This window comes from Pseudomonas sp. TYF_14 (assembly GCF_043105275.1).
In the GTDB taxonomy this organism is placed as follows: Bacteria; Pseudomonadota; Gammaproteobacteria; order Pseudomonadales; family Pseudomonadaceae; genus Aquipseudomonas; species Aquipseudomonas alloputida.
In genome coordinates, this window is the sequence record NZ_JBICLK010000013.1 from 1 (window position 1) to 50,839 (window position 50,839).

Annotated in this window: 49 protein-coding genes; 22 read left to right on the forward strand and 27 right to left on the reverse strand. The window is 63.0% G+C overall.

The features are described from left to right. From ACF8O8_RS03905 to rpsB, 9 genes are all read right to left on the reverse strand, one after another. The coding region (locus tag ACF8O8_RS03905) for a POTRA domain-containing protein (RefSeq protein WP_392509278.1) at positions 1–518 on the reverse strand (518 nt) is incomplete at its 3' end. A gap of 73 nt (positions 519–591) precedes the next feature. Beyond that, positions 592–1,944: an RIP metalloprotease RseP gene (gene rseP, locus ACF8O8_RS03910; RefSeq protein WP_350298677.1), complete on the reverse strand. Its 1,353-nt coding sequence runs from the start codon at positions 1,942–1,944 to the stop codon at positions 592–594. A 71-nt stretch (positions 1,945–2,015) separates the two neighbouring features. Next, positions 2,016–3,206 (reverse strand): 1-deoxy-D-xylulose-5-phosphate reductoisomerase, encoded by a 1,191-nt coding sequence (gene ispC, locus ACF8O8_RS03915; RefSeq protein ID WP_049587431.1) that lies wholly within the window; start codon positions 3,204–3,206, stop codon positions 2,016–2,018. Next, positions 3,203–4,018 (reverse strand): phosphatidate cytidylyltransferase, encoded by an 816-nt coding sequence (locus ACF8O8_RS03920; protein ID WP_392509279.1) that lies wholly within the window; start codon positions 4,016–4,018, stop codon positions 3,203–3,205. The genes ispC and ACF8O8_RS03920 overlap by 4 nt, the downstream gene beginning before the upstream one ends. Beyond that, on the reverse strand, positions 4,018–4,773 hold the full coding sequence (gene uppS, locus ACF8O8_RS03925) for a polyprenyl diphosphate synthase (RefSeq protein WP_010952675.1): 756 nt from the start codon (positions 4,771–4,773) through the stop codon (positions 4,018–4,020). The genes ACF8O8_RS03920 and uppS overlap by 1 nt, the downstream gene beginning before the upstream one ends. Positions 4,774–4,788: 15 nt before the next feature. Further along, positions 4,789–5,346: a ribosome recycling factor gene (gene frr, locus ACF8O8_RS03930; RefSeq protein ID WP_003252296.1), complete on the reverse strand. Its 558-nt coding sequence runs from the start codon at positions 5,344–5,346 to the stop codon at positions 4,789–4,791. Next, complete coding sequence (gene pyrH, locus ACF8O8_RS03935) at positions 5,343–6,086, reverse strand: UMP kinase (RefSeq protein ID WP_003252294.1); 744 nt, start codon at positions 6,084–6,086, stop codon at positions 5,343–5,345. The genes frr and pyrH overlap by 4 nt, the downstream gene beginning before the upstream one ends. Positions 6,087–6,267: 181 nt before the next feature. Then, the gene (gene tsf, locus ACF8O8_RS03940; RefSeq protein WP_010952674.1) at positions 6,268–7,131 is read right to left on the reverse strand and encodes a translation elongation factor Ts; all 864 of its coding nucleotides are present in this window, start codon (positions 7,129–7,131) and stop codon (positions 6,268–6,270) included. A gap of 185 nt (positions 7,132–7,316) precedes the next feature. Further along, positions 7,317–8,054, reverse strand: coding sequence for a 30S ribosomal protein S2 (gene rpsB / locus ACF8O8_RS03945; RefSeq protein WP_003252287.1), 738 nt, complete (start codon positions 8,052–8,054; stop codon positions 7,317–7,319). A gap of 346 nt (positions 8,055–8,400) precedes the next feature. Between rpsB and map the strand changes: the two genes are divergently transcribed. Genes map through dapC form a run of 3 tightly spaced genes read left to right on the forward strand, consistent with a single transcriptional unit; the run spans position 8,401 to position 13,154 of the window. Beyond that, positions 8,401–9,183 (forward strand): type I methionyl aminopeptidase, encoded by a 783-nt coding sequence (gene map / locus ACF8O8_RS03950; protein ID WP_003252286.1) that lies wholly within the window; start codon positions 8,401–8,403, stop codon positions 9,181–9,183. Between the two features lie 41 nt (positions 9,184–9,224). Next, positions 9,225–11,927, forward strand: a complete 2,703-nt coding sequence (locus tag ACF8O8_RS03955; protein ID WP_392509280.1) for a [protein-PII] uridylyltransferase — start codon at positions 9,225–9,227, stop codon at positions 11,925–11,927. A gap of 30 nt (positions 11,928–11,957) precedes the next feature. Next, positions 11,958–13,154, forward strand: coding sequence for a succinyldiaminopimelate transaminase (gene dapC / locus ACF8O8_RS03960; RefSeq protein WP_010952672.1), 1,197 nt, complete (start codon positions 11,958–11,960; stop codon positions 13,152–13,154). A 105-nt stretch (positions 13,155–13,259) separates the two neighbouring features. Here dapC and ACF8O8_RS03965 read toward each other — a convergent pair whose 3' ends face one another. Beyond that, positions 13,260–14,906 carry a Na+/H+ antiporter gene (locus ACF8O8_RS03965; RefSeq protein ID WP_049587427.1) on the reverse strand — a complete coding sequence of 549 codons (1,647 nt, stop codon included), beginning with the start codon at positions 14,904–14,906 and terminating at the stop codon, positions 13,260–13,262. 250 nt (positions 14,907–15,156) lie between these two features. On the opposite strand from ACF8O8_RS03965, the gene graT reads away from it, so the two are divergent. The 6 genes from graT (at position 15,157) to ACF8O8_RS03995 (ending at position 18,975) form a co-directional block, all read left to right on the forward strand. Continuing rightward, complete coding sequence (gene graT / locus ACF8O8_RS03970) at positions 15,157–15,435, forward strand: type II toxin-antitoxin system toxin GraT (RefSeq protein ID WP_350298663.1); 279 nt, start codon at positions 15,157–15,159, stop codon at positions 15,433–15,435. A gap of 8 nt (positions 15,436–15,443) precedes the next feature. Further along, positions 15,444–15,743, forward strand: coding sequence for a type II toxin-antitoxin system antitoxin GraA (gene graA, locus ACF8O8_RS03975; RefSeq protein ID WP_010952669.1), 300 nt, complete (start codon positions 15,444–15,446; stop codon positions 15,741–15,743). A gap of 124 nt (positions 15,744–15,867) precedes the next feature. After that, positions 15,868–16,215, forward strand: a complete 348-nt coding sequence (locus ACF8O8_RS03980) for an ArsC family reductase (protein ID WP_003252272.1) — start codon at positions 15,868–15,870, stop codon at positions 16,213–16,215. A gap of 31 nt (positions 16,216–16,246) precedes the next feature. After that, entirely contained in the window at positions 16,247–17,281 is a 1,035-nt protein-coding gene (gene dapD, locus ACF8O8_RS03985) for a 2,3,4,5-tetrahydropyridine-2,6-dicarboxylate N-succinyltransferase (protein WP_004574732.1), read from the forward strand. 81 nt (positions 17,282–17,362) lie between these two features. Beyond that, complete coding sequence (locus tag ACF8O8_RS03990) at positions 17,363–18,568, forward strand: cysteine desulfurase (RefSeq protein WP_010952615.1); 1,206 nt, start codon at positions 17,363–17,365, stop codon at positions 18,566–18,568. Then, the gene (locus ACF8O8_RS03995; protein WP_392509281.1) at positions 18,565–18,975 is read left to right on the forward strand and encodes a SufE family protein; all 411 of its coding nucleotides are present in this window, start codon (positions 18,565–18,567) and stop codon (positions 18,973–18,975) included. The genes ACF8O8_RS03990 and ACF8O8_RS03995 overlap by 4 nt, the downstream gene beginning before the upstream one ends. Before the next feature lie 112 nt (positions 18,976–19,087). On the opposite strand, the gene tcdA is transcribed toward ACF8O8_RS03995, so the two are convergent. Next, the gene (gene tcdA / locus ACF8O8_RS04000) at positions 19,088–19,897 is read right to left on the reverse strand and encodes a tRNA cyclic N6-threonylcarbamoyladenosine(37) synthase TcdA (RefSeq protein ID WP_003252264.1); all 810 of its coding nucleotides are present in this window, start codon (positions 19,895–19,897) and stop codon (positions 19,088–19,090) included. 119 nt (positions 19,898–20,016) lie between these two features. Here tcdA and ACF8O8_RS04005 point away from each other — a divergent pair, with 119 nt between their 5' ends. The 4 genes from ACF8O8_RS04005 to ACF8O8_RS04020 all read left to right on the forward strand — a co-directional run bounded on the left by ACF8O8_RS04005 (position 20,017) and on the right by ACF8O8_RS04020 (position 25,157). Further along, positions 20,017–22,608, forward strand: a complete 2,592-nt coding sequence (locus tag ACF8O8_RS04005) for a glycosyltransferase (RefSeq protein ID WP_392509282.1) — start codon at positions 20,017–20,019, stop codon at positions 22,606–22,608. A 190-nt stretch (positions 22,609–22,798) separates the two neighbouring features. Continuing rightward, the gene (gene dapE, locus ACF8O8_RS04010; RefSeq protein WP_392509283.1) at positions 22,799–23,950 is read left to right on the forward strand and encodes a succinyl-diaminopimelate desuccinylase; all 1,152 of its coding nucleotides are present in this window, start codon (positions 22,799–22,801) and stop codon (positions 23,948–23,950) included. Next, complete coding sequence (locus ACF8O8_RS04015; RefSeq protein WP_392509284.1) at positions 23,950–24,762, forward strand: putative RNA methyltransferase; 813 nt, start codon at positions 23,950–23,952, stop codon at positions 24,760–24,762. Before dapE ends, ACF8O8_RS04015 begins: the two co-directional genes overlap by 1 nt. A 17-nt stretch (positions 24,763–24,779) precedes the next feature. Beyond that, positions 24,780–25,157, forward strand: a complete 378-nt coding sequence (locus ACF8O8_RS04020) for a hypothetical protein (RefSeq protein WP_003252257.1) — start codon at positions 24,780–24,782, stop codon at positions 25,155–25,157. 122 nt (positions 25,158–25,279) lie between these two features. Here ACF8O8_RS04020 and ACF8O8_RS04025 read toward each other — a convergent pair whose 3' ends face one another. Then, positions 25,280–25,489 (reverse strand): cold-shock protein, encoded by a 210-nt coding sequence (locus tag ACF8O8_RS04025; protein ID WP_003252255.1) that lies wholly within the window; start codon positions 25,487–25,489, stop codon positions 25,280–25,282. Positions 25,490–25,722: 233 nt separating this feature from the next. Between ACF8O8_RS04025 and plsB the strand changes: the two genes are divergently transcribed. The 3 genes from plsB to ACF8O8_RS04040 all read left to right on the forward strand — a co-directional run bounded on the left by plsB (position 25,723) and on the right by ACF8O8_RS04040 (position 29,404). Further along, entirely contained in the window at positions 25,723–28,209 is a 2,487-nt protein-coding gene (gene plsB / locus ACF8O8_RS04030; protein WP_392509285.1) for a glycerol-3-phosphate 1-O-acyltransferase PlsB, read from the forward strand. 76 nt (positions 28,210–28,285) lie between these two features. Continuing rightward, positions 28,286–28,684: a YbaY family lipoprotein gene (locus ACF8O8_RS04035; RefSeq protein WP_003252249.1), complete on the forward strand. Its 399-nt coding sequence runs from the start codon at positions 28,286–28,288 to the stop codon at positions 28,682–28,684. 33 nt (positions 28,685–28,717) lie between these two features. Then, positions 28,718–29,404 (forward strand): DUF4197 domain-containing protein, encoded by a 687-nt coding sequence (locus ACF8O8_RS04040; protein WP_010952609.1) that lies wholly within the window; start codon positions 28,718–28,720, stop codon positions 29,402–29,404. A 48-nt stretch (positions 29,405–29,452) separates the two neighbouring features. On the opposite strand, the gene ACF8O8_RS04045 is transcribed toward ACF8O8_RS04040, so the two are convergent. Continuing rightward, a complete protein-coding gene (locus ACF8O8_RS04045; protein ID WP_014754291.1) occupies positions 29,453–32,518 on the reverse strand; it encodes an efflux RND transporter permease subunit in 3,066 nt (1,021 codons plus the stop codon). A 6-nt stretch (positions 32,519–32,524) separates the two neighbouring features. Further along, positions 32,525–33,625, reverse strand: a complete 1,101-nt coding sequence (locus ACF8O8_RS04050; protein ID WP_392509286.1) for an efflux RND transporter periplasmic adaptor subunit — start codon at positions 33,623–33,625, stop codon at positions 32,525–32,527. Positions 33,626–33,875: 250 nt separating this feature from the next. Here ACF8O8_RS04050 and ACF8O8_RS04055 point away from each other — a divergent pair, with 250 nt between their 5' ends. Together ACF8O8_RS04055 and ACF8O8_RS04060 are read left to right on the forward strand one after the other, a co-directional pair. Further along, positions 33,876–34,541 carry a TetR/AcrR family transcriptional regulator gene (locus ACF8O8_RS04055; protein WP_392509287.1) on the forward strand — a complete coding sequence of 222 codons (666 nt, stop codon included), beginning with the start codon at positions 33,876–33,878 and terminating at the stop codon, positions 34,539–34,541. 288 nt (positions 34,542–34,829) lie between these two features. Further along, entirely contained in the window at positions 34,830–35,702 is an 873-nt protein-coding gene (locus ACF8O8_RS04060) for an RHS repeat-associated core domain-containing protein (RefSeq protein ID WP_392509288.1), read from the forward strand. Positions 35,703–35,725: 23 nt separating this feature from the next. On the opposite strand, the gene ACF8O8_RS04065 is transcribed toward ACF8O8_RS04060, so the two are convergent. Beyond that, the gene (locus ACF8O8_RS04065; RefSeq protein ID WP_392509289.1) at positions 35,726–36,502 is read right to left on the reverse strand and encodes a class I SAM-dependent methyltransferase; all 777 of its coding nucleotides are present in this window, start codon (positions 36,500–36,502) and stop codon (positions 35,726–35,728) included. Positions 36,503–36,606: 104 nt separating this feature from the next. On the opposite strand from ACF8O8_RS04065, the gene ACF8O8_RS04070 reads away from it, so the two are divergent. Then, on the forward strand, positions 36,607–37,227 hold the full coding sequence (locus ACF8O8_RS04070) for a hypothetical protein (protein WP_010952603.1): 621 nt from the start codon (positions 36,607–36,609) through the stop codon (positions 37,225–37,227). Between the two features lie 2 nt (positions 37,228–37,229). Here the strand turns inward: ACF8O8_RS04070 and ACF8O8_RS04075 are convergent, their stop codons facing one another. The 7 genes from ACF8O8_RS04075 to ppc form a co-directional block, all read right to left on the reverse strand. Beyond that, the gene (locus tag ACF8O8_RS04075) at positions 37,230–37,919 is read right to left on the reverse strand and encodes an extensin family protein (RefSeq protein ID WP_392509290.1); all 690 of its coding nucleotides are present in this window, start codon (positions 37,917–37,919) and stop codon (positions 37,230–37,232) included. Continuing rightward, on the reverse strand, positions 37,919–38,749 hold the full coding sequence (locus tag ACF8O8_RS04080) for an oxaloacetate decarboxylase (RefSeq protein WP_392509291.1): 831 nt from the start codon (positions 38,747–38,749) through the stop codon (positions 37,919–37,921). The genes ACF8O8_RS04075 and ACF8O8_RS04080 overlap by 1 nt, the downstream gene beginning before the upstream one ends. 28 nt (positions 38,750–38,777) lie before the next feature. Then, positions 38,778–39,647 (reverse strand): DUF72 domain-containing protein, encoded by an 870-nt coding sequence (locus ACF8O8_RS04085; protein ID WP_392509292.1) that lies wholly within the window; start codon positions 39,645–39,647, stop codon positions 38,778–38,780. A gap of 3 nt (positions 39,648–39,650) precedes the next feature. Continuing rightward, positions 39,651–39,941, reverse strand: coding sequence for a hypothetical protein (locus tag ACF8O8_RS04090; protein ID WP_350298653.1), 291 nt, complete (start codon positions 39,939–39,941; stop codon positions 39,651–39,653). 131 nt (positions 39,942–40,072) lie between these two features. Then, complete coding sequence (gene tsaB, locus ACF8O8_RS04095) at positions 40,073–40,747, reverse strand: tRNA (adenosine(37)-N6)-threonylcarbamoyltransferase complex dimerization subunit type 1 TsaB (protein ID WP_392509293.1); 675 nt, start codon at positions 40,745–40,747, stop codon at positions 40,073–40,075. Between the two features lie 271 nt (positions 40,748–41,018). Continuing rightward, positions 41,019–41,669 carry an adenylate kinase gene (adk, locus tag ACF8O8_RS04100; RefSeq protein WP_004575467.1) on the reverse strand — a complete coding sequence of 217 codons (651 nt, stop codon included), beginning with the start codon at positions 41,667–41,669 and terminating at the stop codon, positions 41,019–41,021. A 257-nt stretch (positions 41,670–41,926) separates the two neighbouring features. After that, positions 41,927–44,554 (reverse strand): phosphoenolpyruvate carboxylase, encoded by a 2,628-nt coding sequence (ppc, locus tag ACF8O8_RS04105; RefSeq protein ID WP_104962445.1) that lies wholly within the window; start codon positions 44,552–44,554, stop codon positions 41,927–41,929. Between the two features lie 181 nt (positions 44,555–44,735). Between ppc and ACF8O8_RS04110 the strand changes: the two genes are divergently transcribed. The 3 genes from ACF8O8_RS04110 (at position 44,736) to ACF8O8_RS04120 (ending at position 46,612) form a co-directional block, all read left to right on the forward strand. Further along, positions 44,736–45,080 carry a hypothetical protein gene (locus ACF8O8_RS04110; RefSeq protein WP_021785939.1) on the forward strand — a complete coding sequence of 115 codons (345 nt, stop codon included), beginning with the start codon at positions 44,736–44,738 and terminating at the stop codon, positions 45,078–45,080. Positions 45,081–45,356: 276 nt separating this feature from the next. After that, positions 45,357–45,770, forward strand: coding sequence for a DUF4398 domain-containing protein (locus ACF8O8_RS04115; protein ID WP_020190164.1), 414 nt, complete (start codon positions 45,357–45,359; stop codon positions 45,768–45,770). Between the two features lie 50 nt (positions 45,771–45,820). Further along, a complete protein-coding gene (locus ACF8O8_RS04120; RefSeq protein WP_350298652.1) occupies positions 45,821–46,612 on the forward strand; it encodes an OmpA family protein in 792 nt (263 codons plus the stop codon). Positions 46,613–46,944: 332 nt separating this feature from the next. Here ACF8O8_RS04120 and ACF8O8_RS04125 read toward each other — a convergent pair whose 3' ends face one another. The 5 genes from ACF8O8_RS04125 to ACF8O8_RS04145 all read right to left on the reverse strand — a co-directional run bounded on the left by ACF8O8_RS04125 (position 46,945) and on the right by ACF8O8_RS04145 (position 50,797). After that, positions 46,945–47,271 carry a hypothetical protein gene (locus tag ACF8O8_RS04125; RefSeq protein ID WP_003252219.1) on the reverse strand — a complete coding sequence of 109 codons (327 nt, stop codon included), beginning with the start codon at positions 47,269–47,271 and terminating at the stop codon, positions 46,945–46,947. After that, positions 47,268–48,191, reverse strand: a complete 924-nt coding sequence (locus ACF8O8_RS04130; RefSeq protein WP_017147929.1) for an alpha/beta hydrolase — start codon at positions 48,189–48,191, stop codon at positions 47,268–47,270. Before ACF8O8_RS04130 ends, ACF8O8_RS04125 begins: the two co-directional genes overlap by 4 nt. Further along, positions 48,163–49,440: a flavohemoglobin expression-modulating QEGLA motif protein gene (locus tag ACF8O8_RS04135; RefSeq protein ID WP_003252215.1), complete on the reverse strand. Its 1,278-nt coding sequence runs from the start codon at positions 49,438–49,440 to the stop codon at positions 48,163–48,165. Before ACF8O8_RS04135 ends, ACF8O8_RS04130 begins: the two co-directional genes overlap by 29 nt. Positions 49,441–49,513: 73 nt before the next feature. After that, positions 49,514–50,062, reverse strand: a complete 549-nt coding sequence (locus ACF8O8_RS04140; protein ID WP_104962446.1) for a hypothetical protein — start codon at positions 50,060–50,062, stop codon at positions 49,514–49,516. Positions 50,063–50,092: 30 nt separating this feature from the next. Then, positions 50,093–50,797: a TetR/AcrR family transcriptional regulator gene (locus ACF8O8_RS04145; RefSeq protein WP_019437363.1), complete on the reverse strand. Its 705-nt coding sequence runs from the start codon at positions 50,795–50,797 to the stop codon at positions 50,093–50,095. Between the last annotated feature and the right edge of the window lie 42 nt (positions 50,798–50,839).

Consider the following 50,839-nt stretch of genomic DNA (forward strand, 5'->3'; position numbering starts at 1 on the left):
ACGGTGCCTTCGTTGATCTTGATCTTCAGCGCCACACGGTTGCGCGGCTGCGGCACCACCTCGGCGTCGACCTCGGCCGAGTAGCGGCCTTGGGCCACGTACTGGCGCTGCAGCTCGTTACGCACACCTTCGAGGGTGGCACGCTGGAAGATCTCGCCTTCGGCCAGGCCCGATTGCTTCAGGCCCTTCATCAGGTCTTCGGTGCTGATCGCCTTGTTGCCTTCAATCTCGATGCTCGACACCGACGGGCGCTCGACCACGTTGATGATCAGCACATTGCCATCGCGGCTCAACTGGATGTCCTGGAAGAACCCGGTCTTGAACAGGGAACGAGTCGAGTCCACCAGGCGGCGGTCGTCAGCCTGGTCGCCGACGTTCAGCGGCAAGGCACCGAACACACTGCCAGCGGAAACCCGCTGCAGGCCGTTGACGCGAATATCGGAGATGGTGAAGGACTCGGCGTGAACTTCAGCGATCATCAGTGCGGACATGACCGCAGTTAGCAGCAGACGTTTCATGAAGTCCTTTTATTCCAACTGGCAATAAACAACCTGCCGTCACAGAACGGCAGGTTCGCAATTGAGCGAAGCTTTATAGTCGACCCAGATCGTTGATCAGGGCGAGCAACATCACCCCTATGACCAAACTGATACCGATCTGAACCCCCCAACCTTGCACCCGATCCGACAGCGGACGACCGCGCGCCCACTCGACCAGGTAAAACAGCAAATGCCCCCCGTCCAGTACTGGAATGGGCAGCAGGTTAAGAACCCCCAGGCTTATGCTCAGGTAGGCCAGGAAATTCAGGAAATCCCCCACGCCGGACTGGGCTGAAGCGCCCGCCACTTTAGCAATGGTTATCGGTCCACTCAAGTTTTTTACCGAGAGCTCCCCGAACAGCATTTTCTTCAGCGATTCAAGGGTCAGGACGCTCATGTTCCAGGTACGCGACAAGCTCTCACCCACCGCATCCAGCGGGCCGTAGCTGATTTCGCGGAGCATGTTGGCAGGCCATTCGCCACCTTTGACACCAGCGCCAAGATAGCCACCGACTGCCTTGCCCTCCCCCTTGCGGGCCAAGGTCACCGGCAGTTCCAGGGCAGCGCCGTCGCGCTCCACTCGCACCACGACCTTGGCATCCGGGCGGGCGCGCACGCGGTCGACTACCTGCTGCCATTCGGTCACTGCCAAATCATCCAGAGCCAGCAGCTTGTCACCGGTTTTTAGGCCCGCAGCGGCAGCCGGCCCCTTCGGATCGATCTCGGCCAGCACCGGGGTGATCGCCGGGCGCCAAGGGCGCAGTCCCAGGGATTGAATCGGGTCCGGCTCGTCGGCGCCCTTGAGCCAACTGTCCAGCTTGACCTGCAGCTGGCGCTCGGCGCTGGCGCCCTCATCGCGCACGCCAATCTGCAAGGTACCGCTCTCGCCCAGACGACGAACCAGCTGCAAATTGACCGCCGACCAACCGTTGGTCGGCTTGCCATCTACAGAAACGATTTCCTGACCTGCGGTCAGCCCTGCAGATGCTGCCAGGCTGCCACTGTCGACCGCGCCGATAACCGGGCGGATTTGCTGGGTACCCAGCATCGCCAGCACCCAGAAAAACAGGATAGCCAGCAGAAAATTGGCGATCGGGCCTGCCGCGACAATCGCAATACGCTGGCGCACCGACTTGCGGTTGAACGACTGCCCGGCCAGCGCTGGCGGCACATCGCCTTCGCGCTCGTCGAGCATCTTGACGTAGCCACCCAGAGGAATGACCGCAACAACGAACTCGGTGCCGTGGCGGTCATGCCACCGCAGCAGCGGCGTGCCGAAACCCACCGAGAAACGCAGCACCTTGACGCCGCAGCGGCGCGCCACCCAGAAGTGACCGAATTCGTGGAAAGTGACCAGCACACCCAAAGCCACGAGGGTGCCGATAATCATGTAGAGCGCTGTCATGTCCATCTCCGAATGATGTTCAGCGGGCCGGCATCCTGCCCAGCCCCCTCACGAACCTTGACGGGCCTGCATCAGCGGCCGTGACGCCTCAGCCACTCACGGGAAAGCTCCCGGGCACGCTGATCGGCGGCAAATACCGCATCCAGCGACGGCAGCGGTACGACGGGTTCCTGGTCGAGTACCTGTTCGATCATACCCGCGATCTCCGGGAAGCGGATGCGCCGTTCAAGAAATGCCTGGACCGCGACTTCGTTGGCCGCATTGAGCACGGCAGGCGCGCTGTTGCCGGCCTCGGCAGCCTGCCGTGCAAGGCGCAGGCAAGGGAAGCGTTGTTCGTCGGGCGCCTGGAAATCCAGACGGGCGATGGCGAACAGGTCCAGAGGGGCAACCCCGGAATCGATCCGTTCCGGCCAGGCCAACGCGTTGGCGATCGGCGTACGCATGTCCGGGTTGCCCAACTGCGCGAGTACCGAACCGTCCACGTAGTCGACCAGCGAGTGGATCACGCTCTGCGGGTGCACCACCACCTCAACCTTGGACGGCACGGCATCGAACAACCAGCAGGCTTCGATCAACTCGAGGCCTTTGTTCATCATGCTGGCCGAATCCACGGAGATCTTGCGCCCCATGGACCAGTTGGGATGCGCACAGGCTTGCTCCGGGGTCACGTCCAGCAGCGCCTCGACCGGCGTTTCGCGGAACGGCCCGCCGGACGCGGTAAGCAGGATCCGGCGCACACCGACGGCACTCAGGCCACGGGCGTAGTCGCCTGGCATGCACTGGAAGATAGCGTTGTGTTCGCTGTCGATCGGCAGCAGCACGGCACCCTTTTGCCGCACCGCCTCCATGAACAGTGCGCCGGACATCACAAGTGCTTCCTTGTTGGCCAGCAACACCTTCTTGCCCGCCTCGACCGCCGCCAGCGTGGGGCGCAGGCCGGCAGCACCGACAATGGCTGCCATCACTGCATCCACTTCAGCGGCCGACGCCACCTGGCAAAGCCCGGCCTCACCTTCCAGCACCTCGGTGGTGCAACCGGCCGCAGCCAGACTCGCACGCAACCTCACCGCCGCCTCGGTGCTCGGCACCACAGCGAAGGCCGGACGATGACGCACGCATAGCGCCAACAGCTCGTCGATGCGCGAATAGCCAGTGAGGGCAAACGCTTGATAACGGTCAGGATGACGCGCAATCACATCCAGCGTGCTCAGGCCAATGGAGCCGGTGGCCCCGAGCACGGTTATACGTTGCGGGCGACTCACATCACACCCCATTCGGCAGCCCACAACAGCACGGCGAAGACCGGGATTGCGGCAGTCAGGCTGTCAATGCGATCGAGCACACCTCCATGCCCGGGCAGCAGATTGCTGCTGTCCTTGATACCGGAGCGACGCTTGAACATGCTCTCGGTCAGGTCACCGACCACCGAGGACATCACCAGCAACGCAGCGCCCAACAGGCCCAGCAGGATCTGACCAAAGCCCCAGTCGCGGCTGATGCCGACACCCAGGGTAATCAACAGGCTGACCGCCAGGCCACCGTACACGCCTTCCCAGCTCTTGCCCGGGCTGACCTGCGGAGCCAGCTTGCGCTTGCCGAATGCCCGGCCAGAGAAGTACGCACCGATGTCGGCGGCCCACACCAGCACCATGACCGACAGGATCAGCCAGTTGCCCAAGGGCCAGTGCTTGAGCAGCACCAGCCCTTGCCAGGCCGGCAGCAACACCAGCAGGCCGATCAACAACCGACAGGCCGCACTGGCCCACAGGTCGCTGCTGCGCGGGTAGGTAAGCACCAGCCAGGTGGCCAGCCCCCACCAGATCACGGCAGCGCCCAGCACCCAGGGCGCCAGTTCCGGAAGGATGTGCAGCAGCATCAGCGCCCCCGCGACCACCGCTGCATAGGCAATGCGCAGCGGCTGGGCCATCAGCCCGGCAAGGCGCGCCCACTCCCAGGCACCGAGGGTCACTACGAAGCCGATGAACAGGGCGAAATCCCCGCCATTGAGCAGGAAGAAACCACCCAGCGCGACCGGCAGCAGGATCAGCGCAGTAATGATGCGTTGTTTAAGCATTAAGCACGAGCTCCAGCCTCGACCTGCTCGCTGGTCTTACCGAAGCGGCGCTGGCGCGAAGCGAAATCGGCCAGGGCATTGCGCATGGCCTCGTGTTTGAAGTCCGGCCAGTAGAGGTCGGAGAAGTACAACTCGGCATAGGCCAGCTGCCACAACAGGAAATTGCTGATGCGGTGCTCGCCACCGGTGCGAATGCACAGGTCCGGTAACGGCAGGTCGCCGGTTGCCAGGCAGGTCTGCAGCAGACCCGGGGTGATGTCTTCCGGGCGCAGGTGCCCGGCTTGCACTTCCCGCGCCAGCCGCTGGGCAGCCTGAGCGATGTCCCACTGGCCACCGTAGTTGGCTGCTATCTGCAGAATGAAACGGTTGTTGCCAGCGGTCACTGCCTCGGCCTCGCGCATGGCGGCCTGCAGCTCAGGATGGAAACGCGAACGGTCGCCGATGATGCGCAGGCTGATGTTGTTCTCGTCAAGGCGCTTGGCCTCACGGCGCAGCGCCGAGAAGAACAGCTCCATCAGCGCACCGACCTCTTCGGCAGGGCGCTGCCAGTTCTCGCTGGAGAAGGCGAACAGGGTCAGTACCTCGACCCCGGACTTGGCACAGACTTCGATGACCGCGCGAACGGCATCCACACCCGCCTTGTGCCCGGCCACGCCGGGCAGCAGGCGTTTTTTCGCCCAGCGGTTGTTGCCATCCATGATGATCGCGACATGACGCGGCACCGAGGACGGCGCCGCTGGCTTGGTCTTTTCCATTAAAAAACCCCGGCCTTAGACGGCCATCAGGTCCTTTTCCTTGGCTTTGAAGGCAGCATCCACTTCGGCGACGAACTTGTCGGTCAGCTTCTGGATCTCGTCCGCGGCGCGACGTTCTTCGTCTTCGCTGATTTCCTTGTCCTTGGTCAGCTTTTTCAGGTCAGCCAGGGCGTCGCGGCGCACGTTGCGCACGGCTACCTTGGCATCCTCGGCAACACCGCTGGCCTGCTTGGTGTAGCCCTTGCGGGTTTCCTCGGTCAGGGCCGGCATCGGCACACGGATGGTGGTACCGGCGCTGGACGGGTTAAGGCCCAGATCGGAGGTGAGGATGGCCTTTTCGATGGCAGCGCTGAGGTTCTTGTCGTGAGCGACGATCTTCAGGGTGCGGGCATCTTCGACGGTGATCGCGGCGACCTGGTTCAGCGGCATTTCGCTACCCCAGGCGGTAACCTTGACGCTGTCCAGGATGCTTGGGTGAGCGCGACCGGTGCGGATTGCAGCCAGGTTGCGGGACAGGGCTTCGATGGACTTGCCCATGCGCTCCTGCGCGTCTTTCTTGATGTCGTTGATCATGCTTGGCCTTCCTCGATCAGTGTGCCTTCAGCGCCACCCACCACGATGTTCAGCAGGGCGCCAGGCTTGTTCATGTTGAATACCCGCAATGGCATCTTGTGGTCACGGCACAGGCAGATTGCGGTCAGGTCCATCACACCCAGCTTGCGATCCAGAACCTCATCGTAGGTCAGGTGATCGAATTTCTCGGCATGCGGGTCCTTGAATGGATCGGCAGTGTACACGCCATCGACCTTGGTCGCCTTCAGCACCACGTCAGCATCGATTTCGATGGCGCGCAGGCAGGCCGCGGAGTCGGTGGTGAAGAACGGGTTGCCGGTACCGGCGGAGAAAATTACCACATCCCCGGAGTTGAGGTGACGAATAGCTTTGCGGCGATCGTAATGATCGGTGACACCCACCATGGAAATGGCCGACATGACCAGGGCCGGGATGTTCGAGCGCTCCAGCGCATCGCGCATGGCCAGGCCGTTCATCACGGTAGCCAGCATCCCCATGTGATCACCCGTGACGCGGTCCATGCCGGCTGCGCTGAGCGCGGCGCCGCGGAACAGGTTGCCACCACCGATCACCAGGCCGACCTGGACACCGATCCCTACCAGCTGGCCAACTTCAAGCGCCATGCGATCCAGCACTTTCGGGTCGATCCCGAAGTCTTCCGAGCCCATCAGGGCCTCGCCGCTAAGTTTGAGCAAAATGCGTTTATAGCGAGGTTGGCGACCACTCACCTGCTGAGCCATTGCGAGTCTCTCCTGCGGCGTACTTTTAGAAAATTCGTGCGGGCTGTTTGCAGCCTGCTAACTGTAGCGTGGCACCGCTTCGGTGCCAGCGAAGAGGGAGTCGTATAAACCCCTCCCCGTTTTGACAAAGAGGCTGCGCGCGTGAGCGGGCAGCCTCTTTGGGGCGACAGACGGGGCTGTCTTACTGCTTGGCAGCAGCGACCTGAGCGGCAACTTCAGCAGCGAAGTCGTCGACTGGCTTCTCGATGCCTTCGCCTACTTTGAAGTAGGTGAAGGAAACGATTTCAGCACCGGCTTTCTTGGCCAGCTCGCCAACCTTGATTTCCGGGTTCATGACGAAGGCTTGCTCTTTCAGCGAGGCTTCGGCCTTGAACTTGGTGATACGACCGTTGATCATGTTCTCAACGATGTTTTCCGGCTTGCCGGCGATCTTGTCGGCGTTCAGCTGCAGGAAGACATTCTTCTCGCGCTCGATGGCCTCGGCGGAGATTTCCGACGAATCCAGGAACTCAGGGTTCGAAGCTGCAACGTGCATGGCGATGTTCTTCGCCAGCTCCACGTCACCGCCTTTCAGAACGACGACAGCGCCGATCTTGTTGCCGTGCAGGTAGGCACCGACAACGTCACCCTCAACGCGCACCAGGCGACGGATGTTGACGTTCTCGCCGCACTTGGCAACCAGGGCTTCACGAGCAGCTTCACGCGAGGCGATCAGCGGAGCGGCGTCGGTCAGCTTCTGGGCGAAGGCTTCTTCGAGGCTTTCGGCCACGAAGTTCTTGAAGTCGTCTTGCAGGGCCAGGAAGTCGGTCTGCGAGTTCACTTCCAGCAGGACGGCGGAAGTACCGTCGGTCTTGACGGCGATAGCGCCTTCAGCAGCGACGTTGCCAGCCTTTTTGGCGGCCTTGATGGCGCCCGAGGCACGCATGTCGTCAATGGCTTTCTCGATGTCGCCGCCGGCCTTTTCCAGGGCCTTTTTGCAATCCATCATGCCTTCGCCGGTACGCTCGCGCAGTTCTTTTACCAGCGCTGCAGTAATTGCTGCCATTTCAAAATCCTCTTGGAAAGTTTTTCAACCATTCCACCCGTCAATCACGGGCGTTCAATTCTGCAAATCCGCTGTTTTCATTTCAGCAGGCCCATGATGCGGGGCCGATGCTGACAGCAGGATTTCAAGGTGGCAAAAAGGGGGCAAAGCCCCCTTTTTGCGTGCCAAGTAGACGCTAGCGCCTATTACTCAGCAGCAGGTGCAGCCGCTTCTTCAGCGTAAACTTCGGTGCCGCCGGCAACGTTGTTGCGGCCGCGGATGACTGCGTCAGCCATCGAAGTCATGTACAGCTCGATAGCGCGAATGGCGTCATCGTTACCTGGGATGATGTAGTCAACACCTTCCGGGCTGCTGTTGGTATCGACAACGCCGATGACCGGGATACCCAGTTTGTTGGCTTCGGTGATCGCGATGCGCTCGTGATCAACGTCGATAACGAACAGAGCGTCTGGCAGACCGCCCATGTCCTTGATGCCACCCAGGCTGCGATCCAGTTTTTCCAGGTCGCGGGAGCGCATCAGGGCTTCTTTCTTGGTCAGCTTGGCGAAAGTGCCGTCTTCGGCCTGGGTTTCCAGGTCGCGCAGACGCTTGATCGAAGCGCGGATGGTCTTGTAGTTGGTCAGCATGCCGCCCAACCAACGGTGGTCAACGTACGGCGAACCGCAACGAGCTGCTTGCTCGGCGACGATCTTGCCGGCGGAACGCTTGGTGCCGACGAACAGGATCTTGTTCTTGCCCTGGGCCAGGCGCTCTACGAACGACAGAGCGTCGTTGAACATTGGCAGGGTTTTTTCCAGGTTGACGATGTGGATCTTGTTACGCGCGCCGAAAATGTACTTGCCCATTTTCGGGTTCCAGTAACGGGTCTGGTGGCCGAAGTGCACACCGGCCTTCAGCATATCGCGCATGTTGACTTGGGACATGATAGTTCCTTGATAAGTCGGGTTGGGCCTCCACGTATCCCAATGACCAACCCGCGAATTCTGCAACTCGGGGCACCCAGGTCATCGTGTCGACACGTGTGTGGGTTAAGTGCTGACGGGGTCGTCCCCGAAAGCGGCGCATTTTATACCACAGACCGCGAGCGAACGGAACCCGGATACTGTTGCGTCTGTCAGCACTTTTTGCAGCACCCCGGCTTTCGCGCCAGAATGCCAGCTGTAGACAACAGCATGGCCGCCTTTATCCCGACCGATCGGCGCCCTGCTCTGCTAGAATCCGGCCTTTCCCGTTTGTTCGCGCCGTGCACGGCGCCGTAGAGAGCCTGTAATGACCGTCACCATCAAGACCGCAGAAGACATCGAGAAGATGCGCATCGCTGGCCGCCTGGCCGCCGAAGTGCTGGAAATGATCGAAGAACACGTCAAGCCCGGTGTCACCACCGAAGAGCTCGACCGCCTGTGCCACGATTATATCGTCAACGTTCAGCAGGCCATCCCGGCACCGCTCAACTACAAGGGCTACCCGAAGTCGATCTGCACCTCGATCAACCATGTGGTCTGCCACGGCATCCCCAACGACAAGCCGCTCAAGGACGGTGACACGCTCAATATCGACGTCACCGTGATCAAGGACGGCTACCACGGCGACACCAGCCGCATGTTCCACGTCGGTAACGTGCCGGTCTGGGCCGAGCGCCTGTCCAAGGTCACCCAGGAATGCATGTACAAGGCCATCGAGCTGGTCAAGCCGGGCTGCCGCCTGGGCGACATCGGTGAAGTGATCCAGAAGCACGCGGAAAAGAACGGTTTCTCGGTGGTACGCGAGTTCTGCGGTCATGGCATCGGCAAGGTGTTCCACGAAGAGCCGCAGATCCTCCACTATGGCCGCGCTGGCACGGGCATGGAGCTGAAGGAAGGCATGACCTTCACCATCGAGCCGATGATCAACCAGGGCAAGGCCGACACCAAGGTGCTGGGCGACGGCTGGACCGCCATCACCAAGGACCGCAAGCTCTCGGCCCAGTGGGAACACACTTTGGTGGTGACCGCCACTGGCTACGAGATCTTCACCCTGCGCAAGGACGACACCATCCCGCGCACTTCGGCCTGACCGCACCCCGACAGGCCACCCCACGACAGGAACGTGACGCGATGCCCCAGGTGGACCCCGAGCTGTTCGACCGTGGCCAGTTCCAGGCGGAACTGGCCCTCAAGGCGAGCCCCATCGCCGCCTTCAAGAAAGCCATCCGCCTGGCCGGCGAGGTGCTCGACAAACGTTTTCGCGCCGGCAGCGACATCCGCCCGCTGATCGAGGCCCGCGCCTGGCTCGTCGACAATATCCTGCAACAGGCGTGGAACCAGTTCGACTGGGGCGACCAGAGCGGCATTGCCCTGGTTGCGGTGGGCGGCTACGGGCGCGGTGAACTGCACCCGCACTCGGACATCGACCTGCTGATTCTGCTGGGCGCAGCCGAGCACGAGCAGTACCGTGACGCCATCGAGCGCTTTCTGACCTTGCTGTGGGACATTGGCCTGGAAGTCGGCCAGAGCGTGCGCACCGTCGACGAATGCGCCGAACAGGCCCGCGCCGACCTGACGGTGATCACCAACCTGATGGAAAGCCGCACCATCGCCGGTCCCGAGGCCTTGCGCCAGCGCATGCTGGAAGTCACCAGCACCGCGCACATGTGGCCGAGCAAGGAGTTCTTCCTGGCCAAGCGCGCCGAACTCAAGGCCCGCCACCACAAGTACAACGACACCGAGTACAACCTCGAACCCAACGTCAAGGGTTCGCCAGGTGGCCTGCGTGACATTCAGACGGTCCTGTGGGTGGCCCGCCGCCAGTACGGGACGCTCAACCTGCACGCACTGGCCGGCGAAGGCTTCTTGCTGGAAAGCGAGAATGAACTGCTGGCTTCGTCCCAGGACTTCCTCTGGAAAGTCCGTTACGCCCTGCACATGCTGGCCGGACGCGCCGAAGACCGCCTGCTGTTCGACCACCAGCGCAGCATCGCCACGCTGCTGGGCTACAGCGATGAAAACCCCAAGCGGGCGATCGAACAGTTCATGCAGCAGTACTACCGGGTGGTGATGAGCATCAGCCAGCTGTGCGACCTGATCATCCAGCACTTCGAAGAGGTTATCCTCGCCGATGAGGAAAGTGGCAGCACCCAGCCGCTGAACGCGCGGTTCCGCCTGCATGACGGCTACATCGAGGCCGCCCATCCGAACGTGTTCAAGCGCACGCCATTCGCCATGCTGGAAATCTTCGTGCTGATGGCCCAACACCCCGAGATCAAGGGCGTGCGTGCCGATACCGTGCGCCTGCTTCGCGAACACCGCCACCTGATCGACGACACATTCCGCACCGATATCCGCAATACCAGCCTGTTCATCGAGCTGTTCAAGTGCGAAATCGGCATCCACCGCAACCTGCGCCGGATGAACCGCTACGGCATTCTTGGCCGTTACCTGCCAGAGTTCGGCCTGATCGTCGGGCAGATGCAGCATGACCTGTTCCACATCTATACGGTCGACGCGCATACCCTCAACCTCATCAAGCACCTGCGCAAGCTGCAATACACGCCGGTGTCCGAGAAATTCCCGCTGGCCAGCAAGCTCATGGGGCGCCTGCCCAAACCCGAGCTGATCTACCTGGCCGGGCTGTACCACGACATCGGCAAGGGTCGCCAGGGCGACCACTCGGAAATCGGTGCAGTGGACGCACAGAAGTTCTGCGAACGGCACCAGTTGCCGGCCTGGGACAGCCGCCTGATCGTCTGGCTGGTGCAGAACCACCTGGTGATGTCGACCACCGCTCAGCGCAAGGACTTGTCCGACCCGCAGGTGATCAACGACTTTGCCCTGCACGTGGGCGACGAGACGCGCCTTGACTACCTGTACGTACTGACCGTGGCCGACATCAACGCCACCAACCCGAGCCTTTGGAACTCGTGGCGGGCCAGCCTGCTGCGCCAGCTGTACACCGAGACCAAGCGTGCCCTGCGCCGCGGCCTGGAAAACCCGCTGGACCGCGAAGAGCAGATTCGCCAGACCCAGTCGTCAGCGCTGGACATCCTGGTGCGCGAGGGCACCGACCCGGACGACGTCGAGCAGCTATGGGCGCAACTGGGCGATGACTATTTCCTCAAGCACACCGCCGCCGACGTCGCCTGGCACACGGATGCGATCCTGCAGCAACCGGCCGATGGCGGGCCGCTGGTGCTGATCAAGGAAACCACCCAACGCGAGTTCGAAGGCGGTACGCAGATCTTCATCTATGCCCCCGACCAGCACGATTTCTTCGCCGTGACGGTGGCGGCCATGTCGCAGTTGAACCTGAACATCCACGACGCACGGATCATCACGTCGAGCAGCCAGTTCACCCTCGACACCTACATTGTGCTGGACAACGACGGTGGCTCGATCGGCGACAACCCGCAGCGGGTCAAGCAGATTCGCGATGGCCTGACCGAAGCGCTGCGCAACCCCGAGGACTACCCGACCATCATCCAGCGCCGGGTACCGCGGCAGCTCAAGCACTTCGACTTCCCGCCGCAAGTGACCATCCTCAACGATGCCCAGCGGCCGGTGACCATCCTCGAAATCACCGCACCAGACCGCCCGGGCCTGCTGGCCCGGCTGGGGCGGATCTTCCTGGAGTTCGACCTGTCACTGCAAAACGCCAAGATCGCCACCCTCGGCGAGCGGGTAGAAGACGTGTTCTTCATTACCGATGCCGACAACCAGCCGCTGTCAGACCCGCAGCTGTGCAGCCGCCTGCAGGAAGCCATCGTGCAGCAACTGCAGGCCGGCCAAGGTAGCGACACCAGCCAGACCCGCGTGACCTTTTAACGATTAGACGATTGACGAGACCTTGCGCCGATGAACCATGCCTTGACCCAGCTTCAGCCCTATCCGTTCGAAAAGCTTCGCGCCCTGCTGGGCAGCGTGAAGCCTGCGGCGGACAAACGCGCCATCGCCCTGTCGATCGGTGAGCCGAAGCACGAATCGCCGGCGTTCGTCGCCCAGGCCATGGCCGACAACCTCGACAAGCTGGCGGTTTACCCCAGCACCCTTGGTTTGCCAGCCCTGCGCCAGGCCATCGGCCAGTGGTGCGAACGACGCTTTGGCGTGCCCGCCGGCTGGCTGGACGCTGACCGCCACATCCTCCCGGTCAACGGCACCCGTGAAGCGCTGTTCGCCTTCACCCAGGCCGTGGTCAACCGCGCCGATGACGGCCTGGTGATCAGCCCCAACCCGTTCTACCAGATCTACGAAGGCGCAGCGCTGCTGGCCGGTGCCACCCCGCACTACCTGCCCTGCCTGGAAAACAACGGTTTCAACCCGGACTTCGACGCCGTACCGGCCGAGGTGTGGAAGCGTTGCCAGATCCTGTTCCTGTGCTCGCCAGGCAACCCTACCGGTGCGCTGGTGCCGATGAACACCCTGAAGAAGCTGATTGCCCTGGCTGACGAACACGACTTCGTGATCGCCGCCGACGAGTGCTACAGCGAGCTGTACTTCGACGAGGATGCGCCACCGCCAGGCCTGCTGTCGGCATGCGCCGAGCTTGGTCGTAGCGATTTTGCGCGCTGCGTGGTGTTCCACAGCCTGTCCAAGCGCTCCAACCTGCCTGGGCTGCGCTCGGGCTTCGTCGCGGGCGATGCCCAGATCATCAAGCCGTTTCTGCTGTACCGCACCTACCACGGCTGCGCGATGCCGGTGCAAACCCAGCTGGCCAGCATCGCCGCCTGGCAGGACGAGGCGCATGTACGCGAGAACCGCGACCAATACCGCGCCAAATACGATGCCGTGCTGGATATTCTGCAGCCGGTACTGGATGTGCAGCGCCCGGACGGCAGTTTCTACCTGTGGGCCAAGGTACCGGGCGACGATGCCGAGTTCACCCGCGACCTGTTCGAAGCCCAGCATGTAACCGTGGTACCGGGGTCGTACCTGTCGCGTGAAGTGGATGGGGTGAACCCGGGTGCCGGGCGCGTGCGCATGGCACTGGTTGCACCGCTGGCCGAATGCATCGAAGCGGCGGAGCGCATTCGCGCCTTCCTGCAAAACCGCTGATCAACCCCTTCGCGGGCACGCCCGCTCCCACAGGTACAGCGCTGATTTCAAGCGCAGCGCAGTACCTGTGGGAGCGGGCGCGCCCGCGAAGGGCCTTGATAGGGTCTACTTGACTGAACCCAGGTTCGCCTCACTCATATCCAGCTCACCCAGTACTTGCCGCACCACCTCATCCCCCACCAGGTGCTGACGATGCAGGTTGTACAGCTCCAACCGCTGCGCCCTCAGGGCACGCAAGCGTAAACGCCGCTCCAGCAAGTCCATCTGTGCGGCCAGGGCTTTGGCTTCAGCACTGTCGTCGTAGCTTTCCAGCTCATCCCGGTATTCAGCCATCAAGCGCGCCTTCAACTCGGTCGCCAACGTTGCCTGCGCAGCATCCTGCGGTGCGTTGCTGTCGATCACCTCTTCTGCCTCCAAGGCATGAATCGCCGCCTCGGCCGTGCGCCGCCAGGCCTCCTGCACCTCTTGGTGCAAGCGTTCGTCAGGGCTCTTGGTCACCCCGCGCAGTAATATCGGCAGCGCGATGCAGGCGCTGATCAACGACAGCAGGATTACCCCCGCAGCAATGAAGATAAGCAGATCACGCTCCGGGAAAGCGGTGCCAGCCCCTATCAGCAACGGGATCGACATGACACCCGCCAGGGTGACAGCGCCGCGCACCCCCCCCAAGGTCAGCAACCAGCAGGAACGCGCCGTAGGCATCAGCACCAGTGCCGGCTTGCCGCGCCAGCGACGGACCACACCGATCGAGCGCCAGATACTCTGGACCCAGATGAACCGCAACATAATCAGTGCGGCAAAGATCGCCACCACGTCCAGGCAGCGGTAGGCCAATGTCGGCCAGAGGGTCGCTTCGTGGCTGACCACAGCCTTGATGATGTCTGGCAACTGCAAGCCCAACAACAGGAAGATCAGGCCATTGAAGGCAAACTCCAGCAACGACCAGACACTGCGGTTGAGCAGACGGGTACTGGTCTGACGCGGCAGCAGGTCGAGCCAGCTCTGCATCATGCCGGCCGCCACTGCCGAGAGAATACCCGAAACGCCCAAACGCTCGGCCAGCACGTAGGCTGCGAACGGCAGCAGCAACATGAACACCACATGGGTAGCCGGATCGTCCCAGCCCCGGGTGATCATCCACATGCGCAGGCGACCGATCAACCAACTCAGTACCACGCCCACCGCAAGGCCGCCCAGTGCGACCAACACGAAGCTGAAGCTGGCGTCAGCCAACGAAAACACCCCGGTGATCGCCGCCGCCAAGGCGAACTTGAAGGTTACCAGGCCCGACGCATCGTTCATCAGTGCCTCGCCCTGCAGCATGTGCATCAGGGGTGTGGGCAGGCGGTCCTGGGCAATGGCTGAAACGGCCACGGCGTCGGTCGGCGAAAGCACTGCGGCCAGGGCGAAGGCCACCGGCAACGGGATGCTCGGCAGCAACCAGTGGATGAAGTAACCGGCCCCGACCACGGTGAACAACACCAGCCCCACGGCCAGCGCCACTACCGGGCCACGAATGCGCCATAACTCACGCTTGGGGATGCGCCAGCCGTCGGCGAACAGCAGCGGAGGCAGGAATAGGAACAGGAACAATTCGGGGTCAAGGGCTACATGCAGGCCCAGCGTCGGCCACGCCAGCAAGGCACCGGCGGCAATCTGTACCAGCGGCAATGGCAGTGGGATCACACGGCCGACCAGCTTCGACAGGCTGACCAGCGTCAGCAGGATGAGAACGGTGTAGGCGGACTGCATCCGGGAAAGCTTCCTTTGTGAACCAGAAACGATAGCAAGGCGAAACATCGCCATTGGAACAATATGTTAGCGGCGACCGGCGGTTCGGGGCCGCTGCACGATAGTCGCAGGTGACGGGGGAATATGTAACATGATGATACCCAGCAGATGTGACCGGAGCTTGCGAGTCGCGTGCCCGTTATTGAAGACTTGAACTACAGCGATCCCGTCGTATAATCGAAATTAACGAATAACGTTAAGCATTCAGCTCATGATTCGAAGCTTTAGCTGTGCCGACACGGAAGCGCTCTTCACAACGGGAAAGACACGGCGTTGGTCAGATATCAAGTCAGTCGCGGAGCGCAAGCTGGCCATGCTCGATGCCGCAACAGAGTTGCGAGACCTTAGGTCGCCACCTGGCAATCGCCTCGAGTCACTGAGCGGCAACCGCGCCGACCAGCACAGTATCCGTGTAAATGACCAATGGCGGTTGTGCTTCACCTGGACAGAGCACGGGCCAGTTAACGTTGAAATTGTCGATTACCACTGAGGTGCATCATGCTCAAGAACGGTATGCGTCCAATCCATCCGGGTGAAATCCTGCGGGAGGAGTTCCAGAAGGAAATGGGCTTCAGCGCCGCGGCTCTGGCCAGGGCGTTGGGTGTAGCAACGCCAACCGTCAACAACATCCTGCGCGAACGGGGCGGTGTTTCCGCCGACATGGCACTGCGTCTGTCCATCTGCCTGGACACCACCCCTGAGTTCTGGCTCAACCTGCAGACGGCCTTCGATCTGCGCACAGCCGAACAGCAACACGGCGATGAGATCATCGGGTCGGTCCAGCGTCTGGTCGCTTGAACACATCCTGATCAATAAACAGGGGCGCCACGGGCGTGGCGCCGCGAGGATCGTTCCCGCATAATCCCGCGACTGACATCGAAAAACGGAGAGATTGGGGCTACTTGCAACCCCAATGTACACAATGACCTACACGCTCTACGGCATCAAAGCCTGTGACACCATGAAAAAGGCGCGTACCTGGCTCGAAGACAAAGCCATCGCCTACGAATTCCATGATTACAAAACCCAAGGCATCGACCGTGACAGCCTGAACCGCTGGTGCGACGAACACGGCTGGGAAGTCATCCTCAACCGTGCCGGCACCACCTTCCGCAAGCTGGACGACGCCAGCAAGGCAGACCTCGACCAGGCCAAGGCCGTCGAGCTGATGCTGGCCCAGCCGTCGATGATCAAACGCCCGGTGCTCGACCTTGGCGCGCGTACCCTGGTTGGCTTCAAGCCCGACCTGTACGCCGCTGCCCTGGCCTGAGCCCCCACCCTATTTCGCACGAGGTAATCACATGTCCAATACCCTGTTCAGCCTGGCCTTCGGTGTCGGCTCCCAGAACCGCCAGGGCGCCTGGCTGGAAGTGTTCTACGCACAACCGCTGCTCAACCCGAGCGCCGAACTGGTTGCTGCAGTAGCCCCTGTTCTCGGTTACGAAGGTGGCAACCAGGCCATCGCCTTCAGCAACGCCCAGGCCGCACAACTGGCCGAAGCCCTGAAGGGCGTGGACGCCGCGCAGGCCGCCCTGCTGACCCGCCTGGCAGAGAGCCACAAGCCGCTGGTCGCCACCCTGCTGGCCGAAGACGCTGCCCTGAGCTCGACCCCAGAGGCCTACCTCAAGCTGCACCTGCTGTCGCACCGCCTGGTCAAGCCGCATGGCGTAAGCCTGGCCGGTATCTTCCCGCTGCTGCCGAACGTGGCCTGGACCAACCAGGGCGCGGTCGACCTGGGCGAACTGGCCGAGCTGCAACTGGAAGCACGCCTGAAGGGCGAGCTGCTGGAAGTGTTCTCGGTGGACAAGTTCCCGAAAATGACCGACTACGTGGTCCCGGCCGGCGTGCGTATCGCCGACACCGCCCGTGTGCGCCTGGGCGCCTACATTGGCGAAGGCACCACCATCATGCACGAAGGCTTCGTCAACTTTAACGCGGGCACCGAAGGCCCGGGCATGATCGAAGGCCGCGTTTCCGCTGGCGTATTCGTCGGCAAGGGCTCGGACCTGGGCGGCGGCTGCTCGACCATGGGCACCCTGTCCGGTGGCGGCAACATCGTCATCAAAGTCGGTGAGGGCTGCCTGATCGGCGCCAACGCCGGTATCGGTATTCCGTTGGGCGACCGCAACACCGTCGAAGCCGGCCTGTACATCACCGCGGGCACCAAGGTGAACCTGCTGGACGAGAACAACGAACTGGTCAAAGTGGTCAAGGCCCGCGACCTGGCCGGCCAGACCGACCTGCTGTTCCGCCGCAACTCGCTGAACGGCGCGGTAGAATGCAAGACCCACAAGTCGGCCATCGAGCTGAACGAAGCGCTGCACGCTCACAACTGAGAACCCTGCCGGGTTTGAGGTGTTAAGATCGGGTCTGGCGCCAATGCACCAGACCCGATTTTCATTCCAGGCCTCGCAAACATGTTCCAGCCCTCTCCCTGGCGTGCCGACTTCCCCGCCATCGCCGCCCTGCAACGGCAGCACCAGACCTATCTGGACAGCGCCGCCACCACCCAGAAGCCGCAAGCCTTGCTCGATGCCCTGAGCCATTACTACGGCCATGGCGCGGCCAACGTGCACCGTGCCCAGCATTTGCCCGGTGCGCTGGCGACCCAGGCCTTCGAAACCAGCCGCGACAAGGTCGCCGCCTGGCTCAATGCCGCAGACTCGCGGCAGATCGTGTTCACCCACGGCGCCACCTCGGCACTGAACCTGCTGGCCTATGGCCTGGAGCACCGCCTCGAAGCCGGTGACGAAATTGCCATCAGTGCCCTGGAGCACCATGCCAACCTGCTGCCCTGGCAACAGCTGGCGCACCGGCGCAACCTGCACCTGGTGGTGCTGCCACTGGACGCCCATGGTCGTATCGACCAGGACCAGGCACTGCAACTGATCGGCCCGCGCACCCGAGTGCTCGCCATCAGCCAGCTGTCCAACGTGCTGGGTACCTGGCAACCGCTGCCAGCGCTGCTGGCCCATGCCCGCGCCCAGGGCGCGCTGACGGTGGTCGATGGTGCCCAGGGCGTGGTGCATGGTCGCCAGGACATGCAGCAACTGGGCTGCGACTTCTATGTGTTTTCCAGCCACAAGCTGTACGGTCCGGACGGCGTCGGCGTGCTCTATGGCCGCGCCCAGGCCCTGGAGCTGTTGCGCCACTGGCAGTTCGGTGGCGAGATGGTGCAGCTGGCCGAGTACCACAGCGCCAGCTTCCGTCCCGCGCCCCTGGGCTTCGAAGCGGGTACGCCGCCGATTGCCGGGGTGATCGGTCTGGGCGCGACACTGGACTATCTGGCCAGCCTCGATGCCCATGCGGTCGCAGCGCATGAAGCCAGCCTGCACCAGCACCTGCTGCGTGGCCTGGGCGACCGCGAGGGCGTGCGGGTGTTGGGCGCACCGCAGACGGCCCTGGCCAGTTTCGTCATCGAGGGCGTGCACAACGCCGATATTGCTCATTTGCTGACTGAACAGGGCATTGCCGTGCGTGCCGGTCACCACTGCGCCATGCCACTGCTGAAGGGGCTGGGGTTGGAAGGCGCGATACGGGTATCGCTGGGTTTGTACAACGACAGCGATGACGTGCAGCGTTTCTTCGACGCGCTGGACCAAGGCCTGGAGCTGTTGCGATGAGCCTGCCGGAACAGGCGCACCAAGCGCTGGAAGCGTTTCAACAGGGCAAAGGCTGGGAACAGCGTGCGCGGCTGCTGATGCAGTGGGGTGACCGCCTGGAGCCGCTGGCTGATGCCGAAAAGACCGAGGCCAACCGGGTGCATGGCTGCGAGAGCCTGGTGTGGCTGGTGGCCGAGCAGATCGAGGGCGTGTGGCGGTTCAAGGCCAGCAGCGATGCCCGCTTGTTGCGTGGGCTGCTGGCGCTGTTGCTGGTGCGGGTGCAGGGACTGGCCAGTGAGGAGCTGGCCGGGATTGATCTGCGCGAGTGGTTTACCCAGCTCGGGCTGGGGCGCCAATTGTCGCCGTCGCGCAGCAATGGGCTGCATGCGGTGTTGCAGCGGATGGCGGAGTTGGCGTCCAACCGCTGAATCGGCGCTGGTTGCTTCGCGGGCCCGCCCGCTCCCACAGGTACGGCATCATGCTTGGAAGAGATGCAGTATCTGTGGGAGCGGGCAGGCCCGCGAAGAAACCCACGCGGTCTTATTCAGGCTTGACCCGTTCCGACGGCCGGCGCGCTCCAGCCACCAGTTTTTCTATCGCCTTGCTCGCCGCTACCATGCCAAAGGTCGCGGTCACCATCATCACCGCACCAAAGCCACCCGAGCAGTCCAGCCGCACGCCCTCACCCACGAAGCTTTTCTGCAGGCAGACGCTGCCATCGCCCTTGGGGTAACGCAGCTGTTCACTGGAGAACACGCACGGCACGCCATAGTTGCGGCTGACATTCCGCGAGAAGTTGTAGTCGCGGCGCAGGGTGGAACGCACCCGTGAAGCCAACGGGTCGTTGAAGGTCTTGTTCAGGTCGGCGATCTGGATCTGCGTCGGGTCGATCTGCCCGCCCGCGCCACCGGTAGTGACAATGGCAATCTTGCGCCGGCGACACCAGGCGATCAGCGCCGCCTTGGCCATGACGCTGTCGATGCAGTCGATCACGCAGTCGAGGTGCTCGGTGATGTACTCGGCCATGGTCTCGCGGGTGACGAAGTCGGCCACCGCATGCACCGTACACCCTGGGTTGATCGCCCGCAGGCGCTCGGCCATGACCTCGACCTTGGGCCGCCCCACCTGCCCTTCCAGCGCATGGGCCTGGCGGTTGGTGTTACTGACGCAGACATCGTCCAGGTCGAACAGGGTAATCTCGCCTACGCCGCTGCGTGCCAGGGCTTCGGCCACCCACGAGCCCACCCCGCCAATACCGACCACAGCCACATGGGCCTGGCCCAGACGTTGCAGCCCCTGGTCGCCATACAGCCGGGCAACGCCGGCAAAGCGTGGATCTTCTGTGCTCATGTTCATACCCCAAAAAACCGGCGCGCATTATATGCCAGTGAACCCTTGACCTGCATCGTTAGGAAAGAGACTACCAACCCTGCTTTAATGTCCTATCACTTCCACATGAATGGACGACGATGTCTTCACGTAAATTCGGCCTGAACCTGGTAGTGGTGCTGGCCATCGCCGCACTGTTCACCGGGTTCTGGGCACTGATCAACCGCCCGGTCTCCGCCCCCGCCTGGCCAGAACAGATCTCTGGCTTTTCGTATTCGCCGTTCCGCCTGGGCGAAAGCCCACAGAAGGGTCAGTACCCCACTGACGACGAAATGCGCCAGGACCTGGAGCAACTGAGCAAACTGACCGACAGCATCCGTATCTATACCGTGGAAGGCACCCAGGCCGACATCCCGCGCCTGGCCGAGGAGTTCGGCCTGCGGGTGACGCTGGGGATATGGATCAGCCCGGACCTGGAGCGCAACGAGCGCGAAATCGCCACGGCCATCCAGCTGGCCAACACGTCGCGCAGCGTGGTGCGGGTGGTGGTCGGCAACGAGGCGCTGTTCCGTGAAGAGGTCACACCGGAAAACCTGATCAAATACCTGGACCGCGTACGCGCAGCCGTGAAGGTGCCCGTGACCACCAGTGAACAATGGCACATCTGGAAGGAACATCCTGAGCTGGCCAGGCACGTCGACCTGATTGCCGCGCACATCCTGCCCTACTGGGAGTTCGTGCCGATGAAGGATTCGGTCGAGTTCGTCCTCGACCGCGCCCGTGAACTGAAGCACCAGTTCCCGCGCAAACCCCTGCTGCTGTCGGAAGTCGGCTGGCCGAGCAACGGCCGCATGCGCGGTGGTGCCGATGCCACACAGGCCGACCAGGCCATCTACTTGCGCACCCTGGTCAATACCCTCAACCGCCGTGGCTACAACTACTTTGTCATTGAAGCCTATGACCAACCCTGGAAGGCCAGCGACGAAGGGTCGGTAGGCGCCTACTGGGGCGTCTACAACGCCGAACGCCAACAGAAGTTCAACTTCGACGGCCCTGTGGTGGCGATCCCGCAGTGGCGGGCCCTGGCAGTGGCGTCGGTGGTGCTGGCAATGATCGCCCTGATGGTGCTGTTCATCGATGGCTCGGCCCTGCGCCAGCGTGGCCGTACCTTCCTGACGTTCATCACTTTCCTGTGCGGGTCGGTGCTGGTGTGGATCGCCTACGACTACAGCCAGCAATACAGCACCTGGTTCAGCCTGACCGTGGGCGTGCTGCTGGCCCTCGGCGCGCTGGGCGTGTTCATCGTGCTGCTCACCGAGGCCCACGAACTGGCCGAGGCGGTCTGGATACACAAGCGCCGACGCGAATTCCTGCCCGTGCAGGCCGACAGTGCCTACCGGCCCAAGGTGTCGGTGCATGTGCCGTGCTACAACGAGCCACCTGAGATGGTGAAACAGACCCTGGACGCCCTGGCCGCCCTGGACTACCCCGACTACGAAGTGCTGGTGATCGACAACAACACCAAGGACCCGGCCGTGTGGGAGCCGCTCAAGGCCCACTGCGAAAAGCTTGGCGAGCGCTTCAAGTTCTTCCACGTCGCGCCACTGGCCGGCTTCAAGGGTGGCGCGCTGAATTACCTGATCCCGCACACGGCAAAGGACGCCGAAGTGATCGCGGTAATCGACTCGGACTACTGCGTCGACCGCAACTGGCTCAAGCACATGGTGCCGCACTTCGCCGACCCGAAAATTGCCGTGGTGCAGTCACCGCAGGATTACCGTGACCAGCACGAAAGCGCCTTCAAGAAGCTGTGCTACAGCGAATACAAGGGCTTCTTCCACATCGGTATGGTCACCCGCAACGACCGTGACGCGATCATCCAGCACGGCACCATGACCATGACCCGGCGCAGTGTGCTGGAAGAACTGGGCTGGGCCGAGTGGTGCATCTGCGAGGACGCCGAACTGGGCCTGCGCGTGTTCGAGAAAGGCCTGTCCGCCGCCTACGCCCACAACAGCTACGGCAAGGGCCTGATGCCCGACACCTTCATCGACTTCAAGAAGCAACGCTTCCGCTGGGCCTACGGCGCCATCCAGATCATCAAGCACCACGCCGGCGCGCTGCTGCGCGGCAAAGGCAGCCAGCTGACCCGTGGCCAGCGCTACCACTTCCTGGCCGGCTGGCTACCGTGGATCGCCGATGGCATGAACATCTTCTTCACCATCGGCGCGCTGTTGTGGTCGGCGGCGATGATCATCGTGCCGCATCGGGTCGATCCGCCCCTGATGATCTTCGCCATCCCGCCGCTGGCGCTGTTCTTCTTCAAGGTCGGCAAGATCATCTTCCTGTACCGCCGAGCGGTGGGGGTGAACCTCAAGGATGCCTTCGCAGCTGCGCTGGCCGGGCTGGCACTGTCGCACACCATCGCCAAGGCGGTACTGTATGGTTTCTTCACCAGCAGCATGCCGTTCTTCCGCACGCCGAAGAACGCTGACAGCCATGGGTTGCTGGTGGCGATTTCCGAAGCCCGTGAAGAGCTGTTCATCATGGTGCTGCTGTGGGGCGCGGCGTTGGGTATCTACCTGGTGCAGGGGCTGCCGAGTTCGGACATGCGCTTCTGGGTGGCGATGTTGCTGGTGCAGTCGTTGCCTTATGTGGCAGCGCTGGTGATGGCGTTCCTGTCGTCGCTGCCCAAGCCCGCAGAAAAGGCTGCCCAAGCGCAGCAGGCTTGAAGTTGCCTGGGCCGACCTGTGCAGCCCATTCGCGGGCACGCCCGCTCCCACCGGCTTGGCACAGGCGTTCAGAGCTGTGCAGTACCTGTGGGAGCGGGCGTGCCCGCGAATGGGCCGTGCTGCCCGAAACCATTTGATATAAGATAACGCCCCTCAGATTTCCCCGCCTTGCCTTGCCCCGGAGTCCCCCATGACGGCCCCTGCCGAGCTCTCGCCTACCCTTCAACTGGCCTGCGACCTGATCCGTCGCCCCTCGGTCACCCCCGTCGACGCCGATTGCCAGGCGCAGATGATGAACCGTCTGGGCGCCGTCGGTTTCCAGCTGGAGCCGATGCGCATTGAAGACGTCGACAACTTCTGGGCCACCCACGGCAGCCAGGACGGCCCGGTACTGTGTTTTGCCGGCCACACCGACGTGGTGCCTACCGGCCCGGTCCAGCAATGGCAGCATGAACCCTTCGAGGCACTGATCGACGCCGACGGCATGCTCTGCGGCCGTGGCGCCGCCGACATGAAGGGCAGCCTGGCATCCATGGTCATCGCCAGCGAGCGCTTCGTGCAGGACTACCCGAACCACCGCGGCAAGGTCGCGTTTCTGATCACCAGCGACGAGGAAGGCCCCGCCCACCACGGCACCAAAGCGGTGGTCGAGCGCCTGAAAGCGCGCAACGAGCGCCTGGACTGGTGCATCGTCGGCGAACCGTCCAGCACCACCTTGCTGGGTGACGTGGTCAAGAACGGTCGCCGCGGTTCGCTGGGCGCCAAGCTGACCATACGCGGCAAACAGGGCCATGTGGCCTACCCGCACCTGGCGCGCAACCCGATCCATCTGGCCGCCCCGGCCCTGGCGGAACTGGCTGCCGAGCACTGGGACGAAGGCAATGCGTTCTTCCCGCCAACCAGCTTCCAGATCTCCAACCTCAATTCCGGCACCGGCGCCACCAACGTGGTCCCGGGCGAGCTGACCGCGCTGTTCAACTTCCGCTTCTCTACCGAGTCCACCGTCGAAGTCCTGCAGGCCCGAGTGTCGGCGATTCTCGACAAGCATGAACTGGACTGGTCGGTCGACTGGGCACTGTCGGGCCTGCCGTTCCTGACCGAACCAGGCGAGCTGCTCGACGCCGTGGCGGCCAGCATCAAGGGCGTCACCGGTCGCGATACCCAGCCCTCCACCAGCGGCGGCACTTCCGATGGCCGCTTCATCGCAACCATGGGCACCCAGGTGGTCGAACTCGGCCCGGTCAACGCCACCATCCACCAGGTTGACGAGCGGATCCTGGCCAGCGACCTCGATCTGCTGACCGAAATCTACTACCAGACCCTGGTCCGGTTGCTCGCCTGATGCTTGCCTGCCCGCTTTGCCAGGCGCCGCTGAGCCGGCTCGACAATGGAGTGGTGTGCCCGGCCGGCCACCGCTTCGACCGCGCCCGCCAGGGTTACCTGAACCTGCTGCCGGTGCAGCACAAGAACAGCCGCGACCCCGGTGACAACCAGGCGATGGTCGAGGCACGCCGCGACTTTCTCGACGCCGGCCATTACTCGCCGGTCGCCCGCCGCCTGGCCGAGCTGGCCGCCGAGCGCCAGCCTGGCGCCTGGCTGGACATCGGCTGCGGCGAGGGTTACTACACCGCACAGATCGCCCAGGCCTTGCCAGCCGCCGACGGCTATGCGCTGGACATCTCCCGCGAAGCGGTCAAGCGTGCCTGCCGCCGAGCACCGGCGGTCACCTGGATGGTCGCCAGCATGGCCCGCGTGCCGCTGACCGACGCCAGTTGCCAGTTCATCGCCAGCGTTTTCAGCCCGCTGGACTGGGCCGAGGCCAAGCGTTTGCTCAGCCCCGGCGGCGGCCTGATGCGAGTCGGCCCCACCAGCGGCCACCTGATGGAACTGCGTGAAGTGCTCTACGATGAAGTACGCCCTTACGCCGACGACAAGCACCTGGCCCTGGTCCCTGAAGGCATGGCCCACGCCCACAGCGAAACCCTCGAGTTCCGCCTGAGCCTGGCCGCGCCCAAGGCCCGCGCCGACCTGCTGGCCATGACCCCACACGGCTGGCGCGCCAGCGCCGAAAAACGTGCCCGGGTGATCGACCAGCCCGAGCCGTTCGAGGTCACGGTTTCCATGCGTTATGACTATTTCGTGCGCCAAGACTGAGCACACCCGGAGCCCTTATGCGTCAACCTGATATCGAGATCTACCTGAAGGACGCCGACGTCGACCACAAGCAGATTGCCGAGTGGCTCGCCCAGGCAATCGGCCCGTGCACCGAGTGGAAGCAGAAAGGCCAAACCTTCAAATGCCAGGCCGGTAACATTCCGGTCACTTGGTTACCCAAGGCTGTAGGGAAATGGAACAGCCTGTACCTGGAAAGCGACCAGACGCCGTGGGCGGATGACGTTGCCTGCGCCCGCGCCGCATTTGCCGCGCTGGGTGTGGAAGTGCGCTGCGCGCCGGGTGGCTGGGTCGAGGAAGACGGGGAAGAAGATGCTGACCGCTGGGTCCGCATCAGCGCCGACGGTGAAGAGGAAATCACCTGGCGTACATCATGAAACGGCAGGCTTGCTCGTTTCTGTAGGATCGGGTTTACCCGCGAATACGGGCTATGCCCGTGGCAGCCACCGTGGTGGCTGCTTCGCGGGCAAGCCCGCTCCTACGGCTTGAAACCAGAGGCTCAGAGGCCCACTACGTCTTCGGCTTGCAGGCCTTTCTGGCCCTGCACGCAGGCGTACTCCACCCGCTGCCCTTCGACCAGGGTACGATGCCCCTCACCGCGGATCGCCCGATAGTGGACGAACACATCCGCACCACCTTCGCGCTGAATGAAGCCATAACCCTTGGCATCGTTGAACCACTTTACATTCCCAGTCTCACGAGACGACATCTGAACTACTCCGGATTTTTATTGTGAAGATCGCCTTGCAGGCATGAGGTCACCTGCCCCGTGCCAACGCCGCTTGCCGAAATATCCTGCAAGTGGCAGGCCGAGTATATGACACAGAACAAAAAAAATTGATGACGGCGCCGCCGTTGGCCGAATTTTGCTGAACTTACGCCGATACGGCAGACTAAATAGCAGAATACCCACCTGAACATCACACCCAGGGCACACACCCCATGACCCGTTCCCCCCTGCACCGCCTGATCTTCGGCGGCCTGCGTCGCCTGTTGTACCTGTGGGTGCGCTCCGAGACCATCAACCAGTCTTCCATGACCCTCAACCTCGACCGCAGCCGGCCGGTGTTCTATGCGCTGCCCTCGCCCGCGCTCACTGACCTGGCCGTGCTCGACCACGAGTGCACCAAGGCGGGGCTACCGCGCCCGGTGCTGCCGGTAGCCGTGGGCCCACTGCAGGAACCCGCCGCGTTCTTCTACCTGACCCCCGACCCGGACTGGCTCGGCCGCCAGGACAAAAGCGGCGCCCCGCCCACGCTCGAGCGCCTGGTGGCTGCCGTCAGCCAGCATGCCGAAGAAGATGCGCAGATCATTCCTGTCAGCGTGTTCTGGGGCCAGACCCCGGCCAGCGAGTCCAGCCCCTGGAAGCTGCTGTTCGCCGACAGCTGGGCGGTAACCGGGCGCCTGCGCCGGCTGCTGACCGTACTGATCCTGGGGCGCAAGACCCGGGTACAGTTCTCCGCGCCCATCCACCTGCGCGAACTGGTGCAGCACAACAAAGGCCACGAGCGCACCGTGCGCATGGCCCAGCGCCTGATGCGCGTGCATTTTCGCAACCTCAAGACTGCCGTCATCGGCCCGGACATCTCGCACCGACGCACCCTGGTCAAAGGCCTGGTCCATGCCCCGCAAGTGCGCCAGGCGATTGCCGACGAAGCGCAGCGCGAGAACCTGCCGCTGGCCAAAGCCGAGGCCCAGGCACTGCGCTATGGCAACGAGATAGCCTCGGACTACACCTATACCGCCATCCGCTTCCTCGAAGTGGTGCTCAGCTGGTTCTGGAACAAGATCTACGACGGCATCAAGGTCAACCACATCGAACAGGTGCAGGGTATCGCCCCTGGCCATGAAGTGATCTACGTGCCATGCCACCGCAGCCACATCGACTACCTGCTGCTGTCGTACCTGCTGTTCCGCAACGGCCTCACTCCGCCGCACGTGGCTGCAGGCATCAACCTCAACATGCCGGTGGTGGGTAACCTGCTACGCCGTGGTGGCGCCTTCTTCATGCGCCGCACGTTCAAGGGCAACCCGCTTTACACGGCGGTGTTCAATGAGTACCTGCATACCCTGTACACCAAGGGCTTCCCGGTCGAGTACTTCGTCGAAGGCGGCCGCTCGCGCACCGGGCGCATGCTGCAGCCGCGCACCGGGATGCTGGCCATTACCCTGCGCAGCTTCCTGCGTTCGTCGCGTACGCCAATCGTGTTCGTGCCGGTGTACATCGGCTACGAGCGCGTGCTCGAAGGCCGTACCTACCTGGGCGAACTGCGCGGCGCCAGCAAGAAGAAGGAGTCGGTGTTGGACATCTTCAAGGTGTTCGGCGCACTCAAGCAGCGCTTTGGCCAGGTCTACGTCAACTTCGGCGAACCCATCCGCCTGGCTGGTTTCCTCGACCAGCAGCAGCCCGGCTGGCGTGAACAGGATCACGGTCCGCAGTACCGGCCGGACTGGCTCAACGCCACCACCGCCCGCCTGGGAGAAACCGTGGCCCGTCACCTCAACGAGGCGGCCGCCATCAACCCGGTCAACCTGGTGGCCCTGGCACTGCTGTCGACCAGCCGCCTTGCCCTGGACGAGCGCGCCCTGATCCGCGTACTCGACCTGTACCTGGCGCTGCTGCGCCAAGTGCCCTACTCGCCGCACACCACCCTGCCCGAGGGCGACGGCCAGGCACTGATCGAACATGTGCGCAGCATGAACCTGGTGGCCGAGCAGAAGGACGCCCTGGGCCGCATCCTCTACCTGGATGAAGGCAACGCGGTGCTGATGACCTACTACCGCAACAACGTGCTGCACATCTTCGCCCTGCCGGCGCTGCTGGCCAGCTTCTTCCTCAGCAGTTCACGCATGAGCCGTGAACTGCTGGGCCAGTATGTGCACGCGCTTTACCCCTACCTACAGGCCGAACTGTTCCTGCGCTGGACGCCAGAACAGCTGGACGAGGTCATCGACCAATGGCTGGTCGCGCTGGTGGAACAGGGCCTGCTGCGCCAGGACAACGACCTGTACGTGCGCCCGGCGCCCAGCTCGCGGCAGTTCGTGTTGCTGACCCTGCTCGCTCGCACCATCACCCAGACCCTGCAGCGCTTCTACATGGCCACCTCACTGCTGATCAACAGCGGGCAGAACAGCCTGAGCGCCGAAGCGCTGGAAGACCTGTGCGTGATGATGGCCCAGCGCCTGTCGATCCTGCATGGCCTGAACGCACCGGAGTTCTTCGACAAGACGCTGTTCCGCCACTTCATCCAGACCTTGCTTCAGCAAGGCGTGCTGCACGCCGACGCGCAAGGCAAGCTGGGTTATCACGACAAACTCGGCGAGCTGGCCGAGGGCGTGGCCAAGCGAGTGCTGTCGGCCGAGCTGCGCCTGTCGATCCGCCAGGTGGCCCTGCACCGTGACGACGGGCTGGAAACTTCGACCCTCTAACGGTTCATCGGTCGGCAAAATCCGCTAAAGTCCGTGGGGTTGGCCACAAGCCAGCTCCAAGGACACCGGAGATTCCATGAAAAAGCTCTTTATGCTGTGTTGCGCATCCCTGCTTGCAGCCTGCTCCAGCCAAACCCCACCCAACCAGGCCAGCCTGGACGGTGAAGTCTTCTACCTGCAGCGCATTGCCCTGCCGCCTGCCGCCACCCTGAGCGTGGAACTGCAGGATGTGTCGCTGATGGACGCCCCTGCCGTGACCCTGGCGCGCCAGGCCGGCCCGGTCAAAGGCAACGTGCCGCTGCCGTTCCATCTCACCTATGACCCCGCGCAGGTCAAGCCTGGCCACCGCTATGCGGTGAGCGCGCGCATCGAGCTGAATGGCAAGTTGCTGTTCATCAATACCGAACACCACGGTGTCGCGCTCGATGGCAGTGACCCGCAATCGGTACGCATCAAGGTAGATCAGGTTCGCTGATACCCGCACTCATCCGTTTACAAGGAAAGCTTCATGATCCGCACTTCCCTGCGCTTCACCACCCTGTGCGCCGGCCTGCTGCTGTCGGCCAGTGCCCTGGCCCTGTCGCTGGGCGACCTCAGCCAGAAAGACGCCACCGGCGGCCTGAAAGATGCCCTGACCCAAGGTGCACAGCTGGCCGTCAAGCAACTGAGCACCCCAGGCGGCTTCAGCAACAACCCGGACGTGCGCATCGAGCTGCCAGGCAACCTGGGCAAAGCCGCCAAGGCGATGAAAATGTTCGGCAAGGGTGAACAGGTCGAAGCCCTGGAAACCAGCATGAACAAGGCCGCCGAGGCCGCCGTGCCGCAGGCACAGGCGATTCTGGTGGATGCCGTGAAGAACATGAGCGTGACCGACGCCAAAGGCATCCTCAGCGGCGGTGACGACTCGGCCACCCAGTACCTGAACAAAAGCAGCCGCGAGCAGATCCGCGCCAAGTTCCTGCCAATCGTCAAGCAGGCCACCGACAAGGTTGGCGTGGCCCAGCAGTACAATGCCTTCGCCGCCCAGGCCAAAGGCCTGGGGCTGGTCAAGGATGACGCCAATATCGAGAACTACGTGACCGAGAAGGCGCTGGATGGCCTGTTCGAGATGATCGGCAAACAGGAGCAGAACATTCGCCAGAACCCGGCAGCGGCGGCTACCAGCCTGGCCAAGAAGGTCTTCGGCGCGCTGTAGGAGCGCGTTTACCCGCGAAGGGAGGGCTAAGCCCTCCCCCTGCGGTCTTCAGCCCTTCTTCACCCTGAACCACGCCGCATACAACGCCGGCAGGAACAGCAGTGTAAGCACCGTGGCCACGATCAACCCGCCCATGATCGCCACCGCCATCGGCCCGTAGAACACACTACGCGACAACGGGATCATGGCCAGCACCGCCGCCAGCGCGGTCAGCACGATCGGCCGGAAGCGCCGCACCGTAGCCTCGATGATCGCCTGCCAGCGCTCCATCCCCGCTGCGATGTCCTGCTCGATCTGGTCCACCAGGATCACCGAGTTGCGCATGATCATCCCCGCCAACGCAATGGTGCCGAGCATGGCGACAAAGCCGAACGGCTGGCGGAACACCAGCAGGAACAGGGTCACACCGATCAGCCCCAGCGGCGCGGTGAGGAACACCATCACCGTGCGCGAGAAACTGCGCAACTGGATCATCAGCAAGCTCAGGACTACCACGATGAACAGTGGCATACCGGCATTCACCGATTTCTGCCCCCGTTCGGAGTCCTCCACCGTGCCGCCCACCTCCAGCAGGTAGCCATCGGGCAGCTTGGCGCGGATGTCCTGCAGGGTCGGCAGAATCTGCTTCACCAGCGTCGCCGGCTGCTCCTGATCGTAGATATCGGCACGCACGGTCACCGTCGGCAAGCGGTTGCGGTGCCAGATAATGCCTTCTTCAAAGCCGTACTCCAGGGTCGCCACCTGCGACAGCGCCACGCTCTGGCCATTGTCGGTGGGCAACGCCAGGCTACCCAGGTTACCCAGCTCGCTGCGTTCCTGCCGGGTGCCGCGCAGCAGGATCTCGATCAGTTCGTTGTCCTCGCGGTACTGGCTGACCGTGGTACCGATCAGCGAGCTTTGCAGGAAGCTGGCCAGGTGCGAAGTGCTCACGCCCAGCGCACGGGCGCGGTCCTGGTCGATTTCGAGGAACACCGCCTTGCTGGGCTCCTCCCAGTCCAGGTGCACGTTCACCACATGCGGGTTCTCGCGCACCTTGTCAGCCACTTCACGGGCCAGTGCGCGGGCCTTCTCGATATGCTCGCCAGTGACCCGGAACTGCACCGGGTAGCCCACGGGTGGGCCGTTTTCCAGACGCGTGACCCGCGCGCGCAGGTCAGGGAACTGCTGGTCCACCGTGCTGATCAGCCAACTGCGCAGGCGTTCGCGGTCTTCCATCGACTTGGCCAGCACCACGAACTGGGCGAAGCTGGCTGCCGGCAGTTGCTGGTCCAGCGGCAGGTAGAAGCGCGGCGAGCCGGTGCCCACATAGGCCACGTAGTTGTCGATACCGTCCTGCTGCTTGAGCAGCGCCTCCAGTTGCTTGACCCGCTCGGCGGTATTGGCCAGCGAGGCGCCTTCGGCCAGCTTCAGGTCAACCATCAGTTCCGGGCGCCCGGAAGCCGGGAAGAACTGCTGGGGTACGAAGCGGAACAGCAGGAGGCTGCCGACAAAAGCGGCAACGGTCAGCAGGATTACCGTCTTGCGCCGCCGTACGCACCATTCCACCAGCCGTCGCACGCGCTGGTAGAACGGGGTGGCGTAGGGGTCTGGCGCATGGCCGTCCTTGCCATGGCGCGCGGCATGCAGCTTGGCCAGGTCGGGTAGCAGGCGCTCACCCAGGTAAGGCACGAACACCACGGCCGCCACCCAAGAGGTCAGCAAAGCGATGGTGACCACCTGGAAGATCGACCGGGTGTATTCGCCGGTGCTGGAGGCCGCGGTGGCAATCGGCAGAAAGCCCGCTGCCGTGATCAGCGTCCCGGTGAGCATCGGGAAGGCCGTACTCGTCCAGGCATAGCTGGCTGCCTTGAGGCGGTCATAGCCCTGCTCCATCTTGATCGCCATCATCTCCACGGCAATGATCGCGTCGTCCACCAGCAAGCCCAGGGCCAGCACCAGCGCGCCCAGGGAAATCTTGTGCAGGCCGATGCCGAAGTAATGCATGGCGGCAAAGGTCATGGCCAACACCAGCGGAATGGCCAGCGCCACCACCAGGCCAGTGCGCAGGCCCAGCGAGAAGAAGCTCACCAGCAGCACAATGACCAACGCCTCGACCAGCACCTGCACGAACTCGCCCACACCGGCCTTGACCGCCGCCGGTTGATCCGAAACCTTGCGCAGCGCCATGCCGGCAGGCAGGTTATGCGCCAGGCGCTCGAACTCGCCTTCCAGGGCCTTGCCCAGTACCAGGATGTCGCCACCGTCTTTCATCGAAACCGCCAGGCCAATGGCATCCTCGCCCATGAAGCGCATGCGCGGTGCAGGTGGGTCGTTGAAGCCACGGTGCACCTCGGCGACATCACCAATCCGGAAGGTGCGATCACCCACGCGAATGGGGAACTGGCGGATCTGCTCGACACTGTCGAAACGCCCGCTCACGCGCAGTTGCAAGCGCTCGCTGGGCGTCTCGAAGAAACCGGCGGTGCTCACCGCGTTCTGCTCTTGCAACGCCTTCTGCACGGCTTCCAGCGGCACGCCGAGGGTGGCCAGCTTGAGGTTGGACAGCTCGATCCAGACTTTCTCGTCCTGCAGGCCGATCAGCTCGACCTTGCCCACATCCTTGACCCGCTGCAACTGGATCTGGATACGGTCGGCGTAGTCCTTGAGCACCGCATAGTCAAAGCCTTCGCCAGTCAGCGCATAGATATTGCCGAAGGTGGTGCCGAACTCGTCGTTGAAGAACGGGCCCTGGATCTCCGGCGGCAAGGTGTGGCGAATGTCCGCAACCTTCTTGCGGATCTGGTACCACAACTCGGGGATGTCCTTGGAGTGCAGCGAGTCGCGGGCCATGAAAGTAACCTGCGATTCGCCGGGGCGAGAGAACGAGACGATTCTCTCGTACTCACCGGTTTCCATCAGCTTCTTTTCGATGCGCTCGGTCACCTGTCGCGACACTTCTTCAGCGCTGGCGCCTGGCCACAGGGTGCGGATGACCATGGCCTTGAAGGTGAATGGCGGATCCTCGCTCTGGCCAAGCTTGGTGTACGACATGGCGCCAATGACGGCCAGCAGGATCATCAGGAACAGGACGATCTGGCGGTTGCGCAGCGCCCAGGCAGAAAGGTTGAAACCCATCGGGACTTACTCCTTGGCCGTCAGGTTCACTACACGGTTGCTGCGGTCAACGGGGCGTACCTCCTGGCCCTCGCGCAGTACATGGCCACCAGCGGCAACCACCCAGTCACCCGGGTCCAGGCCTTCGAGCACCGGCACACTGTCGCTGCCATAAGCCCCCAGGCGCACGGTCGCCCGCTCCAGGCGGCTTTCCTTGTTCACTCGCCAGACATAGGCCTGACCGTTTTCCGCAGTCACGGCCGACAGCGGTACCGCCAGCGGGATCAGCCCGTCCTTGGCGATGAAAACCCGGGCGCTCTGGCCCAGTTCAGCCGGTACGGCGGACGTGGTAAAGGCGATGCGCGCCGCGAACGTGCGCGAACGCGGGTCGGCGGCCGGTGACAGCTCGCGAATGCGCCCCTGGAAACGCGCCTGCGGGTGCGACCACAACTCCACGCTCACCGGTTGGCCCACAGCGAAGCGGGCGAACTGCTGCTCCGGCAGGCCGATGGCTACTTCTCGCTCGCCATCGGCGGCAAGGGTAAACACGGTCTGCCCGGCGGCGACCACCTGGCCCACTTCAACCTGGCGCTTGGCAATCACCCCGGCCTGCGGCGCACGCAATACGGCATATTCGGCCTGGTTGCCCGCCACCTCGAACTCGGCCTTGGCCTGCTTCAGACGGGCAAGGCCGGCGCGGTAGAGGTTTTCGGCGTTGTCGAACTGGGAGTGGCTGACCATCTGCCGTTCCAGCAGCTTCTGATAGCGGTCGCGTTCGGCGCGCACCAATGCCAGATTGGCCTCGGCAGCCGCCAGCTGGGCGCGATTGGCTTCAAGTTGCAGGCGCACGTCCTGCGGGTCCAGCTCAGCCAGCGGCTGGTCGGCCTTGACCCGCTGCCCCTCCTCCACCAGGCGCTTGCTGACCTTGCCGCCAATGCGGAAGGCCAGCTCCGGCTCGAAGCGCGCGCGCACTTCGCCGGGGTAACTGTCGGCAGCGGCTTCGGCCGGCTGTGGCTGCACCACCAGCGCCGGGCGCGGCGCGGCGGGTGGGGCGGCTTCCTGACCACACGCCGCCAGAAGCAGGGCAGCGGCGGCGGGCAGAGCGATGGACAAGGCATGGCGCAACATGATGAATCCTTTCGCGGAGTGCACATTTAATATTTGTACTGGCTGGTATATTAAATCAGCGCAACGATGCCGGGAAGGGCATGCGCTGGCTTTTCGACGACCTGGCTGGAGCCCTCTGGCGCCGGTGAGATCAAGCGGCGGCTGAACGCCCACCCTGTCGATCAACTGAACGCTGGCAGGCCGCAGGTAAATGTGAGCTAGGTTTAGCCGTATCGCGGCTGACCCGTTAAGATGGGGATTCTTAAACCAGATGCAGACCACAATGCTCAACGACGCACCCATCGGCCCGGGCCGGCCCAAGGACCTGGCCAAGCGCGAGGCGATTCTCGAAGCGGCCAAGGCGCTGTTCCTCAGCCTTGGCTATGCCAACACCAGCATGGATGCGGTCGCTGCGGCGGCAGGTGTTTCAAAGCTCACCGTGTACAGCCACTTCACCGACAAGCAGACCCTGTTCTGCTCGGCGGTCATGGCCACCTGCCAGATCCAGTTGCCTGACTTGCTGTTCGAGTATCCCGAGGGGGTGCCGGTGGAAGACGTGCTGCTGACCATTGCCCGCAACTTCCAGGCGCTTATCAGCAGTGACGAAGCGGTCAAGCTCAGCCGCCTGATCATGGCCCAGGGCAGCCTGGACCCGAGTTTTGGCGAGTACTTCTACGAAGCCGGGCCCAAGCGCGTGCTCGCAGGCATGGAAGCGCTACTGCGCGGGGCACATGAGCGCGGACTGCTGCGCATCGACAACCCATTGAGGGCGGCGGAGCACTTCTTCTGCCTGGTCAAGGGGGCGCCAGATTACCGCTTGCTGCTGGGTTGTGCGGGGCCGCTGGAGGGAGATGAGGCCGAAGCACATGTGCGAGAGGTGGTAGCAGTATTCTTGCGGGCTTTCCACCCTGAAAACACCTGTCACGTCCCCCTGTAGGAGCGGGTTTACCCGCGAAAGGGCCGGGCCTGCCGGCCAATTCCCACCTACCGTTCACCGTTTCCGCCGCCACCGTATTCGCGGGTAAACCCGCTCCTACACACTGATCGGTGTTGGACACAGGCCATTGTAGGGGGCCTTGTGTCGCGATAGAGGCGCACAACGGGCCATATTCACCAATCAGCCGAACCTGTTTAACCAATGCGCCTACCTAGCATTTCTGCCAGTAGCCAAACAGAAAAACTCCCGGTAGGTTCATATCTAACTCATTAATATGAACGCACCACCATGCCAGCGCACACACTGATTTTGTTCTATAAGGATAATAAGCTTTCAACCTGGTATACAGGGAGTACTCACCAGACATTGCTCAGCGCCAATAACTGGAATCTAAGCGAAACGACAAATACCCCTCCACAAGTACGTCTATTGGCCACCGACGCACAAGAATCAACAGTCAGCATTGGCTCGAAAAGCCAGAGAAACATCAACTACAGCCCTTACGGCAATGACAATTGCCCGCCTACCAACCCCTTACTATCTCGATTCACAGGCCAGAACTGGTTACCCTCTGCCATAGGCTACTTACTGGGCAATGGTCATCGCCTGTTCAATCCAGGACTGATGCGCTTTCACAGTCGAGACAACTTGTCACCCTTTGAAAAAGGGGGGATCAATGCTTACGCCTACTGTGAAAATGACCCTGTAAACAAATCGGATCCCAGTGGAATGTACTCCTTGGTGAAACTTATACTCGGCGGTTATAAGGCAAAAAACATAATACCCCGTCTGGATCAAGAGAACCCAAATCTTACAAAACGAGAATACAGAATACTCAAAGAGCACATTGACTATCAAAAATATAAAGCAAGTGCCGAGATACAGGCGAGCTCCAGCACTTTGAGAAAGAAAGGTGAAGAAAGATCTTTGAACGCTGCCCTCCAAGAGTCAAAATTGACAACGCTGGTACTGGAAAAGGTCGAAGGCAAGAAGTCGCGATATGTCACCCCTACCTCCTTCCCTCCCTTTATAATACCTAGTGAGCCATCGCATACGTGGCCAAAAATCAGCTCACCATCGCCAACCTACCTCGACTTCACAGGCAATTACATTGATCCAAAAGCGTATGCAATCCGAACACAATTATTAATCTGGAATTGATAAGGCTTATTCAAAAAACCCTATCAGTTTTTCAACGCCTTCTTCGGATAAATGTCATACCGGCTCGACTTACCCTCAAGGCTATGGCTCGGCTTCGGCCCGTCGATGATCGGTGCCTTGCGCGGGCGTTTCACCACCACCCGGTGGCTGGCCAGCGCCAGGGCGGCTTCGAGCAGGGCCGGGGCATCCAGGTCATCGCCCACCAAAGGCCGGAACACGCGCATTTCCTTTTTCACCAGGGCGCTCTTGTCGCGGTGTGGAAACATCGGGTCGAGGTAGATCACCTGCGGCGCCTCCCCTTCCCAGGCGCGCATGCGCTCGATGGCGTTGCCGGTCAGCAGGCGCATGCGCCCGACAATCGGGCCCACTTCTTCGTCCGCTCGCGCCCGCACCAGGCCGTCCTCCAGCAGCGCGGCAATCAGCGGCTGGCGCTCGATCAGGGTCATCTGGCAGCCAAGGCTGGCCAGCACGAACGCGTCCTTGCCCAGCCCCGCCGTGGCATCCAGTACCTGCGGCCGGATACCTTGGGCAATGCCCACAGCCTTGGCGATCATCTGCCCGTTGCCACCACCAAACTGGCGGCGATGCGCAGCCTGGCCTTCGACGAAGTCCACACGCACCGGCCCAGGCGCCTGCGGGCCCAGTTGCTGAATCTGCAAGCCGTCGGCGCCCACCTGCACCGCGAAGGCGGCGGTATCGTCCTGCAGCGGCAGGCCCAGGCGTTCAGCCCACGCCCTGGCCTGTTGCGCATACTCAGCTGTCATCGCCTCGACCCTGATACCCGTGCCTTGCTCTTCCATCGTTCACACCCGAAAAATCAAACCAAGCCCTTAATGAATCGGCAGCCACGGCCGATACAGGCAATATCCCGCTATTCTGCCAGAGCACAGCGCGCACGACTGCCATGTCAGATACTCTTCCCATCGGCTTGACCTATTTGTCGCCTGTCGGCAACTACAGTCAGCACAACACCCAGGCACTCGGGGGCGTCAGCCACCTGTGGCAGGATTTCTTTGCCCGGGCCATGGCCGAGCAGCAGGAAGAGCCCGTAGACGGCGTCAGCCAGTCGTTCGTGCAGTACGACCAGGACAGCGGCGAACCCATCGGCGGGGCCCGTGCCCTGGCCCTGATCGACGCCCAGCGCGCCTGCCCGGTGCACGACACCATCGTGGCGCCGCCAGAACCGTTGTTTCTGCCCAAGGCCGAGCTTGAAGCCAAGCTGCTGCCGCCCGCCCCCGAGCCGTTCAGCGCCATGGAACTGATCGAGCAACAGCGCCAGCTCGACATCAACAACAGCTGGCTGCGCCCGGTGGTGATGAACCAGGGTCAGCCGATCGCCGAACCCGGCCCTGGCCCCACGCCACGGTCACTGTTCCTGCCCATCGCCGAGCTGGAAAGCAACCTGCTGGACCCGGCCCCGGAACCGTTCGACGACGCCACCCTGGCCAAGCAGCAGAATGACCTGGCGTTCGACATCCACTGGGCGCGCCCAGTGGTGCTGAACAACGTGCGCGCGTACGCCTGAGGCTAACGACAGATCTGCCAGCGCCCCATGTCCAGGTGAAAGTGGTTGCGGTGCGCAGCGTTGTAATCCGGCCCCAGTACCGTGCTGAAGCTCTCGCAAGCGGCCTGCTGCACCTGACGCAAGAATTCCGCCTTCTGCCCGCCCGCCTGCCAGTCACGCGCCAGGATAATGCGCTGGCCGTCCTTCAGGCGAAAACCGCTGATGTCCAGCGCATTGGCCGTGGCGTGCTGGCTCAAACTGCCCTGCTTGCGGTGGTAGACGTTGCGGCAGGCAAAGCTGCCCAAGTGATCGACCTGCGTCACCGGTTGCCCAAACACCTCCTGCGCCGCCGGCTGCAAGCCATGGTTTTCGAACAGTGCATAGGCCACCGCCACCGGGCAACTGGCCAGAAAGCTGCTGCTCAGCCGCGCCTGGCCGCCCTCGATGCGCCATACGTTCTGCAGCGGGCAGTTGGCCGACGCCGGGCTGTCGGCTTGTGCCCGGTAACGCAGGTGGCTGGTTTCCAGCGCCTGCCGGCACAGCGCTGGGTCATCGCGTAGGCGCGACAGTTTGTAGGGGGTCAGCAGGTTGGGCGGCTGGCGTACGTCCAGCGGCGCCCAGGGGTTCCATGCGGCAGGCAGGCGCCAGCCGAAGTGCCAGGCCAGGCCGGCCACCGTCAGCAGGCCGGCCAGTAGCGCCAGCAATGCCCGCATCAGCGACGGAACAGGTCGTTCAGCTGGGCAAACGGCATGGTCTGCTCACCGTAGCCGAACGTGCCCTCATCGCGAATTTCCTGCGCCGCCTGGTAGAAGGCCCCGAGTGCAGCACGGGCCAGCGACGAGCCAACGCTGACGCGGCGCACGCCCAGGTCCTGCAACTGGTTGACGCTCAGCGGCACGCCCGCCATGCCCATCAGCACATTCACAGGGCGCGGTGCGACTGCCTGCACCACGGCACGGACTTCCTCCACGGTGCGCAGCCCAGGGGCGTAGAGCACGTCGGCACCGGCTTCGGCATAGGCTTGCAGGCGCAGGATGGTGTCGTCGAGGTCCATGCGCCCGTGCAGCAGGTTTTCTGCCCGGGCGCACAAGGTGAACGGGAATGGCAGGCTTCGCGCAGCCTGCACAGCGGCGCGCACGCGCTCCACAGCCAAGCCGAAGTCATAGATGGGCGCATCGCTGCGGCCACTGGCATCTTCGATGGAGCCGCCCACCAAGCCAATTTCGGCGGCACGCAGAATGGTCTGGGCACAGTCTTCGGGCAAGTCGCCAAAGCCGTTTTCCAGATCGGCGGCCACCGGCAGCGCGGTGGCATCGACGATCTCGCCGGCATTGTCCAGTGTATCGTCCAGGCTCAAGGCGCCTTCGGCGTCTGGCCGGCCCAGGCTGAAGGCCAGGCCTGCACTGGTGGTAGCCAGCGCCTCGAAACCCAGGCTGGCGAGCAACTTGGCGGAGCCGGCATCCCACGGGTTGGGGATGACGAACGCGCCGTCGCGCTCGTGTAACGCCTTGAAGGCCTCAGCTCGCAGGGTTTGCACATCCATGGTTCAACCTCCGGCAGTCAGGGAAAGGTCAGAGTAGCCCCAATTGTTCGACCTCAGGGGCGCGCGGCAATTCCGGCAAAGGTGCCAGGCCCGGCAAGCGTGCCATCAGGCGTTGATGGAAACGCTGGGCCAGCGCCGCAGCCTGGCGATTGTCCGAGGTGTGCAGGAAGATATAGGGATTGCGGCCTTCTTCGATCCAGGCGGCGACTTTTTCTACCCAAGGGCTAAGGAAGGTGTGATTGGCCTCCAGTTCAGGATGACCAATGAAGCGAACCTGCGGGTGCTGGCTGAAGGCTGCCGGCCGCGGAGGCACCTTGGGCTTCTTCGACTGCGCATGCAGCACGGCAGGGTCGCGCGAGGTGCAACTGAACAGCGCACGTGGGTCGAGACAGATGCGCTCCACACCGCGTTCGTGGAGCAGGCGGTTGAGCAGGCGTTCTTCGTCACCCTTGGCAAAAAAGGCCTGGTTGCGCACTTCCACAGCCACGGGCACGGCAATCTGATCAAGGAAGTGACAAAGCTCACCCAAGCGCGCCGGGCCGAACTGGGCCGGCAACTGCAGCCAGTAGGGTGATACGCGCCGGCCCAGCGGGGCCATCAGCCGGGTGAAGTCGAAGGCAGGCTCAAGCTGGTCTCGCAGGTCGCCTTCATGGCTGACATCCCGCGGAAACTTGGCAGTGAAGCGAAAGTGCTCAGGCATGACCTGCGCCCAGCGGGCAATGGTGCCGGGAGCGGGACGTGCGTAGAAAGTGGTGTTGCCTTCGACGGCGTTGAACACCTGGCTGTAGAAGCCAAGCATTTGGTTACTGTTGGCGTCAGCGGGGTACAGGTAGTCGCGCCAGGCGTTTTCGCTCCACGACGGGCAACCGAGAAAGTAAGGCAGTGGTAAGGGGTTCATCCATCAAATGTACAGGTCGAGCCCCAGTACTTCCATGTCCCAGTCAGTAAAGCCGGCAGTGCTCAGGTAGCTGGCCAGTGCGGTGGCGGTGCGGCGGTCACGGGCGCGAGGGAAAACCATGTCCTGCTGGCGGACTGGCAGTCCACCACCAGGGCGGCGGGCGGTGGCTTCCTGCGGGGCAGCTTCTGCCTCCTCGATCACCTCGGCATCGTCGATGGCCTCGTCACGCACCGCTGCTTTGCGCGAGGTGCGCTTGAGCGGGTAGGACTGCGATGAGAAACCGTCGATACGCATGGCATGAGCACTCAGGACCAATGATGGCAATTTAGCAGCATCAGGGTTCCGTCGCTAATGCTTGAGTGATAACTGGACCACAGATCGCGCAAAAGGTTTTAGCGTGTTCGGCGATAACCGACGAACAGCACTCAGTGTTTCTTGGGCGTGGCTACATTATCGCGCAGATAAACCGGTTGCGCCTGCTCGGCGACGATTGCCTCGCCACGGGCCCAGGCAAAGGTGGCCAGGCTGAGAATGTCCAGAGCATTGGGCAAGGCAGCCGGGTTGCTCGCCGCCACCTGTACCGCCAGGCGATCGGCATAGCCCCACCCGGTACCGGCACCGAACCACTCGCCATTGCTGCCTGCCGGCAGCGCCACCTGCTCGGGCGGCAACACGGCTTCACGGCCGACCAGGCGCATTTCGCCCGCTGTGGCCTGGTAGCAGCCCCAGTAAACCTCATCCATGCGCGCATCGATGGCAGCGGCCACCTGCTGCACGCCATGCTCGCGCAATGCACCCTGGGCCAAAGCGGCCAGGTTGGACACCGGCAGCACTGGGCGTTCGAGGGCGAAGGCCAGGCCTTGCACAACCCCAATGGCAATACGCACGCCGGTGAACGCGCCCGGGCCACGGCCAAAGGCAATGGCATCCAGCGCATTCAGTGGCACGCCAGCGTCGGCCAGCAGTTGCTTGATCATCGGCAGCAGCTTCTGGGCATGCATGCGCGGGATCACCTCGTAATGGCTGGTTACCTTGCCGTCATGCAGCAGCGCGACGGAACAGGCTTCGGTGGCGGTATCCAGGGCCAGCAGGGTGGTCATCGAACGGGTATCCAGATGCGAATGAAAAAGAGCGGCAGTATAGAGCAGCAGCGGCGTTGTGTCCCGAGGGGGCCGCTGTGCGGCCCATCACGCTGATTTCAAAGCCTGCACTGGCCCTGGAGGAGCGACCTTGCGTCGCGAAAAGGGCCGCAAAGCGGCCCCAGGGTTTCAGCGGTATCACACCATTGTCTGGGGCTGCTCTGCAGCCCTTTCGCGACACAAGGCCGCTCCCACAGAAGCGGGCCGTTGTCGAGGTGCGTCCGGCGCCGGTTCAGCTCAGGGCTGCCAGGACCTTGGCGGTGATGGCTTCAACCGAGCCGACACCTTCGATGTGGCTGTACTTCGGCTTGCCACCATTGGCAGCCGACAGCTTCTGGTAGAAATCCACCAGCGGCTTGGTCTGGCTGTGGTAGACCGACAGGCGATGGCGAACGGTTTCTTCCTTGTCGTCGTCACGCTGGATCAGGTCTTCACCGGTCTCGTCGTCCTTGCCTTCCACTTTCGGCGGGTTGTACTGAATGTGGTAGGTACGGCCCGAGGCCAGGTGCACGCGGCGGCCAGCCATGCGGCCGACGATTTCCTCGTCGTCCACGGCAATTTCGACCACGGCATCGATGTCGACACCGGCAGCGACCATGGCTTCGGCCTGTGGGATGGTGCGTGGGAAGCCGTCGAACAGGCAGCCGTTGGCGCAATCAGGCTGAGCGATGCGCTCCTTCACCAGGCTGATGATCAACTCGTCGGAGACCAGCTGGCCGGCATCCATGACTTTCTTCAGTTCCAGGCCCAGCGGGGTGCCGGCCTTGACGGCGGCACGCAGCATGTCACCGGTGGAGATCTGTGGAATACCGAACTTTTCGGTGATGAACTTTGCCTGAGTACCTTTACCGGCCCCGGGAGCTCCCAGCAGAATTACGCGCATCTTGTGCTCCTCAAATTTTTGTATGAAATTCAATGGATTCGGCGACCAGGGCCAAGTCCGGATAATCGGGTATGACCATAAATCGGTCAGAAGGCTGCTCAAGATACACAGCGCCCGGCAGCCAGACAAGCGTCCCAAAGTTGCAGGAATGCGCCACTTGCGGCTGACCGGGCAGGCGGTTGCGCCTGGCGCAACCGCCCTCCCCGTCATTGTGCCGGGCCTGTATGGCCGTCACCAGACATGACCCGGGCTTGCCCTTAGCCGGTGTTGCGCAGCCCGGCGGCAATACCCGCCACGGTCACCAGCAAGGCCTGCTCCAACGGGCTGTCCAGAGCGGCTTCGCGGCTGCGCGAGCGGGCCAGTAACTCTGCCTGCAGGCGGTGCAACGGGTCCAGATAGGTATTGCGCAGGCTAATGAATTCCAGTGTCTCGGGGCTGTGCGCCAGTAGCACCGGCTGCCCGGTCAGACCCAGCACGACCTGGCATGACTGCGACAATAGGTCGCGCAGGTGCGCACCTAAAGGACGCAAGTGCGGTTGCACCAGACGTTCGTCGTAGGCCTCGGCAATTTGCGCATCCGCTTTGGCCAGTACCATTTCCAGCATGTCGATTCGGGTGCGGAAGAACGGCCATTGCTCGCGCATTTGCGCCAGCAACTCCCCTTGACCACGGGCCAAGGCATTGGTCAGCGCCGTTTCCCAGCCCAGCCAGGCCGGCAGCATCAGCCGGGTCTGGGTCCAGCCGAAGATCCACGGGATGGCCCGCAGGCTTTCGATGCCCCCGGCGCGACGCTTGGCCGGGCGGCTGCCCAACGGGAGGCGCCCCAGCTCCTGTTCTGGCGTCGACTGGCGGAAGTACTCGACGAAATCGGGATTCTCCCGTACCACGCTGCGGTAGGCCTGGACACCATCGGCGGCCAACTGGTCCATCACTTCACGCCAGGCCGGCTGCGGGGGCGGTGGTGGCAACAGCGTGGCCTCAAGCACGGCGGCCAGGTACAGGTTGAGGTTTTGCTCGGCGATGCCCGGCAAACCGAACTTGAAGCGAATCATTTCACCCTGCTCGGTGGTGCGGAAACGCCCCGCCACCGAACCCGGTGGCTGCGACAGGATCGCAGCATGGGCCGGACCGCCGCCTCGCCCGACCGTACCGCCACGGCCGTGGAACAGCAGCAGCTCGACCTGATGCTCGGCACAGATACGCACCAGGTTTTCCTGAGCCCGGTACTGCGCCCAGGCAGCAGCGGTGGTGCCGGCGTCCTTGGCCGAATCGGAGTAGCCGATCATCACTTCCTGCGGGCCGCGCAGGCCCGCGCGGTAGCCCGGCAGGCCAAGCAGGCGCTGCATGACCGGGCCGGCGTTGTCGAGGTCGGCCAAGGTCTCGAACAGTGGCACCACACGCATGGGGCGGGTCAGGCCGGCTTCCTTGAGCAACAGTTGCACCGCCAATACATCCGAGGCGGCACCGGCCATGGAGATGACGTAAGACCCCAGCGAGGCGGCCGGCGCAGCGGCCACTTCCCTGCAGGTCGCCAGCACTTCGGCGGTGTCCGCTTGCGGCTTGAAATGCGCAGGCAGCAGGGGCCGGCGGTTTTTCAGCTCGGCCTGGAGGAACGCGATGCGCTGCTCCTCATCCCAGTCGGCGTAACGCCCCAGGCCCAGGTAATCGGTTATCTCGGTCAGCGCATCACGGTGGCGGGCAGCGTCCTGGCGTACGTCCAGGCGGCCCAGGAACAGGCCGAAGGTCACCGCACGACGCAAGCAGTCGAGCAGCGGCCCCTCGGCGATCACGCCCATACCGCATTCGTGCAGTGACTGGTAGCACAGCTCCAGCGGCGCGATCAGCTCGCGGTTGTCCACCAGCACGTCGGCACCGGCCGGTTGGTTGCTGGTCAAGGCCGAATGCGCCCATGCGCGTGTCGCACGCAGGCGGTCGCGCAGTTGCTTGAGCACAGCGCGGTAGGGTTCGGCACTGTCGCCAACCTGTTTGCGCAGGGCGTCGTTGGCCTGCTGCATGGACAACTCGGCGGCCAGTGCATCGATGTCGCGCAGGAACAGGTCGGCGGCCATCCAGCGCGCCAGCAGGAGTACTTCGCGGGTGACAGCAGCCGTTACATTGGGGTTGCCATCACGGTCCCCACCCATCCACGAGGCAAAGCGGATCGGCGCGGCCTCCAGCGGCAGGCGCAGGCCAGTGGCCTCCAGCAGGGCCTTGTCGACCTTGCGCAGGTGGCTGGGGATGGCATGCCACAGTGAATGCTCGATCACTGCGAAACCCCACTTGGCTTCGTCTACCGGCGTAGGCCGGGTACGGCGGATTTCCTCGGTGTGCCAGGCCTCGGCGATCAGCCGGCGCAGGCGCTCGCGCACTTGCTGGCGTTCTGCCGGGGTCAGGTCACGATGGTCCTGTGCGGCCAGTTGGCCGGCGATCGCGTCGTACTTCTGGATCAGCGTGCGACGGGCCACTTCGGTGGGATGTGCGGTGAGCACCAACTGGATATCGAGCTTGGCCAGTTGCCGGGCCAGGGCATCGTTGCTGTGGCCGGCCTGCTTCAAGCGCCCCAGCAGCTCGGGCAGTACCTGCGCTTCGAATGGCTCGGGCTGGTCGGCGTCACGGCGGCGGATCAACTGGTACTGCTCGGCCATGTTGGCCAGGTTGAGGAACTGGTTGAAGGCCCTCGCTACGGGCAGCAGGTCTTCTTCGGCCAGGTCCGCCAGGGTCGAGCTCAGCTGCTCACCCGGGCCGCGACGGTCGGCCTTGGCACTGTGGCGGATGTCCTCGATTTTCTGCAGGAACGCATCGCCATGCTGTTGGCGAATGGTTTCGCCAAGCAGTTCACCCAACACATGGACATCTTCACGCAAACGCACATCGATATCGGTCATTGGCGCTCTCTCCGTTGCATCCCTATCAGCCTCAGCGCGCCCTGTGCAGGAGCGAGCGGTATCCCCCAAGAGTGCCCACAGCCGAGCGACGATGGCAAGCCGTGATCGGCCAAACCAAACTAAAGTGAAAGCACAGCACTCCCATGCAGTGCAGCCTTTCCAGGCGTCAACAGAGGTCATCATGAAAATCCGTGAACTCGCCCAGCACTGGGAACAGAATGCCGCCGGTACCCTCAGCCGTACCGGTCATGTCCTGCACCTGGACCTGGAGTCCGAAGCGCGCCTGGCCGCGCTGATCGACATGTACCCCAAGCGCACCGCCGAAGAACTGCTCGGCGAACTGGTCGCCGCCGCCCTTGAAGAACTGGAGGCCAGCTTCCCCTATGTACAGGGTCGCCAGGTCATCGCCACCGACGAAGAAGGCGACCCGTTGTACGAAGACGTTGGTCCTACGCCGCGCTTTCTCTCCCTGTCCCGCCAGCACCTGCACAACTTGAGCAACGCGACCGTCGACAGCGACAAATAATCCTGCGCGCCAGCATTCCGGGCCTGCTCAAGGCCCGGAATACCGCTCCATCCTGGGAAAGTTCCAGGCAAATCGCACTGACCGATCAGTCAGAAATAGTTATCCGATCACGGCGCTTTTTTCTGAACTATTCGAAAAACCTTCGAGTCGGAGCCAATAGCCATCACGCTAAAACCCTGCACACTGCCCTCGTGCACCGTTGAACTGAAGCGCGCGGTTATGTCAGGGATTGAGCGATGGACTGCTACGGACATCGTCGTTATCAGGAGTGATCCAATGGAGCTGACCACCATGAAGACCCGCACTAGCAAACTGTCATCCACTCATGTGCGCGGGTTCAAGCTGGCCGCGCTGGCGCTGGGCAGTAGCCTGGTCCTGGCCGGCTGTGCGGGCAATCCGCCCACCGAGCAGTATGCCGTTACCCAGTCCGCCGTGAACTCCGCCGTCAGCGCTGGCGGTACCGAGTTCGCCGCCGTGGAAATGAAAGCGGCTCAGGACAAGTTCAAGCAAGCCGAAATCGCCATGCACGACAAGAAGTACGACGAGGCCAAGCGCCTGGCCCAACAGGCCGAGTGGGATGCACGCCTCGCCGAACGCAAGGCCCAGGCAGCCAAAGCCCAGAAGGCCGTGCAGGATGCCCGCCAGGGCGTTCAGGACGTACGTGAGGAAGGCCTGCGCAGCGTTCAGTGAGCCCTGCCCCGCCAACCTTAGCCTTCGCACACGATCAAAGGATGAACACTATGCGCAAACACGTCATGATTCCCGCCCTGCTGGCCCTGAGCGTCGGTCTTGCTGCCTGCTCGCACGATCCGAATGCCAATCTGGAAGCGGCCCGCACCAACTTCTCCTCGCTGCAGAGCGACCCGCAAGCGAGCAAAGTCGCGGCACTGGAGACCAAGGACGCCCAGGACTGGCTGAACAAGGCCGACAAGGCCTACATGGACCGTGAAGACGAGAAGAAAGTCGACCAATTGGCCTACCTGACCAACCAGCGCGTCGAAGTGGCCAAGCAGACCATTGCCCTGCGCACCGCCGAAGCTGAACTGAAGAATGCCTCGGCCCAGCGCGCCCAGGCCAAGCTGGATGCCCGCGACGCGCAGATCGCCAAGCTGCAGGACAGCCTCAACGCCAAGCAGACCGACCGCGGAACGCTGGTGACCTTCGGCGACGTGCTGTTCGACTTCAACAAGGCCGAACTTAAGAGCAACGCCTACCCGAACATCACCAAGCTGGCCCAGTTCCTTCAGGAAAACCCGGAACGCAAGGTGATCGTCGAGGGCTACACCGACAGCGTCGGCTCGGCCAACTACAACCAGACCCTGTCCGAGCGCCGTGCCAACAGCGTGCGCATGGCACTGGTGCGTGCCGGGGTAGATCCGGCGCGTATCGTTTCCCAGGGCTATGGCAAGGAGTACCCGGTAGCGGACAACTCGAGCAACTCGGGACGTGCGCAGAACCGTCGGGTGGAGGTGACCATCTCCAACGACAACCAGCCGGTGGCACCACGCTCGGTGAGCCAGGTTCAGCGCTAAGGCTGGCTAGCTGAAAGGACAAGCCCCGCGATCGACGCGGGGCTTTTCTTTGTTCGCCGATAATGTTGTGCCGCCTGTGAGATCGAGCGCCGCCCGCGCGGCGCATCGCGAGCAAGCTCGCTCCTACATCTGTTTCGGGCCAATTATTCCTGTGGGATTTGCGCGCGAACGCCTTGGCGCATGGCGCGATATCGCGTCGTACAAACAAGGCGGTCGCGCGCGTCTGTCACAGGCGTAACTGGCCCGAAACTGATGTAGGAGCGAGCTTGCTCGCGATGCGCCGCGCGGGCGGCGCTCGATCTCGCGGGCGCCAAAAATGCTGCGCCGAACACTCACTGCACCTGCTGCGGTGTTTCCTCGCCCATGCAGCGCACCGCGCGCTTGCGGTTGTCCACCAGCACGCCGGTCAGGCCTTTCTGCTGGGTGTCGAACAGCACCAGCACGCCGTCGACGCACTGGGCCACTTGCGGCGCCGGGTCCAGCGATACCTTGTAGTCCTCGCCGGGGATGGTCTTGAGCATGGTGAAATCCTGCAGCAGCAGGGCATCTTCGGGCTTGGCGAAATGCAGGTAACCGTAATACCACAAAGCCCCTACCGTCACGATGATGCTGCCGACGCCGGTCAGGATCAGCGGGATGGCGTTGCGTTCTTCACTCATTGCTTGTTCTTCTCGTCAGGGAAATTGGGCACTTCGGCAAGCCGCCGCAGGCCGTTGAAATGGCTGGGATCATCGAGGAACCGCAGCATCACCTGGCGCCAGGTAGGGTCGGCGAAGGTCTGCACGTGACCCCCTCGGGTCAGTTGCAGCACCCGCGGTGGTGGCGCGTGCTGATACAGCCGGATGCCGTTGTCCATCGGCACCAGGTTGTCGTCGATGCTGTGGAAAAACAACTTGGGCGGGCTGCTCAATCGCTCGATCGAGCGGATCGCGCTGTCGCCGTCCGGCACCAGCCACGACAGCGGAACCTGCAATGGCCAGGTCATCCAGGAGGTGCTGAGCGCAAAGCGCCCCACCGCGCGGTAACTGGCCGGCACACCATCGAACACCAGGGCGCTGAAGCGCTGACGCTGTTCGGGGTGGGCCGCCAGGTAATGAATGGCCATGGCACCGCCCAGGCTCTGCCCCAACAGTACCAGCGGCTTGCCCTTGACCTCGGGCGCCTGCTGCAGCCAGGCCATGGCTGCAGCAATGTCCTGATACACCTCCGGCAGGCTCGGCTGACCCTGAGACAAGCCATAGCCGCGGTAATCGATCATGAACACCTGGTAGCCCTGCTCCGGCAACCAGTAGCTCCCCCCCAGGTGCCCTGGCAGGTTACCGCCGTTGCCGTGCAGGTGCAGCACCGTGCCCTTGACCTCGACCCCGGCCTTGGCTGGCAGCCACCAACCGTGAAGGCGGATGCCATCAGCAGTCGTCAGCGTGACATCGCGGTATTCCAGCTTGGCGCGCTCCGGGGTGAAGGCCTGACCACGCTCGGGGTAGAACAACAGGCTGCTGCAGCCGCCAAGGCTCACCAGGACCAGGCCGAGGACGAGCAGGCGGCAGTGCTCAGAGAATGTTCGCGTAGTCGGCTTCAATGCGATCCAGGCTCAGGTGGTTGAGGAAGTTGGAGAAGCACATCCAGGCCGACAACGCACTCAGGTCGCGGAACTGTTCAGGCAGGTACTTGGGCGGCTCGACCAACCCTTCCTCAACCAGTTGGCGCAGGGTGCGCATGTCTTCCAGGGTGGTCTTGCCACAGAACAGCAACGGGATCTGTTCCAGTTTGCCCTTCTTCACGGCCAACTGAATGTAGTTGTAAACCATGATGAAGCCCTTGAGATAGGACAAGTCCTTGGTGAATGGCAGGCCGTTGGGCACCGAGCCGCGGAACACCCGGCTGGCGTTGCTGTAGCTCTGCGCCATCTCAAAGCCCTGCTCGCGGAAGAAACCGTAGACCTGCATGAAGTCTGCACCCTCCTCGACCATGTGGATGGCACGGGTGCGGTTGGTGAGCTTGCGCAGGCGGCTGGGGTAGGAGGCAAAGGCGATCACCTCCATGAGAATCGCCAGGCCCTCCTGGGTTACCGTCGACGAGGGCGGGCCCTTGGCCAGGAAGGTACAGATCGGCTGGTTCAGGCCATTGAGCGTGGTACCGACGTGCACCAACCCTTCGTGCACCTCCAGGGCGCGCACATCGCGGGCGTTGAACATGGCATCGGCACGCACCTTGATGTAGTCGGCACCGGCTGCGGCGTCGGCGACGATACCGTCGGACTCGAACACGCGAATGGTACCTTCGGCCTCGCCGAACACGTTGTTCAGCCGGTGCTGGAGGATCTCCACCGCCTCCTTGGCGGTGAGATTCTTTGGCTCATCCTTGAGGTCACCACGGCCATCGATGTTGTTCAGGTAGTCCGACAGCATCAGGCCAAGGTCGGCCAGGGTCGGGTCACCGGCGTGGAAGGCATCCGAGGCGGCGCCGTACAGCTCCTGGGAGATCAGGCCGAAGTCCTCGGTACCGCGCGCTTCGAGCATGCGAACCACCATGCGGTATTCGCGGCACATGCGCTTCATGATCTGCCCGACCGGGTTGAACTGGCCCAACTGGCGAATGATGTCGCGCTCGATGCCCTGGAACTCGGCCTTGACCGCGCTGGAGTCGAACGACAGCGGGCGCGACTGGTAGTAGGCGCGATCAACCGCCGGCGGCTCCTTGCCCTTGGCCTTGAGAAAGCCCTGGCGGATGTTGTCGTCCCACTTCACCGCGTCAAGGACCCGGATCGGCGTCTGTGCCGCGACGATGCGGTCGGACAGGGCGCGGATGGTTTGCTGGTATTCGTCCACCGGGAACTCCTTTCTAGTACACGAAACCTGTACCGGCCTCTTCGCGGGCAAGCCCGCGAAGACGCCAACACGGTCATTTGCCCGAGCGCTGGAACCGCGCCACTTCGACGAACAGGTCGGAGTTGGCCGGGTCGTCCAGGTAGGCCAGCACCCGCGCCGCCGGGCTGTCGATCAGCACGCCGTCGCCGTTGTCCTCCGGCACTTCGGTACTACGACCGCTCAGTTCCTTCTTGTCCACCGCCTGCTGTACCTGCTCGACATCCAGGTTGTAGACCACCAGTTCCTTGCCATCGACGATATCGAAGCCGCCAATCAGGAAATTGCCACCCAGGCGCTTGGGCACGCCGGCCGACAGGTACCAGCGGTTGCCGTGGCGTGACACGGTGAACACGTATTCTTCAGGGGCCTTGCCCTTGGCCGTGGCCACCGCCTTGTAGGCGTCGCCACCGCTACGGCTGATCACCAGTTTCAACGGTTCCCCCCAGGCGTCCTTGCTGCTCCACTTGCCGAGCAAGGCCTTGGGCGCTGCCTGGTTGCTGGGCAAAGGCTCATGGAAGGTCACCAGACAACCGCCCAGCAGCAGGAATGACAAAGTCAACAACACCACACGCCAGGCTCTCATCAGGTTCTCCTTGAAAAGGTCGTTCTCGGCTCAGGCCGATGCCAGCACCAGCTGCAGGTATCGGGTAAGCATAGCGAGCATCTGCCCATCGGCTTGCGCATTCGCTTGCTTGAGCAGGCCTTGATATTCCAACTGCTCGATAATCGCCGTCAACATCTGTGCATCCTGCTCCGGCTGCCGCGAACCCACGACCTGCAGCAATTGCCGGGTGCCGTGCAGCAGGATCTGCTCATGAGCGCACACCAGCTCAGCCAGTCGCGGGCACAGCAATGCTTCCTGGCGGAAAGCCTGCTCGGCCATCAGGAAGTCACGGCGGTTCAGCAGTTGCCGCTGAACGTAATCGGCAGTCATGCGCGCCACGTCGTCAGCCAGCCGCGCCCGTGCCTGCGGGCTGCCATCGCCCTGTGCCAGCAACTGGCGCAACACCACCTCGGTATTGGCCCACAGCTTGGCCATGTAGGCCGCACTGCGCTCGACGTACTGGGCAAAGGTATCGGTGAGCAGGTCCTCGATGTCCTTGAAGTAGTAGGTGGTGGCCGACAATGGCACGCCGGCCTCGGCGGCCACTGCCCGGTGGCGCACACCGCGCACGCCATCGCGCACGACAATGCGCATGGCGGCATCGAGAATCAACTGGCGACGCTGTTCGCTGCCTTGGCGGGCAGTCTTGCGGCCTTGGTATTGCACGCTTTCGGCGACGGCGGTGGCGATGCCGGCGGCGCCTTGGTCAGGCATGGCGGGTGTCACGGGGGATACCTCATGGGGGTGTTTCGTCAG

What these genes read in the sequence shown, in the direction of transcription:
- plsB (WP_392509285.1), top strand. Translation starts at nt 25,723, where the DNA reads ATGACCCGTTCCCCCCTGCACCGCCTGATCTTCGGCGGCCTGCGTCGC.
- ACF8O8_RS04050 (WP_392509286.1), bottom strand. Translation starts at nt 33,625, where the DNA reads ATGTTGCGCCATGCCTTGTCCATCGCTCTGCCCGCCGCCGCTGCCCTG.
- tsf (WP_010952674.1), bottom strand. Translation starts at nt 7,131, where the DNA reads ATGGCAGCAATTACTGCAGCGCTGGTAAAAGAACTGCGCGAGCGTACC.
- rseP (WP_350298677.1), bottom strand. Translation starts at nt 1,944, where the DNA reads ATGACAGCGCTCTACATGATTATCGGCACCCTCGTGGCTTTGGGTGTG.
- map (WP_003252286.1), top strand. Translation starts at nt 8,401, where the DNA reads ATGACCGTCACCATCAAGACCGCAGAAGACATCGAGAAGATGCGCATC.
- dapE (WP_392509283.1), top strand. Translation starts at nt 22,799, where the DNA reads ATGACGGCCCCTGCCGAGCTCTCGCCTACCCTTCAACTGGCCTGCGAC.
- uppS (WP_010952675.1), bottom strand. Translation starts at nt 4,773, where the DNA reads ATGGAAAAGACCAAGCCAGCGGCGCCGTCCTCGGTGCCGCGTCATGTC.
- tcdA (WP_003252264.1), bottom strand. Translation starts at nt 19,897, where the DNA reads ATGAGCACAGAAGATCCACGCTTTGCCGGCGTTGCCCGGCTGTATGGC.
- ACF8O8_RS04085 (WP_392509292.1), bottom strand. Translation starts at nt 39,647, where the DNA reads ATGAACCCCTTACCACTGCCTTACTTTCTCGGTTGCCCGTCGTGGAGC.
- ACF8O8_RS03980 (WP_003252272.1), top strand. Translation starts at nt 15,868, where the DNA reads ATGACCTACACGCTCTACGGCATCAAAGCCTGTGACACCATGAAAAAG.
- ACF8O8_RS04020 (WP_003252257.1), top strand. Translation starts at nt 24,780, where the DNA reads ATGCGTCAACCTGATATCGAGATCTACCTGAAGGACGCCGACGTCGAC.
- graT (WP_350298663.1), top strand. Translation starts at nt 15,157, where the DNA reads ATGATTCGAAGCTTTAGCTGTGCCGACACGGAAGCGCTCTTCACAACG.
- frr (WP_003252296.1), bottom strand. Translation starts at nt 5,346, where the DNA reads ATGATCAACGACATCAAGAAAGACGCGCAGGAGCGCATGGGCAAGTCC.
- ACF8O8_RS04015 (WP_392509284.1), top strand. Translation starts at nt 23,950, where the DNA reads ATGCTTGCCTGCCCGCTTTGCCAGGCGCCGCTGAGCCGGCTCGACAAT.
- ACF8O8_RS03990 (WP_010952615.1), top strand. Translation starts at nt 17,363, where the DNA reads ATGTTCCAGCCCTCTCCCTGGCGTGCCGACTTCCCCGCCATCGCCGCC.
- ACF8O8_RS04075 (WP_392509290.1), bottom strand. Translation starts at nt 37,919, where the DNA reads ATGCGGGCATTGCTGGCGCTACTGGCCGGCCTGCTGACGGTGGCCGGC.
- ACF8O8_RS04110 (WP_021785939.1), top strand. Translation starts at nt 44,736, where the DNA reads ATGAAAATCCGTGAACTCGCCCAGCACTGGGAACAGAATGCCGCCGGT.
- ACF8O8_RS04065 (WP_392509289.1), bottom strand. Translation starts at nt 36,502, where the DNA reads ATGGAAGAGCAAGGCACGGGTATCAGGGTCGAGGCGATGACAGCTGAG.
- ACF8O8_RS04145 (WP_019437363.1), bottom strand. Translation starts at nt 50,797, where the DNA reads ATGCCTGACCAAGGCGCCGCCGGCATCGCCACCGCCGTCGCCGAAAGC.
- ACF8O8_RS04055 (WP_392509287.1), top strand. Translation starts at nt 33,876, where the DNA reads ATGCAGACCACAATGCTCAACGACGCACCCATCGGCCCGGGCCGGCCC.
- dapD (WP_004574732.1), top strand. Translation starts at nt 16,247, where the DNA reads ATGTCCAATACCCTGTTCAGCCTGGCCTTCGGTGTCGGCTCCCAGAAC.
- ACF8O8_RS04080 (WP_392509291.1), bottom strand. Translation starts at nt 38,749, where the DNA reads ATGGATGTGCAAACCCTGCGAGCTGAGGCCTTCAAGGCGTTACACGAG.
- ACF8O8_RS04115 (WP_020190164.1), top strand. Translation starts at nt 45,357, where the DNA reads ATGGAGCTGACCACCATGAAGACCCGCACTAGCAAACTGTCATCCACT.
- ACF8O8_RS03920 (WP_392509279.1), bottom strand. Translation starts at nt 4,018, where the DNA reads ATGCTTAAACAACGCATCATTACTGCGCTGATCCTGCTGCCGGTCGCG.
- ACF8O8_RS04045 (WP_014754291.1), bottom strand. Translation starts at nt 32,518, where the DNA reads ATGGGTTTCAACCTTTCTGCCTGGGCGCTGCGCAACCGCCAGATCGTC.
- ACF8O8_RS04070 (WP_010952603.1), top strand. Translation starts at nt 36,607, where the DNA reads ATGTCAGATACTCTTCCCATCGGCTTGACCTATTTGTCGCCTGTCGGC.
- adk (WP_004575467.1), bottom strand. Translation starts at nt 41,669, where the DNA reads ATGCGCGTAATTCTGCTGGGAGCTCCCGGGGCCGGTAAAGGTACTCAG.
- ACF8O8_RS04090 (WP_350298653.1), bottom strand. Translation starts at nt 39,941, where the DNA reads ATGCGTATCGACGGTTTCTCATCGCAGTCCTACCCGCTCAAGCGCACC.
- ACF8O8_RS04125 (WP_003252219.1), bottom strand. Translation starts at nt 47,271, where the DNA reads ATGAGTGAAGAACGCAACGCCATCCCGCTGATCCTGACCGGCGTCGGC.
- ACF8O8_RS04120 (WP_350298652.1), top strand. Translation starts at nt 45,821, where the DNA reads ATGCGCAAACACGTCATGATTCCCGCCCTGCTGGCCCTGAGCGTCGGT.
- ACF8O8_RS04140 (WP_104962446.1), bottom strand. Translation starts at nt 50,062, where the DNA reads ATGAGAGCCTGGCGTGTGGTGTTGTTGACTTTGTCATTCCTGCTGCTG.
- tsaB (WP_392509293.1), bottom strand. Translation starts at nt 40,747, where the DNA reads ATGACCACCCTGCTGGCCCTGGATACCGCCACCGAAGCCTGTTCCGTC.
- ACF8O8_RS04060 (WP_392509288.1), top strand. Translation starts at nt 34,830, where the DNA reads ATGCCAGCGCACACACTGATTTTGTTCTATAAGGATAATAAGCTTTCA.
- ACF8O8_RS03955 (WP_392509280.1), top strand. Translation starts at nt 9,225, where the DNA reads ATGCCCCAGGTGGACCCCGAGCTGTTCGACCGTGGCCAGTTCCAGGCG.
- ACF8O8_RS04005 (WP_392509282.1), top strand. Translation starts at nt 20,017, where the DNA reads ATGTCTTCACGTAAATTCGGCCTGAACCTGGTAGTGGTGCTGGCCATC.
- ACF8O8_RS04040 (WP_010952609.1), top strand. Translation starts at nt 28,718, where the DNA reads ATGATCCGCACTTCCCTGCGCTTCACCACCCTGTGCGCCGGCCTGCTG.
- ppc (WP_104962445.1), bottom strand. Translation starts at nt 44,554, where the DNA reads ATGACCGATATCGATGTGCGTTTGCGTGAAGATGTCCATGTGTTGGGT.
- rpsB (WP_003252287.1), bottom strand. Translation starts at nt 8,054, where the DNA reads ATGTCCCAAGTCAACATGCGCGATATGCTGAAGGCCGGTGTGCACTTC.
- ACF8O8_RS03995 (WP_392509281.1), top strand. Translation starts at nt 18,565, where the DNA reads ATGAGCCTGCCGGAACAGGCGCACCAAGCGCTGGAAGCGTTTCAACAG.
- dapC (WP_010952672.1), top strand. Translation starts at nt 11,958, where the DNA reads ATGAACCATGCCTTGACCCAGCTTCAGCCCTATCCGTTCGAAAAGCTT.
- ACF8O8_RS03965 (WP_049587427.1), bottom strand. Translation starts at nt 14,906, where the DNA reads ATGCAGTCCGCCTACACCGTTCTCATCCTGCTGACGCTGGTCAGCCTG.
- pyrH (WP_003252294.1), bottom strand. Translation starts at nt 6,086, where the DNA reads ATGGCTCAGCAGGTGAGTGGTCGCCAACCTCGCTATAAACGCATTTTG.
- ACF8O8_RS04035 (WP_003252249.1), top strand. Translation starts at nt 28,286, where the DNA reads ATGAAAAAGCTCTTTATGCTGTGTTGCGCATCCCTGCTTGCAGCCTGC.
- graA (WP_010952669.1), top strand. Translation starts at nt 15,444, where the DNA reads ATGCTCAAGAACGGTATGCGTCCAATCCATCCGGGTGAAATCCTGCGG.
- ACF8O8_RS04025 (WP_003252255.1), bottom strand. Translation starts at nt 25,489, where the DNA reads ATGTCGTCTCGTGAGACTGGGAATGTAAAGTGGTTCAACGATGCCAAG.